Source organism: Sphingopyxis sp. JAI128 (assembly GCF_014207235.1).
Classification (GTDB): domain Bacteria; phylum Pseudomonadota; class Alphaproteobacteria; order Sphingomonadales; family Sphingomonadaceae; genus Sphingopyxis.
Genome location: NZ_JACHDA010000006.1, coordinates 227,814 through 284,815, shown reverse-complemented (window position 1 = coordinate 284,815; position 57,002 = coordinate 227,814). Strand labels below are relative to the sequence as shown.

Below are 57,002 nucleotides of genomic sequence, written 5' to 3'. Positions count from 1 at the left end.
CGCGAACAGGCCGGCCGCCGCATTGGGGCTGCTCTCATAGGAGCGCTCCGCCAACGAGCGCGCCTCGGTCAAGGCCTCGCTGCCTGCAGCGGTCCCGCGCGCCGGTTGCCAGTCGCCGTAGCGGAGCAGCGACAGCGCCGCGAGCGCGGCCGAATCGCGGGGATTGCCCCGCAATGTCGCCCGCAGGCAGGAATCGACCTGCTTGACCGAAGCCTTATTGCGAAGCTGGCGCACCCTGTTGAACTGGGCAAGGCAGGGATAACCCGCCGAAAAATTGTCGGGCTGGCGCTCGACCTGGTCGCGCACGATCACCCCATAATCGCCCGCGATCTGCGCGATCGCGGGCTCCAACCCCGTATATTCGGGCGTATCCTCGTCGCCCACCCGCAATAGTTGCGACCAGATGGTGCGCTGGTCGGCCACGCGGTTGAGCACCAGCGTGATATCGGAGCTTCCGTCGATCCGGCGCACCAGCGACGCGTCGAGCCGATAGTCGCCCGTCCGCGGCGTCGCGGCGCCCGGCGCCTTCGCACTGAGCAGATCCACCAGCGCGAATCGCCGCAGGCCGTCGCGCAGCTTTCCGTCCAGCGCCCGTGCCAGCGCGCGCGATTCCGGCGAATTTCCTGCCTGAGGGGCGCTGATCTCGATCAGCGGGACAGGTACCGGCTCGCCCACGAACAGGCGTCCCGGCCCGCCGCGCAGCGTCCAGAGCGCCGACAGCGCGACGATCAACAGGGCAAGGACGACCAGCCAGCGGCCGAAGGCAGGCCCGCTGGCCGAAGGACGCAACGCCCCCCCGACGGGCCGGTCCGGGCTCCCCGCGGCGGCCGCTGCCTTGACGTCATCGCCGCCCGCGGCATCGTCGGACGAACGCATCGGCGGCGCCGACCGATGCTGCACGACAACCTCGTAACTGCCTTGCGGCACGCGCAGCCGGTGGATCCAGGGCGTATCGGCATAATATCGGTCGAGCAGCGTGCGCAACCGGCCGACCATGACACGCGGATAGCTGTCGACCGCGGGGTCGAAATCCTCGCTCCGGCCCAGCGCCTCGGTCGCGATGGCATAGGCTTTCGGCGCGCTGCGCCCACCGCGAAGGCGATGTTCGACAAGGAATTGCAGCAGCCGCGACAGCACGGGCGAACGGACGAACATCGGGGACTCGAGCAGTCGCTCGAGCTCCTCTGCGATGATCCGGTCGGTCTCGGCCGAACTCTGTGCCTCATTCGCTTTCGCGTGGTCCATGCTACCCTCAAATGCCCCCGACGGGCGGGGCGGTAGATACGCCAATCGTCGGGTGCGACCAGCCATTGTTACTTCCACGTAACGGTAACAGGCGGGCCGAACCGCATATCAGAAGAAAACCCGCACGCCAATCCGCCCGGAAAAAAGGGAAATCGGGTTAAGATTTGGTTATCAAACGGCGACATTCCGGCATGTGACCCCTTGTAACTGCCGCGCGTGTCAAATTGTGTCATCTTTTCGGGCGTCGCGACATTCCTACGATGGCGCGGCATTGAGGCCGAAAGGCGAAAGGTGCGAGCTGGTCCCTGGCACTTTTCAACCCCCCTCCGGCTTCATTCCAAGACTTCGCCGGGCGGCCCGACAGCCCCACCTGTCCGTCCGCCCGGCAAGTCGACCCCCTCTTCATCCATTCGGTCAGGCCAGCGCGGCGCGGCCACAGGCGCGGCGCCAGCGCGGCGACCATGATGGCCGGCAAAGACCAGCCCGACGACGCGCTTGCCCGGATCGTCGTCAATCGCGCGGCCAGCGTGGCTCGCGGTAAAAAGCCAGCCCGGCGGCAAGGCCGAGCAGCAGCGGGGTGGCGCGGCACCCCATCCAGCCGTCCAGATTCAAGCCGCGCCGATGCGGAATGCGCAGAGCTTGTTGCCGTCGAGGTCGCCGGTTCCCATCGTCATATAGCCAAACATCGCCATGCCCGTCCGCGCGTGGCCTGCAATAAAGGGGCGCCGATTTCCATCGACGCCCCCAATATTTTGCGCAGGAGCGCGGCGGTTCAGGTCGTGGCCGCTTTGCACGGGCCCGTGTGCGTGCTGTTCGTCTGGATGACCATTTCCATCGGTTTGCCCGTCGGGGTCTTGCCGTTGATCGTCACCGCAATATCCGACTTTTTCGCAGTCACATTGCCGGCCATCGTCATGTTGACCGTCTGACCGTTGGCGGTGCAGGTGCCCGCGATGTCGACCTTGCCGCCGGCGATGTCGTTCTTCGACCATTTGCAATCGCCGCCGCCCGCCTGCGCTTTCGAGATTTCGGAGGCGATATCTTCCTTGTCGGCCTGTTCCTGAGTCAGGCACTGGTCGATGCTGCCAGCGCTTTCCATCATCTTGGCCATGCCGTCCTTCATCTCGGCGGGCATGCCGGGAACTTCGAACTTCACCAGCTTGACTTCGTTTTTCCAATTGCCGGCTTCGCGCTTCACCGGGCCGTCGGCGTTTTCGCTCTTGCCGCAACCCGACATAGCGACGAGGGCGCCGATCGCGGCGACCGTCAGAAATTTCTTCATCTATTCATCCTCCTGCTGAGCAAATGGGAGGACCCAGATGCTGCGACTTGGTTGCAACCGCCATTATTGTCGTTGGCCGCAATCGATACCATATTGGTGGTAATGGCAATCCAGATTCGCACCTCGCTCGACGAAATCGACACCGCCGAAGGCTATGTCCCACATCGCCCCGCCCGCCCCGACAAGATCGAAGGCGGCAAGCGATTTGAACTGGTTAGCGACTATGAGCCGGCGGGCGACCAGCCGACCGCGATCCGCGAACTGGTCGATACCGCACTCGCCGGCGAGCGTGACCAGGTGCTGCTCGGCGTCACCGGATCGGGCAAGACCTTCACCATGGCCAAGGTGATCGACGAGTTGCAGCGCCCTGCCCTCATCCTTGCGCCGAACAAGATCCTCGCCGCGCAGCTCTATGGCGAATTCAAGAGCTTCTTTCCGAACAATGCGGTCGAATATTTCGTCAGCTATTACGACTATTACCAGCCCGAGGCCTATGTGCCGCGTAGCGACACCTATATCGAGAAGGAGTCGAGCGTGAACGAGGCGATCGACCGGATGCGCCACTCGGCAACGCGCGCGCTACTCGAACGCGACGATGTCATCATCGTCGCGTCGGTATCGTGCCTGTACGGTATCGGGTCGGTCGAGACGTACTCGGCGATGATCTTCGACCTCAAGAAAGGTCAGGTCGCCGACAATCGCGAGATCATCCGCAAGCTCGTCGCGCTGCAATACAAGCGCAACGACGCCGCCTTCGCGCGCGGCAATTTCCGCGTCCGCGGCGACAGCCTCGAAATCTTCCCGTCGCATTATGAGGATATGGCATGGCGCGTCAGCTTCTTCGGCGACGAGATCGAGGAGATCACCGAATTCGATCCGCTCACCGGCAAGAAGATCGCGAACCTCAACAGCATCCGTATCTATGCCAACAGCCACTATGTCACCCCCGGCCCGACGCTCAAACAGGCGAGCGAGGCGATCCGTCACGAACTGGCCGAGCGGCTGAAGGAACTGGAGGCCGAAGGCCGGCTGCTCGAGGCGCAGCGGCTCGAACAACGCACCAATTTCGACCTCGAGATGATCGCCGCGACGGGAAGCTGCGCGGGGATCGAGAATTACAGCCGCTTCCTGACCGGCCGCCTGCCCGGCGAGCCGCCGCCGACCCTGTTTGAATATCTTCCCGACAACGCCCTGCTCTTCGTCGACGAGAGCCACCAGACGATCCCGCAGATCGGCGCGATGTCGAAGGGGGATCACCGCCGCAAGATCACGCTGGCCGAATATGGCTTCCGCCTGCCGAGTTGCATCGACAACCGCCCGCTGCGCTTCGCCGAATGGGACATGATGCGTCCGCAGACGGTGAGCGTGTCGGCGACGCCGGGGACGTGGGAGATGGACCGCACGCAGGGCGTCTTCGCCGAGCAGGTGATCCGCCCGACCGGCCTGATCGACCCGCCGGTCGAGATCAAGCCGGTCGAGGAACAGGTCGACGACCTGATCGCCGAGGCGAAAAAGACCGCGGCGGCGGGATACCGCACGCTCGTCACCACGCTCACCAAGCGCATGGCCGAGGATCTGACCGAATTCCTCCACGAGGCGGGGCTCAAGGTCCGCTACATGCATTCGGACGTCGAGACATTGGAGCGCATCGAGATTATCCGCGATTTACGGCTCGGGGTGTTCGACGTGCTCGTGGGGATCAACCTGCTGCGCGAAGGGCTCGACATCCCCGAATGCGGGCTCGTCGCGATTCTCGACGCCGACAAGGAAGGCTTCCTGCGCAGCGAAACCAGCCTCGTCCAGACGATCGGCCGTGCTGCACGCAACGTCGACGGCCGCGTCATCCTTTACGCCGACCGCATCACCGGCAGCATGGAACGCGCGATGCGCGAGACCGACCGCCGCCGCGAAAAGCAGGAAGCCTATAACGCCAAGCACGGCATCACCCCGACGACGATCAAGCGCAACATCGGCGACATCATCGCGCATGTCGCGTCGAAGGACGGCGTCGTCATCGACATCGGGGACGACAAGCCCGCGCACATGGTCGGCCACAACCTCCGCGCCTACATCCAGGAGCTCGAAAAGAAGATGCGCGACGCCGCCGCCGACCTGGAATTCGAGGAAGCCGGCCGCCTGCGCGACGAAATCCGCAAGCTCGAGGCCGACGAACTGGGCCTGCCGCCGGATCAGCAGGTGGCGCCGCGCGTGGGGCGGAGCAACGAGGGCAAGCCGGGCACGCGCAAAGGCCGCTTCGGGAAGCAGAGCAAGACGAAGTGGGGGCGGTAAAAAAGACCAAAAGATTGCACCTGAACGACAATCGTTTATATTGTTGATCTCGGCCGGAAATGGCGAGGCCGGGGATTAGTCAGAACTGCCTGCCACTTTTGTATCGCTACGGCGATTTGGAAGTTCTGACATGAAACCTTCTTTTTCTTCGCATTCCCGGCGGTCCCGCAGCCGCGCTTCACTTGCGGAAACAATTGACATGAGCAAGAATGTCCTCTACACAGGACAGCCTTACCGACTGCCGGAAACGACCGAATTCGCCCGTTGGCTTAGTTCATTGCGGGACGTTCGCGCGGTTGCCAAGATCGCTGATCGTCTGAAACGCGCGTCGAAGGGCAATTTCGGAGACCATAAGTCCGTCAAAGGCGGCGTTTTCGAAATGCGGATCGACTATGGGCCGGGCTATCGGGTTTATTTCTTCCGGCGCGGCAAGGAGCTTGTCATTCTGCTTTGCGGCGGCGACAAGCGCAGTCAGGTTGACGATGTCGCCCGCGCCAAGCGGTTGAAGGAAGAGATTGAAGGCCGTGACGGAGCTACGACCCTTTGACGCAGCAACCTACCTCGCGACCGAGGAGCATATCCTCTATTATCTCGAAGCGGCGATGGAAGGGAATGATCCGAAACATATTGCCAGCGCGCTGGGCGACGTCGCCCGCTCGAAAGGCATGAGCGAGATCGCCCGTAAATCGGGGCTCGGTCGGCAAGCACTTTACAATGCGCTGTCGGAGAATGGTAATCCGACGCTGGAAACGCTGATGGCCGTGCTCGACGCCCTCGGCCTCGAACTGTCGGTGCAGCCTAAAAAGGCAGCCTGAGCCCTTCGATAAAACGTATACGTTTTCCGACGAGCGGCCTTGCCCCGCCCCTTTGCACTGCTTAGGGTCTGCCCCGCAACGGGGAGAAATATCAATGAAAACAGGTCTGTCGCTTATCGCCCTGGCGCTTGCCGCCGCCGCGCCGGCCGCCGTCCACGCGCAGGACAAGCCTGCCGATGACAAGGCGAAGGCCGAAAAGCCCGCCGCCGACTACGAACCGCAAATCCGCACCACCAAACTCAGCGGCACCTTCGGCGGTCAGCGGATCAATTACGCCGCGACGATCGGCGAGACGATTATCAAGAACAAGGACGGCGTGCCCGAAGTTGCGGTCGTCACCACTTCCTACGTCAAGGAACCGCGCGACCCGAACCGGCCGATCACCTTCCTGTTCAACGGCGGCCCCGGTTCGGGCACCGTCTGGCTGATGATGGGCGCGTTCGGGCCGAAGCGCGTCGCGATTCCCGGCACCGGCGTCGACGACGGCGCCCCGCCCTACCCCATCGTCGACAATCCCGACGCGCTGCTCGACGTCACCGACATCGTGTTCATCGACCCGCCGGGCACCGGCTTTTCGCACCTGATCGGCAAGGCCGACCCCAAGGATTATTATGGGGTGACGCAGGATGCCAAGCTGGTCGCCGAGGTGATCCGCCGCTGGCTGAACGACAATGGCCGCTGGAACAGCCCCAAGTTTCTTGGCGGCGAAAGCTATGGCACGACGCGCTCGGCCGCGGTCGCCAACCAGCTGATGAACGAGACCTATAATGACGTCGCCCTGAACGGCATCATCCTGATCTCGACCGTGCTCGATTTCGCGGCGGGCGCCGACACGCCGGGCAACGAGCTGTCGCCGATCACCAACTTGCCGTCGATGGCGGTGACCGCGCTCTACCACGGCAAGGCGACGGCTTCGTCGCCCGAAGCCTTTGCCGAGGAAGCGCGCCAATGGGCGATCGGCCCTTATGCCAGCGCGCTGCTCAAAGGGCAGAAATTGCAGGGCGAGGAACGCGCCGCGATCCGCCGCGAGCTTTCGCGCTTCACGGGGCTTGGCGAAACTTTCCTCGAAAATGCCGACCTGCGCGTGACGCCCAGCCGCTTCTACAAGGAATTGCTCCGCGACCGCGGGCTGACCGTCGGCCGCCTCGACAGCCGCTATACGGGCAAGGATTACGACAGCGCGGGCGAGACGCCCGACAATGATCCGAGCTTCTATGGCATCGACGCGAGCTATACCGCCGCGATCAACAGCTGGAGCCGCGACGGGCTGGGGTTCAAGACGGACCGCGAATATCAGTCGATCGGCCGGATCGGCGGCCAGTGGGACTGGCGCCTCGGCGGACGCGACACCAACGCCTATCTTAACGTCGCGCCCTATATCGGGCAGGCGCTGCGCGAAAATTCGGGGCTGAAGGTCCTCGTCGCGCAGGGCTATTATGATTTCGCGACGCCCTTTTTTGCCGCCGAATATGCACTGTCGCGCACCGGCATCCCGCAGGACCGCATCCAGTACACTTACTATGGTGCGGGTCACATGATGTATATCCGCGACGAGGATCGGCACAAATTGTCGGAAGATGTGCGGGCGTTCATTCGCGCGCGGTGAGGACGGCGGGCTTCCGCTGGTAGCGGACATTTATCCTCCCTGCGGCGTAGCCGTGGGGAGGGGGACCACCGCGAAGCGGTGGTGGAGGGGCGGCGAAGTCGCGCGAACGCCCCTCCGTCAGCGGCTCCGCCGCTGCCACCTCCCCATCGCTACGCGACGGGAGGATTCTCTTCCTCGTCATCCCGGACTTGATCCGGGATCCATCGCGGCGTTGAAGTCATGGACCCCGGATCAAGTCCGGGGTGACGAATGTCGGGAACCCACCCCAAAACCGACATCGCTCCCCGTCAAGCCCGCGGATGCGCCGACCGGTAGATGTCGAGCAGATGCGCGGCGTCGACCGCGGTATAGACCTGCGTCGAGGCGAGGCTCGCATGGCCGAGCAGTTCCTGCAGGCTTCTGAGATCGGCGCCGCCCGCGAGCAAATGCGTCGCGAAACTGTGGCGCAGCGCGTGCGGGGTCGTGCGTTCGGGCAGGCCGAGCGCGCGCCGCGCAGACCGCACATTGGCGCGCACCACTCCGGGGGCCAGCGGTCCGCCCCGCGCGCCGAGGAACAGCGGCGTGTCTTTCGCGATCGGGTAAGGACAGGCATCGACATAGCGCGATACCGCCTTTGCCACCGCGGGCAGGATCGGCACGATGCGCGTCTTGGCTCTTTTGCCGGTGACGCGGAGCGTATCGCCGAGTGGCAGCGCCGCGCCGGTCAGCGACAGCGCTTCGCCGATGCGCAACCCTGCTCCGTAAAGCAGCAGCAGCAATGCGAAATCGCGCGCGCCAGCCCAGCCCTCGCGTGCATTGTCTTCGACATCCTGCGCCAGCCGCAACGCTTCGGCGGGCGCGACCGGTCGCGGCAGACCCTTCTTGACGCGCGGCCCGCGCATCTGCGGCACGCTGGCGTTCGACCCGCCGACGAAGCGCAGGAAGGTCCGGAGCGCCGAAAGCTCGCGCGCCGCCGACCCATTGCCCAATCCTTCGGCGCGGCGCTCGGCGAGATAGGCGCGCAGGTCGTTCGGGGTCAGGCTTTTCAGCATCGCCGGGTCGACCGCACCGCCGCGATGACGCGACAGGAATGCGCAGAACCGCTCCGCCGTCGCGATATAGGCGCGGCGCGTATGCTCCGACCGGCGCTTTTCATGCGCCAGATGGGCATCCCAATCGCGGATCAAGCCGTGCGCCAAATCATGTCCCCATTCCCGCTCGCATCGAGCGAAGTCGAGATGCCCTTCGACACTGCGCGCGATCGACGGGTATCTCGACTTCGCGCGTCACGAACGCGTCGAGAGAGCCTAGCCGGTTCGCACCACCTCGGAAAGGATCGAGTCGAGCAGCAATATGCCGTCCCCGGTCACGGCAAGCCGGTCGCCGTCGTGCCGCATCAGACCCTGCCCCGCCAGCCGCGCCACCGCATCTGCATCGACAAATACCGCGCGCTCCAGCCCGCTCCGCGCCTCGATCCGCGCCAGGTCGATCCCTTCGGTCAGCCGCAGCCCCATCAGCATCGCCTCGGTCGCGCGTTCGTGTGGCGGCAGGTCGGTCTCGACTTTCAGCCCGTGGCCGTTGCGCGCCACTGCGGCGATGAAATTCTCGGGCTTCTTGTGCCGTTCGGTCGCCTGGGCCAGTCGCCGTCCGTGCGCGCCGGGGCCGACGCCCGCATAATCGGCGTAGTGCCAATAGGCGAGATTGTGTCGGCTTTCCTGCCCGACGCGGGCATGATTCGACACTTCGTAGCGCGGCAGGCCGGCGGCGCGGGTCATCGCCTGCGTCGCGTCGAACAGGTCGGCGGCCGCATCGCCATCGGGGATGGTGAGATCGCCTTTCGCCGCCAGCGTCGCGAAGCGTGTGCCGGGTTCGATGGTGAGCTGGTAGAGCGAGAGATGGTCGGTGCCGAAGGCAAGCGCATCCGAAAGTTCGGCTTCCCATGCGGCGAGCGTCTGGCCCGGCCGCGCGTAGATCAGGTCGAAGCTGACGCGCGCGAAATGCGCCTGCGCGGTCGATATCGCGCACCGTGCCTCCTCCTCGCTGTGGGCGCGGCCCAGAAATTCAAGCGCTTGCGCATCGAAGCTTTGGACGCCGATCGAAACGCGATTGACCCCCGCGGCGGCAAGATCGGCGAAATTGGCAACTTCGACCGAATTGGGGTTCGCTTCCAGCGTAATCTCGACATCGTCGGCGAGCCCCCACAATGCGCTGGCTTCGGCGATCACCGCCGCGACGGTCGCGGGGGGCATCAGGCTGGGCGTGCCGCCGCCGAAAAAGATCGAGCCGACCGGGCGATCCGGCAGCAACGCCGCCTCATGCCGCAGATCGGCCAGCAACGCATCGCGCCACACCGCCTGATCGACGCGATCACGCACATGGCTGTTGAAGTCGCAATAAGGGCATTTCGAAACGCAAAACGGCCAATGGACATAAAGGGCGAGCGGTTCGGCCATGGGGGGCGATATAGTCACTTTTCATCAATTGTCTGCATGAGTAGGCTTGCCACCTGTACGCGAGGCCGGAGAAGCGCTGTGGATATTGCCAATGGGGATTTCGCTCAGCTGGTCAAACGGACCCGCGAGAAATTTGGCGTGAGCATTGATGGCGCCCATGACCTAATCTTTGCCGATGACGAAATGCGCAGGCTCGTCGCCCGTCGTGGTAACCAAGATGCCGAGTGCCGCAAACAGGCATTGTGGGACATGCGGGAGAAAGGCGATCGGTCTCGCTTCATCGAAGTCGATGGGAAAATCAGATTTCGCCCCTGACGGGCGGGAGCGTCAAAACGATCCAGCCACCAGCTTGGCAAACGCATCGGCGCGGTGGCTGATCGAGTGCTTCTCTGCTGGGTCGATTTCCGCATAAGTCAGCGTGTTACCGACTGGAACAAATACCGGATCATAACCGAAACCGAGCAGTCCGCGCGGGGGCCAGGTCAGGCTGCCTTGCGCGCGGCCCTCGAACACTTCGGCATGGCCGTCGGGCCAGGCGAGCGCAAGGGTGCAGACGAAGCAGGCGCTGCGATCGACGTTCGCCCCCTGTCCGGCCAGCAGCCCCTCGACCTTGCCCATTGCCATATACCAGTCGCGGCCGGGTCCGCCCTCGAACGCCTGCCGCTCGGCCCAGTCGGCGGTGTACACGCCGGGACGGCCACCAAGCGCCGCGACCTCCAGCCCGCTGTCGTCGGCCAGCGCGGGCAGCCCCGACGCCGACGCGCTGGCATGCGCTTTCAGTAGCGCGTTTTCGCGGAACGTCGTTCCCGTCTCGTGGGGTTCGGGTAACCCCAGGTCGCCCGCCGACACCGGCTCGATCCCAAACGGTTCGAGCAGCGCGCGAATTTCGCGCACTTTGCCCGCATTGTGGCTGGCGATCACCAGCTTTCCGGGTTGCAGTTTGCGATGCGCCATCATCGAACCTCTCGAAATTCGTCATGCCGGACTTGATCCGGCATCCATGAACGCGTGGACCCCGGATCAAGTCCGGGGTGACGAAGGGAAATTAGCGCCCCGTCGCCTTGTCCTGCGCCGCGAAAATCTCGCCGCAGCCGATGCGTGCGAGGCGGAGAAGGCGGAGCAGGCCTTCTTCGTCATAGGTCGCCCCCTCGGCGCTCGCCTGCACTTCGACGATCCGGCCCTTGCCGGTCAGCACGAAATTGCCGTCGGCCTCCGCCGTCGAATCCTCGTCATAATCGAGGTCGAGCACCGGCGTGCCCTTGTACATACCGCACGAAATCGCGCCGACCTTGTCCTCGATCGGGTCCTCGGCGATCGTTTTTGCAGCGAGCAGCTTGTCGACCGCCAGCCGCATCGCGACCCACGCGCCCGAAATCGACGCGGTGCGCGTGCCGCCGTCGGCCTGGATCACGTCGCAGTCGATGATGATCTGACGCTCGCCGAGCTTTTTCATATCGACGACGGCGCGCAAGCTGCGGCCGATAAGCCGCTGGATTTCCTGCGTCCGCCCCGACTGCTTGCCTTTCGCCGCCTCGCGGCTGCCGCGCGTATGCGTCGCGCGAGGCAGCATGCCATATTCAGCCGTCACCCAGCCCGCGCCCTTGCCCCGCATCCACGACGGCACCTTTTCGTCGACGCTGGCCGTCACCAGCACCTTGGTATTGCCGAAGCTGACAAGGACGCTGCCCTCGGCGTGGATAGTGAATTCGGTCTCGATGGCGATGGAACGCATCTGGTCGGGCGCGCGGCCGGAAGGGCGCATGTCGGGATTCTCCTGTAATATGTGCGGCGCGCTTAGCCGCGCGGACCCGGCTTGGCCAGAGCATAGCTTGCCCCCGCCGCTCGCCATCCCTAAATCCTTCGCATGACCACGCCGCCGATCACCGAACTCACCACGCGCGCCCGCGATGTGTTCCGGCTGGTGGTCGATGCCTATCTGGAGACCGGACAGCCGGTCGGGTCGCGCACGCTGTCGAAGCTCGCCACGCTCAACCTGTCGCCCGCGTCGATCCGCAATGTGATGCAGGATCTCGAGGAATTCGGGCTGCTCGCCAGCCCGCACACGAGCGCCGGCCGTCTGCCGACCGAACAGGGACTCCGCCTCTTCGTCGACGGGATGATGCAGGTTGCCGAGCCCAGCGCCGAGGACCGCGCGCAGATCGAGGCGAGCCTGTCCGAAGGCGGCCCGATCGAAAGCGCGCTCGCGCAGGCCACCTCGGCGCTGTCGGGGCTGTCGGCCTGCGCGGGCCTGGTCCTCGTCCCCAAGCATGAGCGCGTGCTGAAGCAACTCGCTTTCGTGCCCTTGTCGGCGAACCAGTCGCTTGTCGTGCTGGTCGCGGGTGACGGAACGGTCGAGAATCGCGTCATCGATATTCCTGCGGGGCTCAACCCCTCGGCGCTGGTCGAGGCGGGCAATTATATCAGCGCGACGCTCGGCGGGCTGACGCTGACCGAAGCGATGGCCCGCGTGCGGCGCGAGATCGAGGACGAGCGCATCGCGATCGACCGCGCCGCGCAGGACCTCGTCAGCCGCGGCCTCGCCATCTGGTCGTCGGACGGCGCCGACCGCCCCGTGCTGATCGTGCGCGGACAGGCAAATTTGCTCGACGACAGCGCGGTGGGCGACCTCGACCGCGTGCGGCAACTGCTCGACGAGCTCGAGACGAAACAGGATATCGCGCAATTGCTCGACAGCGCGCGCGAAGGCAGCGCAACCCGGATTTTCATCGGGTCGGAGAATAAATTATTCTCGCTTTCGGGCTCGTCCGTGATAGCGGCGCCCTATCGCGGCGCGGACGGGCGCGTGGTCGGTGTCGTGGGCGTAATCGGCCCGACGCGCTTGAACTATGCCCGGATCGTTCCCATGGTGGATTTCACCGCACAATCGCTCTCAAGACTGATACGATAGGTTTATGACGAATATCGAAAATGATACGCCCGTCGAGGACGGCGCTACCGAAGACACCGCCGCCGAAACCCCGGCGACCGAGACGCAGGACGAAACGGCGAAGCTTGCCGAACAACTCGCCGCCTTGCAGCAGGACCTGCTCTATGCGCGCGCCGAGACGCAGAATGTCACGCGGCGCAAGGACAAGGAAATCGCCGACGCGCACGCCTATGCCGCGACGAAATTCGCGCGCGACATATTGTCGGTCGCCGACAATCTCGGCCGCGCGCTCGCCGCACTCAGCGACGAACAGCGCGCCGATGAGGGGATCAAGCCGCTGATCACCGGGCTCGAGGCGACCGAACGCGAGCTGCTGAGTGTTTTCGAACGCAACGGCATCACGCGCATCGCCGCGATCGGCCTGCCGCTCGACCCGAACCAGCATCAGGCGATGCTCGAAATCCCCAGCGACAAGGAACCCGGCACGATCGTGCAGGAAATGCAGGCGGGCTATATGATGAAGGATCGCCTGCTACGCCCCGCGATGGTGGGAGTTGCGAAGGCGGCGGAGTGAGCGGGGATTATCCCAAAATCGTCATGCCGGACTTGATCCGGCATCCATAGCGGCGCCGCTGCAATGGACCCCGGGTCAAGCCCGGGGTGACGATACGGGAAGGCTCACCGCGCGGGGGCGGCCGATCACGCCGCCTTGCGCAGCTTCGCGAGCTTTTTCAGCACCATCTCGCGCTTCAGCCGCGACAGATGGTCGATGAAGAGGATGCCTTCCAGATGGTCGTGCTCGTGCTGGATGCACGTCGCCATCAGCCCGGTCATGCGCTCCTGATGATGCTTGCCGTCCTCGTCCTGCCAGTCGACGGTGACCTCGGCGGGGCGCGTCACATCGGCATATTGTTCGGGGACCGACAGGCAACCTTCGGAATAGACGCTATGCTCCTCGCTCTCGTCCGAAAAGACGGGGTTGATGAAGACGCGCGGTTCGCGGATCACCTTCTTGCCCTCTTCGTCGTCGGGATCGAGCTCTTGCAAATCGATCACCAGGATGCGTTTCGGCACCCCGACCTGGATCGCGGCGAGCCCGATGCCGGGGGCGTCGTACATCGTCTCGAACATGTCGGCGACCAGCGTCTTCAGCTCGGCATCGAAGGTCTCGACGGGCTTCGAAATGACGCGCAGCCGCGGATCGGGGGTCTCTATGATGGGTAGGATGGCCATGGGGTGCAGGTATGATCGCGGGGGGCCGGGGTCAAGGGGGCCCGATATTGGCGCCACAGTGATAGAGATTCAGCTTTCTCGTTTTCAGATCGTAAGTTCCGAACACCATGCGGTATTTCCGATCATCATTGTCGGCCGATCCGGGCGGATAATCTGAATAGCTTCTCCGTCCGCTGCGGAACTCTCCGAAATTCGCTTCACGTAGATCAACTTCAATGAGCGAACGATCATAACCGGTCGGCCTAGACATCCTATCTTCTTTGAGGGCACGAGCGTTTTCTTCGTCCGAGAATTCGGGATGATAGAAGTAGCGTCGTTCCCACCCGTCCAGATCACCGACGCATGGTACTTGTTGAAGAACCGTCTCGACACGATCCATCTCATCGCTAGTAGGTTTGATTTCTGCCGATGCGCAGCCCGTTAGGCACAGGAAAGTGATGAGCCAAAGGCGGATCACCCCACCGGCCGCCGCGCCCTGAGTGCCTGTGCCAGCGTCCCCTCGTCGAGATAATCGAGCTCTCCGCCCACCGGCAAACCATGCGCGAGCTGCGTCAGCCGCACCGGATAGCCCTCCAGCCGCTCGGCGAGATAGTGCGCCGTCGTCTGGCCCTCCAGCGTCGCGTTCATCGCGAGCACGACCTCGTCAATCCCACCCGCGGCGACGCGCGCCACCAAGGCATCGATGCTGAGATCCTGCGGGCGCACGCCCTCCAGCGCCGACAGTCGCCCGCCCAGCACATGATATTTGCCCGGAAACAGCCGCGACTTGTCGAGCGCCCAGAGATCGGAGACTTCCTCGACGACGCACAGGCTGCGCGCGTCGCGGCGCGGGTCGGCGCAGATTACGCAAGGGTCCTGCGTGTCGACATTGCCGCAAATGGTGCAGGTGACGAGCCGTTCGGACACCGTCTGCAGCGCAGCGAGCAAGGGCGCAAAGCTGCTCTCGCGCTTCTTCATCAGGTGCAGCACCGCGCGCCGCGCCGAGCGCGGGCCGAGCCCCGGCAGGCGGGCGAGTTGCTGGACGAGGGCTTCAATCTCTTGCGATGCCATGACAGATGGTCTTAAGCGGCGCGCGAGAAATGACAATGCGCATCGCCTTCATGGGAACGCCGCCCTTTGCGGTGCCGACGCTCGCCGCGCTCCACGCGGCGGGGCACGAGATCGTGGCGGTCTACAGCCAGCCCCCGCGCCCCGCGCAGCGTGGCAAGAAATTGCAGAAAAGCCCGGTGCATATCTGGGCCGAGGAACAGGGCCTGCCGGTCCGCACGCCGAAGAGCCTGAAGAATGAAGAGGCGCAGGCCGCGTTCGCGGCGCTGGACCTCGATGTTGCGGTGGTCGCCGCCTATGGCCTGATCCTGCCGCAGGCGATCCTCGACGCCCCGCGCGAAGGCTGCCTCAACGTCCATGGCTCGATCCTGCCACGCTGGCGCGGCGCGGCGCCGGTGCAGCGCGCGATCCTCGCGGGCGACGCCGAAACGGGCGTGACGATCATGCAGATGGATGCCGGGCTCGACACCGGCGCGATGCGGCTGGTCGAGAAGACGCCGGTCGCGCGCAAGAGTGCGGGCGCCTTGACGGACGAACTCGCCGAAATGGGCGCGCTGATGATGGTGAGGACGCTGAGCGAACTCCACGCCTTCATGCCCGAAGCGCAGCCCGACGAGGGCGTCACCTATGCCGCAAAGATCGACAAGGGCGAGGCGCGGCTCGATTTCCTGACCAGCGCGGTGCAGGTCGAACGGCAGGTACGCGCCTTCAATCCGGTGCCGGGCGCCTTTTTCGAACTCGACGGCGAGCGCTACAAGATCCTTGCGGCCGAGGTATTACATCCCGCCGACACCGTCGCCGGCGCCGCGCCCGGCGTCACGCTCGACGATGCGCTCACCATCGCGTGCAACCCCGGCGCGATCCGCGCGACACGCGTCCAGCGCGCGGGCAAACCCGCGATGGACGCCGCCGAACTGCTGCGCGGGCGCGCGATTCCGAAAGGCACGCGGCTGGCATGACAATCCCCTCCCCCTTTTCGTCACGCCGGACTTGATCCGGGGTCCCTAGCTGCGCCAAGCCTCGTGGATGCCCGATCAAGTCCGGCATGACGAAATTTCAGGACATATGCTCGCATGACCCGCTTTGCCCTCACCATCGAATATGACGGCCGCCCGTTCATGGGCTGGCAGCGGCAGGCGCACGGCCCGAGCATCCAGCAGGCGGTCGAGGAAGCGATCCACCGTTTCACCGCCGAAGAGGTGCAGGTGCTGAGCGCGGGGCGCACCGACGCCGGCGTGCATGCGATCGCGATGCGCGCGCATGTCGATATCGACAAGCAGCTGACGCCGTTCAAGCTCACCGAGGCACTGAATGCGCAGCTGCGCCCGTCGCCGATCGCTATCGTCGGGTGCGAGGTCGTTGCCGACGACTGGCACGCGCGCTTTGCCTGCATCGGACGGTCTTACGAATATCGCATCGTCAACCGCCGCGCGCCGCTGACATGGGACAGGGGCCTGTCGTGGCAGGTTGCCAAGCCGCTCGACGTCGATGCGATGCACGCGGCGGCGCAGCAACTGATCGGCCTCCACGATTTCACCACCTTCCGCTCGGCGCACTGCCAATCGCAAAGCCCGGTGAAGACGCTCGACAGGCTGACCGTAAGCCGGCACGGCGACGAGGTGATCGTCGAAGCCGCGGCGCGCAGTTTCCTGCATCATCAGGTGCGGTCCATGGTCGGTTGCCTCGCGCTCGTCGGCTATAGCAAATGGTCGGCGCGCGACCTGAAAGCGGCGCTGGATGCGGCGGACCGCAACGCCCTAGGCCTCAACGCCCCGCCCGACGGGCTCTATTTCGTCAGTGCGACTTATCCGTAGCATTCCCTGCTCTTCGTCACCCCGGACCTGATCCGGGGTCCACAGCTTCAGCGCCGTGATGGATGCCGGATCAAGTCCGGCATGACGAAAGAAAATTGGCGGACAGCGAGCGGCTAAAGGAAAAGGGCGGCCCTTGCGGACCGCCCTTTTGGTCTGTTGTTGTGCGAAGCCTTTACACCTTTTCGGCGTAGTAGAGCGGTGCATGCTCGTTGAGGATCTGGAGGATCTTCGCCTGCGCCGTCTTTTCGTCGCTTTCTTCCATCGCGGCGAGTTCGCGCGCGAGGCGGCTCGACGCCGCTTCGAAGATCTGGCGTTCCGAATAGCTCTGCTCGGGCTGATCGTCGGCGCGGAACAGGTCGCGGGTCACTTCGGCGATCGACACGAGGTCGCCCGAATTGATCTTCGCTTCATATTCCTGCGCGCGGCGCGACCACATGGTACGCTTCACCTTCGGCTTGGTGGTCAGGACCTGCAGCGCTTCCTTCAGCGTCTTGTCCGATGACAGCTTGCGCATCCCCACGCCTTCGGCCTTGTTCGTCGGCACGCGAAGCGTCATCTTTTCCTTTTCGAAGCGCAGGACATAAAGTTCGAGCTGCATTCCGGCGATTTCCGACCGTTGCAGTTCGATGACGCGCCCCACGCCATGTTTGGGATAAACGACATAATCACCGACTTCGAACAAGAGCGTGTTCACGGACATGCAAATTCCTTTTCTTGTACCTTGACCCCGATCTGAAAGTACGACAACACCGCTGCATCCCGCCCCCTTGAGGAGGTGGATTACCATTCGGGCGGCGCTAGCCAGTCAGAGTGACAAGGGATATGGCTCCATCGGAACGTCGAAAAATGCCCCAGCCCAGTGACGGGAAGAGGCAAAATATCGACGTGTTGTTGGCAATTATAACAGATTCGCAATAAAATTACCACCCCCGCGCCAAAATCCGCGGGTTGGCGCCTTGACGGCCCTTCACACCCGTTTCAGGTTGAAACGAAACAACAGATGGGGAGCCGAAATGGAAAATCAAATCTGGTGGATCACGGGGGCCTCTTCGGGCATCGGGGCAGCGCTGGCACGCGCGCTGGGCGCGCGCGGCGCAAAACTGATTCTGTCAGGCCGCAATGTCGCGGCGCTGGACGAGGTTGCCGCCGCCTGCGGGACCGAAACGCTGATCCTGCCGTTCGAGGCGACCGACTATGCCGCCCTTCCCGCGATCGCCGACCAGGCCTGGGCGTGGCAGGGCCGGATCGACGGCCTCGTCAACAATGCCGGCATTTCGCAGCGCAGCCTTGCGGTCGAGACCGATTTTTCGGTGTACCAGCAGATCATCGGGGTCGACCTGCTCGCCCCGATCGCCCTCACCCAGCAATTGCTGCCGCGCATGGTCGGCGCGGGCGGCGGGCAGATCGTCGCTATATCGAGCGTCGCGGGCATCGCGGGCGTGCCGCTGCGCAGCGCCTATTCGGCGGCGAAACATGGCATCATCGGATATCATGACGCAGTCCGCGCGGAGAATGAGCACCTGGGGCTGAAAGTGCTGGTCGTCGCGCCCGGGTCGGTGCGCACGAACGTCAGCCGCAACGCGCTCAACGCCGACGGCAGCAAGCGCGGGGAAAGCGACGCCGCGATCGAAAACGGCCTGTCCCCCGACAACGCTGCCGCACAGATGCTCGCCGCGGTCGATGCCGGCGCGCGCGAGCTGGTCGTGGCAGAGGGCGCCGAGGCAGCGATCGCCGCGATGCGCCGCGCCGATCCCGACGCGCTGTTCGACCGGATGAGCGCGATGGTGCAGGCCGGCTATGCCCGGCAGATGAATGCAACGACGGCAAGCTGAACCGTCGGTTCCGATCGGGTAAGACCCAGCCCGTTCCGCGTCACCCGCCGCGGGAGGGACGGACGCGAGCCTCTATTCCTTTTCACCGACCTCGACGAGCCCGTGCCCGACACTCACCCGCTCGTCGAAGACGAAGCAACTGCCGTGCCAGCGGCTCTGCTCGGCAGGCACCTGCTCGAGATAGGCAAGGATGCCGCCCCGCAAATGCACCACATCCTCGACGCCCTCGTGGCGCAGGAAAGCGGTGGATTTTTCGCAGCGGATGCCGCCGGTGCAGAACATCGCGACGCGTTTGCCCGCGAAACGACCGGCGTTGGCGCGCCACCATGCGGGGAAGTCGCCGAAGCTTTTCGTTTCGGGGTCGATCGCGCCCGCGAAACTGCCATAGCCAACCTCGAAGCCGTTGCGCGTGTCGATAAGTATCGTGTCAGGGTCGTCGACCAGCGCGTTCCAGTCGGCGGGGTCGACATAGGGCGCGGCCTCGCGCGCGGGATCGAGCCCGGGCACCTTCATCGTGACGATCTCTTTCTTCAAGCGCACCTTCATCAGCTGAAACGGCATCGCGGCGGCGCTCGAATATTTTACGTCGAGTTCGGCGCAGTCGGGAAGGCGACGGATATGATCGAGGATGGCCGCGATCCCGGCCTCGGTCCCGGCGATGGTGCCATTGATCCCTTCTCGCGCGAGAAGCAGCGTGCCCTTGATGCCCTCTGCCGCGCACAGTTCGAGCAAGGGCTGACGCAGCGCGGCGGGATCGTCGAACGACGCGAAACGATAAAGGGCGGCAACCTGAAACATGCGCGCGCCACATAGGCGCGATTATGGTTCAGCGAAAGGGATCGTGCCGCCCGGTCGCATATTGCGCCATCGCCATCGTCGTCCATTGCGCGTTGACGCGGATGCAACTCGGAAAGACGCTCGCGTCGGTCACGAAAACATTGGTCGTTTCGTGGACGCGGCAATCGAGGTCTACCACGCCGTACTGCGGGTTCTCGTTCATCGCATTGCCGCCGTGCGGATGGCTGCTCGACAGGGTGACATCATCCTGTTCGCGGATTGCGTCGTGGAAAAAGGCGTCGACATCCATGCCCGGCGTGATCTTTTGGCCCTTGGCCAGCGCCGGATAGCATTCGAGCGCGCCGGCGGCGAAATGGACCTTGGTAAGCGTCGCCATCGCGCGGCGCAGCATCGGCAGGTCGTCCTGCACATCGAGCCGGAATTCGAGCTTGCCGTCCTTCACGCGCCCGCGCCGGTCGGCGGGGAACAGGATGCCCGCCGAATGGACGCGGCCGAAATTCTTCATCCGCGCCGCATGATCGCCGAACCAGCCCGGCATCAGCGAGGCCATCGACATCGGTGGCTGGAAATGGCTTTCGAGCAGGAAGTCGCCGCAATCGACATAGCTCGACATCTGGTCCTCGTCCCACGCATCGCCGCCGACGCCATCGGGCATCAGCGCAACCACCGGTGAGGCGACGTTGAGCGACACCTGATAACCGGTGCCGTCGATATCGCTTCGGTCGAGCAGCTTCGACGAGGCGATCGTCCCCGCCGCGACGACGACGCCGACGCGCGCGCGGACGAGCGTCTTCGACCCGTCGGGCAGGATCAGCTTCACTGCCTCGGCCTCGCGCCGGCCGTCGTAGGCGGTCTGCCAGACGATACGGTCGGCCTTTGTATTCGGCAGGATGCGCGCGCCATGATCGCGGCACGCATCGGGCAGATAGGTCTGCGCGATCCCCATGCGCCGGCCATAAGCGCAGCCCGAATTGCAATAGCCGCAATAGGCGCAGGCGTTCGCCGTATTCGGCGGCCCGAAATTCTTGGCGAACCAGTCGGCGACGGCACGGCGTTCGCGCGGATCGCTCGACGCCGCGGCATAGGCGCGCCACCCCTCGATCAAATGCGGGCCATTGTGCCGTCCGCTGCGCGGTTCGATCGGCGCGATGCCGAGCCGGTCGCGCACCGCGTCATAGCTCGCGTGAAAGGCGGCGGCGTCGACCGGGGCGCCGATGCTGGCCCATTTGGCGAGCACGTCTTGCGCGTCGGGGTGGGTGCGCCCCGCTTCGTTGACGCGCAGGCATATGCCGTTGTTGATCGTCGACGACCCGCCGACGCAGCGCCCCTGAAACACCACGAAATCGCGGTTGGTCGAGGTTTGCAGCGCGCCATGCTTGTAAAGATTGGCGATCATGTCGAGTTCGTGATGGGTGATCGCATGGCTGGGGTAGAAGGGCCCCGCCTCGACGATCAGCACCTTATAGCCCTGCGCGGCGATATTATAGGCCGCGACGCCGCCGCCCGCGCCCGATCCGATGACGACGACGTCATATTCGTCGTCGAGGCTGTCCGCGTCGAGGATGTGCGCGGGGTCGATTTCGCGGTCGAGCACCGGCGTCAGCGGCACGTCGTAATTGCCGCGCTGGCGGAATTTCGGCAGCGTGAAACCGATCTGGCGATGCACCGGATTGGCCGCGTTAGCGTCCTGATCGCCGGGCTTCAGCCCCGCTTGCCAATGACCATAATAGCAGGCGTAGATGATCCCGCGCAGCCGCGCCATGTCTTGAAACAGGTCGATCTGGCTGTTCTGAAGCCGATCGCGCAGTTTGTCGGCGCGTCCCGCGACATCATCCTCGGTGAAGAAGGGGCCGCCGAGCACGATCTCGGTCGCGGTCAGCGACAGGCGAATCTCGTCGAGCTTCGTCCCGCCGACCTTGCCGAACAGGTCGCAGACATTGGTCACGACCTGATCGGGCGTGATCGCCATGTCGGCGCCGTGGAACAACGCCTCGGTCAGCGCCTTCAAAAATCTGAGCTGCCCGAAATTAAACGGTGCCGTCATCGCCCTGCCCCCTGTCTGCACACGCCGCAAAATGCCGCGCTATAGCGGACACAGGCAAGCTGTATTGTATGGTATCGCCAGTTATGCGGAGCGGGCGAGCGCTTCGACCGGCAGGAAGGGCCGCACCGCGGCCATCGCGCGGTCGACATAATCCGCCTTCTCGCCGACAGGCGCGACATAATGGAGCGCCGCCTCGGCCTCGGCCATGCCGGCGCGGCGCGCGATGATCCACGCCGCCAGATATTGCGACGCCAGGCAGCCGCCGGCCGTCGCGACATTGCCGTGCGCGACGAAGGGCGCATCGAGCACCTCGACCCCCGCCTCGATCACCCAGGGCTTGGTCGTGAGGTCGGTGCAGGCCGGCAGGTCGCCGATCAGCCCGAGCTTCGCGAGGAGCAGCGTGCCCGAGCATTGCGCCCCGATAAGCTGGCGCGCGGGGTCGAGCCGGATGCGGCCGAGCATCAGCGGGTCGGCCGCGATCTCGCGCGTTTTGACGCCGCTGCCGATGATCACCGCATCGGCCTTGGCGGCGAAATCGAGCGGTTGCTGGCGCTCGATCGTCACGCCGTTCATCGATGTCACCTGCGGCGTGGGTGAGGTGATATGTGCTCCCCAGCCCTGTCCCCGCAACCGGTTGAGGATCGCCGCGGCGACGAATGAATCGAGTTCATTGAAGCCGTCAAAGGTCAGCACCGCAATCTGCACGTCGAAACTCCTGTAAACCAAGGCCGCTTATACCGCGCCCTCGAACCGATCCTCAAGCCGGCGCGCGCCGCATCGCCGCGCGGCGACGCGAAATGGCGGCCCCATGCCCTGCTTTCAGCCGAGTTCCCATACGCAGAAGGTCGACCGCACGACACCCGGTTGCGACGGATAGCGCGGATCGAAGGGCGCAAAGGCGGGCGCCCGCATCGATACGCGCATGAAATCGGGCTCTTTCCTGGTGGTCAGCGCTGCGCGATAGTCAGATGCGCTACCGCCACGATGTCCTTCAGTCGGTCGCGCAATTCCTCGCACGACACGTCGCCTTTTATTTCGACGATGGCCGCGCGCGCTTCGGGGCCGACGCGCCATACGTGAAGGTCGGTGAGGGTCGCGCCGGCGGCCTCGACGCGCGTACGGATCGCCGCGGCGGCTTCGTCGTCATTGGCGTCGAGCAGGATTGCGGCGGTGTCGCGCATCAGGCCCCACGACCAGCGCGCGATCACCAGCGCCCCGACGATGCCTATCGCGGGGTCCATCCAGCGCCAGCCGAGATAGCGGCCGGCGAGCAGCGCGCCGATGGCAAGCAGCGAGGTCAGCGCATCGGCGAGCACGTGGAAATAGGCCGAACGGAGATTGTTATCGTGGCCGTGGTGATGATGGGCGTGGTCATGGTCGTGCCCCTGATGCCGATGTCCTCCCATCAGCAGCAGCGCGCTCACGATATTGACCGCAAGCCCGAGTATGGCGACGAGCGTCGCGCTCGCGAAATCGACGCGCACCGGGTCGATCAGGCGCAGGAAGGATTCGATCGCGATCCCGATTGCGAAGATGCCGAGAATCAGCGCCGAGGCAAAGCCCATCAGGTCGCCGACCTTGCCCGTGCCGAAGCTGTAGCGCGGATCGTGGCGATGCTTCTTCGCATAGCGATAGGCGAGCGCCGCGAGCCCGAGCGCGCCCGCGTGGGTCGCCATGTGGAAGCCGTCGGCGAGCAGCGCCATCGAACCGGTCCAGTAACCGGCCGCGATCTCGCCGACCATCGTCACCGCGGTCAGCGCGACGACCCACAGCGTCCGCTTCGCATTCTCGTCGTGCGAGGAACCGAGGAAGTCGTGCAGGTGCTGCGTGGGTGTGGATTCGGACATGCGCCCTATCTATTTCGTATCGCGGCCTGTTCGACAAGATGTGGCGGAGGGACGCCTGCCAGACGACTGATTTGGGGAGGGGAGCGGACGGTAAAATCCTCCCCGTCGCGAAGCGATGGGGAGGGGGACCGCCGCCGCAGGCGGTGGTGGAGGGGCGGCGACCTCGCGCCATTGGCCCCTCCGTCAGCGCTTCGCGCTGCCACCTCCCCATGGCTTCGCCACAGGGAGGATTAAGGACCGCAACCGGTCGATTCCGGTCATTCGATCCGGATCGGCAGCGAACGGCGGGAATGGGATGGGGAGCGGACGATGCTCATTTAGCTTCGTCACCCCGGACTTGATCCGGGGTCCATGACTTCGACGCCGCGATGGGTCCCGGATCAAGTCCGGGATGACGATGGGTGGAACATCCTCCCCATGGCTGCGCCGCAGGGAGGACTTTATGTCCGCGACCGGCCCAAACCCGCCGTTCAGGCCGCCTTCTTCATCTGCCGATATTTGTGCAGCAGCGGTTCGGTATAGCCCGACGGCTGCGTGACGCCCTCGAAGATCAGCGCGCGCGCGGCGCGGTAAGCGATGCCGTCCGGCGCCAGCTTTTCGTAAAGCGGATCACCGGCATTCTGCGCATCGACCTTCACCGCCATGCGCGCCAGCGCGGCGTCGACCTGCGCTTCGGTGCAGACGCCGTGGAGCAGCCAGTTGGCGAGCGCCTGCGAGCTGATGCGCAGCGTCGCGCGGTCTTCCATCAGGCCGACATCGTCGATGTCGGGCACCTTCGAACAGCCGACGCCCTGATCGATCCAGCGCACGACATAGCCAAGGATGCCCTGGCAATTATTGTCGAGCTCGCGCGTGATTTCGGCCTCGCTCCAGTTGCGCCCGGTGGCGACGGGGATGGCCAGCAGCCGATCGAGCGACGGCACCGCCTCGCCCGCGATGTCCTTTTGCCGCGCGAACACGTCGACCTGATGATAGTGCAGCGCATGCAGCGTCGCGGCGGTGGGCGACGGCACCCACGCGGTGTTCGCCCCCGATTTCGGATGGCCGATCTTCGCGTCGAGCATCGCTTTCATGAGGTCGGGCATCGCCCACATGCCCTTGCCGATCTGCGCCTTGCCGGAAAGCCCGCAGGCGAGCCCGATGCGGACGTTGCGATCCTCGTAACTCGCGATCCAGTCCGACGCCTTCATCTCGCCCTTGGGGATCATCGGTCCCGCGCGCATCGAGGTGTGGATTTCGTCGCCGGTGCGGTCGAGGAAGCCGGTGTTGATGAAGACGATGCGGTCCTTCACCGCATGGATGCAGGCGGCAAGGTTCGCGCTGGTACGGCGTTCCTCGTCCATCACGCCGACCTTGATCGTATGGCGCGACAGGCCCAGCATATCCTCGACCGCGTCGAACAGGCGGTTCGTAAAACCGCACTCTTCCGGCCCATGCTGTTTGGGCTTCACGATATAGATGCTGCCCGCGCGGCTGTTGGTGAGCGTGCCGAGTCCCTGGAGATCGTGGAGCGAGCACAGGCTGGTGATGACAGCATCGCAGAGCCCCTCGGGCGCTTCGGCACCATCGGGCAGCCTGATCATCGGCGTCGTCATCAGATGGCCGACATTGCGCACGAACATCACGCTGCGGCCGTGGAGCGTGAAGGCGTCGCCCGATGGCGAGCTCCATTCGCGGTCGGCTTCCATCGCGCGCGTGACGGTCGCCCCGCCCTTGTCGAAGCTTTCCACGAGATCGCCGCGCATGAGGCCGAGCCAGTTGGTATAGCCGAGCGTCTTGTCCTCGCCGTCGACGGCGGCAACCGAGTCCTCGAGATCGATGATCGTCGTCAACGCGGCTTCGAGCAGGACGTCGGCGATGCCTGCGGGGTCGGTCTTGCCGATCGCGCTCGAAGAATCGATCACCAGTTCGATGTGCAAGCCGTTGTGGCGCAGCAATATGCCGCCGGGCTTGCTGCCGGCCCATTGCGCCGGATCGGCCAGGGTCAATTGCCCGCCCTGCCAATCGGCCCAGCTTCCCGACGCGAGCGGCACCGCTTCGTCGAGGAAAGCCTTGGCGCGCGCGATCACCGCCGCACCGCGTTCGGGATCGTAGCCACCGGGCTTCGCCGGCGGCGCATCCAGCGCGTCGGTGCCATAAAGCGCGTCGTAGAGGCTGCCCCAGCGCGCATTGGCGGCGTTGAGGGCAAAGCGCGCGTTCAGCGCGGGCACGACCAGCTGCGGCCCCGCCATCGTCGCAATCTCGGGATCGACATTCGCCGTGCCGACCTTGAACGGCGCGGGTTCGGGGACGAGATAGCCGATTTCGCGCAGGAACGCCTGATAGGCGGCAGCGTCATGCGCCTGACCATCACGGGTCCGATGCCAGGCGTCGATCTGCGCCTGCAGATCCTCGCGTTTTGCCAGCAAGGCGGCATTTTCGGGTGCGAATTTGCCGAGCAGGTCCGCGAAGTCGCTCCAGAATTGGGCCGCATCGAGCCCCGTGCCGGGCAGCGCGCGCTGCTCGATGAAATCGGCCAGTCGCGAATCGACGGACAGGCCGGAGCGATCGAGAAATTCGGTCATCTAAACACCCTCTGGTCGGCGCAGCTGCGCCAGTGGATCCGGGGAGGAAAGGGCCGCCGCGCTATGCCGCGATTGGTTTTAATTGGCAATGGGTCCTTTCCAATCGCGCCGGTATACAATATGCTGCGGCGCACAACATAAAATTCTCTCCCAAGAACGATCCTGGACACCATGGACGACACACGATTGAAACTGATGGAAGCCATCGCGCGCAAGCGTATGGTAACAGCCCATTATAACGGCCAGATACTGACGCTGGCGCCGCATCTGCTGTTCGAACGCCACGGCGACCTGTTTATCAGCGCCCTGAATCTGAACAAGAATTGGCGGTCGGACGAGAATCCACGGCTGGGCCATTTCAAGCTCGACGGGCTCGCGTCGATCGAACTGACCGAAGAGACATTCGATCCCCTGCCCGGCTTCGAGGCCGCTGCCCCCCGCGAAGAAGACACTCCGCTCCTCGCCGTGTGACGGCGGCTAAATCAGGCAGCGCCGACAGCGGGCACTGAGGAGAACTCGCCAAGCGCGACGCGCACGCGATTGCGCCCGCCGGACTTGGCGCGATAAAGGGCCGCGTCGGCCCGGCGCGACAGTTCGAACAGCCTGTCGTCGACGCTGCGCTGGGCAACGCCGAAAGAGGCCGTAACACCGCGATCGATGCCGAGCGCCGGCATTTGCGCCGCGGCAAAGGCCGCACGCACGGTTTCGGCGTAGGCCCGTCCTTCCGGCAACAGGCCGCCCGGAATGAGCACGGCAAATTCTTCGCCGCCGATACGCCCCACGATCGCGCCCGATGGTGCGGCGTCGGCCAGTATCGCCGCGAAATGGGCGATCACCCCGTCCCCCGCCGCATGACCGAAGCTGTCGTTGATCGTCTTGAAATGGTCGAGATCCGCCGCAACCAGCACCGCAGCATCGCCGCCGCGAAGCAGCGCCAGTTCGGCATGATGTTCGAAACCGCGCCGGTTGAGCACGCCCGAAAGCGTGTCGGTTTCCGAATGCGCGATCATTTCGGCAGTTGAATCGCGCATCATCACCAGCAACAGGACGAGTGCGATTGCCATTAAGGTGACGACGCTTCCGCTTTGCGAGATCGCCGCATAAGTCGTCGCCATATAGCCCTGCGGCGCGCTTGCCGTCCCGATGACGGCCGCGATAAAGGGTTTGGCCACATAGATCGCCGCGGCAATCGCCTGCAGCGCGATAAGCAGCAGGTCGAGCGGCTGTCGGCGTCCCGATCGCCAGATGACAAGCCCCAGCAAGGCCTGCATCGCGACATAGGGAAGCTGGTAAAGCGCCAGTCGCGGGGTCGAACCATAGGTCAGGCTGAAAATAACCGGCACCGCGAGGATCGTGAGGGCCCATATCGCCGCCATCGCCCGCCAGGGCGGGAGCGCGCGATAATGAAGCGCGACGCCGACCAGCGCAAAGCTGAGCGCAAGCAGAAAGGTCAGGAAGATACCGATGCCGACAGGGGTCGGATCGACCTGCCACGCCAATATGAATTCAAGACCGACATAGATGATGCCCGTGCCGTAACCGAGCGCAAGCCACCATGCGCCGCGGGCCGTGGGGTTGATTGCGGCAACCACGGCAAATGCGACGGCAAAAATGCCGGCCACGGACATATTAATGCCAAGCACGAATGCTGTAGTCATCGACCCACTCGTCATCGGTCAGAGAAACGTAACGACAGTGTCGCGAACTTTCGGTTAATATTTTGCGGCTTGGGACGATTTTTGCGCGTCCCTACCCGATTCCCGCGCCCGGAACAGTGATTTACCGTATCGGCGGCGCGGGATTTGCCGACAGGCGTTGCCCCAGACGGCGGCCATGCCATGCGCTCTCCATTGCTTTCGACAAGGACGTCGACCGCCGCGACATCGTCGGGGGTGGAAAAAGGGCAGCCGCCGCGGCTATAGCCGGTGCATGACATCCATCACCACCGCCGAAACGTCCGCGCTCGAGCGCGCCGCCGACGCACCGATGCTGCGCCAGGTCGAGCAATGGGCGGCGGTCAACAGCGGCACCGGCAATCTTGCAGGGCTCAGGGCCGTCGCAGGCCAGCTCGCCGACGCCTTTGCCGCGCTGCCCGGCGACATACGGCTCGTGACCCCCGATCCGGTCGAGAGCGTCGATGCCGCAGGACGGATCAGGACGACGCAGCGCGGCGACCATCTCCACCTTCGCGTGCGCCCCGAAGCGCCGGTGCAACTCCTGCTGACCGGGCATATGGACACGGTGTTTGCCGCCGACCATCCGTTCCAGACGCTCAAATGGCTCGAACCCGGCGTCCTCAATGGCCCCGGCACTGCCGACATGAAGGCCGGTATTTCGGTGATCCTCGCGGCGCTGACCGCGCTCGAAACCTCGCCGCTCGCCTCGCGCGTCGGCTATGACGTGATGATCAACAGCGACGAGGAAACGGGCAGCCACGCCTCCGCCGCGCTGATCGCCGAACTCGCTAAGGGCAAGACCGCCGCGTTGACCTATGAACCCGCGCTGCCCGACGGCACGCTGGCGGGGGCGCGACCGGGGAGCGGCAATTTCTCGGTCGTCGTCCACGGCCTGTCGGCACACGCGGGGCGAAACCCCGACGACGGGCGCAACGCCTTGCTCGCCGCCGCCGACCTTGCGCTGCGGCTCGCCGCGCTCAAATCGCCGGCGTTGAAGGTCAATCCCGCGAAGATCGACGGCGGCGGACCGAACAATGTTGTGCCCGACAGCGCGATCCTGCGCGTGAACATGCGCCCCACGACCCCCGAAGCGATGGTCGAGGCCGAAGCAGCGCTGCGCGGCGCGGTCGCGGCGGTTTCGCGCGAGCATGACGTGCACTGCCATATCCATGGCGGCTTCAACCGTCCGCCCAAGCCGCTCGACGCGGCGGCGACGCGGCTGTTCGAGCTTGTCCGCGACTGCGGCGCGGCGCTCGGCCTGCCGCCGATCAGCTGGAACGCGACCGGGGGCGTGTGCGATGGCAACAATATCGCAGCATGCGGCATCCCGGTGGTCGACACGATGGGCCCGCGCGGCGGCGCCATCCATTCGTCCGATGAATTTTTGATCACCGACAGCCTGCCCGAACGCGCGCAGTTGTCGGCGCTCACCATGATGAGAATAGCGGAACGGGGGACTGTGTGAATTATGTGATCCGGGCGGCCAAGCCGGGCGACCTGCAGAGCATCTACGAAATGGCGAAGCTGACCGGTGGCGGCTTCACCAACCTGCCCCCCGACAAGAAGGCGCTGCGCGCCAAGCTCGAACGCGCCGAAGCCGGCTTTGCGTCGGAAAAGGAATATCCCGCCGACGAGCTGTACCTGATGGTGCTCGAGGATATCGACAGCGGCGAAGTACGCGGCACCTGCCAGATTTTCGGGCAGGTCGGCCAGCGCTGGCCCTTCTACTCCTATCGCATCGGCACCGACAGCAAGCATAGCGAGCAGCTCGGCCGCACCTTTCACGCGCAGGTGCTGATGCTCAGCAACGACCTCAACGGCGCGAGTGAAGTCGGCGGGCTGTTCCTCCACCCCGCGGCGCGCGCCGGCGGGCTCGGGCTGCTGCTCGCGCGCTCGCGCTATCTGTTCATCGCGCGCCACCGCGCACGTTTCGGCGACCGCATCCTCGCCGAATTGCGCGGGGTGATCGACGAGGCGGGCGGCTCGCCCTTCTGGGACGGGGTTGCGGGCAAATTCTTCGGCATGAATTTCCAGGAAGCCGACCAGTTCAACGCCGTCCACGGCAACCAGTTCATCGCCGACCTGATGCCCAAGCATCCCGTCTATATCGCGATGCTGGGCGAACATGCGCGCAGCGTGATCGGCGTCCCCCACCCGACCGGCCGCGCCGCGATGCGGATGCTGGAAAATGAGGGCTTCGCCTTTGAAAATTACGTCGACATCTTCGACGGCGGCCCAACGATGACCGCGCGTACCGACCAGGTCGCGAGCATCCGCGATGCGAAGCATGTCGAGGTGACGGGCGTGGCCGAGGGTGGCGAGGACGCGCTGGTTGCGACGGGACGGCTCGCCGATTTCCGTTGCTGTTTCGGCAAGGTCGGCGCTGACGGGACGCTCGATGCCGACGCCGCGCGCATCCTTGGCGTCGCCAAGGGCGACGCGATCAGCTGGATCGGGCGCTAGGTCATGCTCACCGAAATCAATTTCGACGGAATCATCGGCCCCAGCCACAATTATGCGGGGCTCAGTCGCGGCAATATCGCGTCGGCGTCGCACGCCGGCGACGTGTCGCAGCCGCGCGCCGCGGCGCTCCAGGGCATCGAAAAGATGCGCCACAACATCGCGCTCGGGCTGCCCCAAGGCTTTTTCATGCCGCTCGATCGGCCCGATGCGAAATGGCTCGAAACGCTCGGCACGACGGTCGAGGATGCCGAGGATCATTTGCGCGCGCAGGCCTGGTCGGCCTCGTCGATGTGGGCCGCGAACGCCGCAACCGTCTCCCCCGCCCCCGACAGCGCCGACGGCAAATGCCACCTGACCGTCGCGAACCTGGTTACCATGCCGCACCGCAGCCACGAATGGCCGGGAACGCTGGCGCAACTGCGCATCGCTTTCGCGGACCCTGCCTTTGCCGTGCATGCGCCTATCCCCGCCCCGTTCGGCGACGAGGGCGCAGCAAACCATATGCGGCTGTGCAGCGGGCACGACGGACAAGGTGTCGAGATCTTTGTCTATGGATTGGGCGGCGGCCGGTTCCCGGCACGCCAGCATCTCGACGCATCGAAAGCGATCGCGAGGCTGCACCGGCTCGATCCCGCGCAGACGCTTTTCATCCGTCAGTCGGACACCGCGATCCAGGGCGGCGCGTTCCATAACGACGTCGTCGCGGTCGCGAACGAACATGTGCTGTTCACCCACGAAGCCGCCTTCGAGGACCGCGAGGCCGCGCATGCCGCGATCCGCGCGGCTTTTCAGGCGGTCGAGATCGTCGAGGTGCCCGCCAGCGCGGTCAGCCTGCCCGACGCCATCAAATCCTATCTTTTCAACGCCCAGCTCGTCACGCTGCCCGGCGGCGACGGCATGGGATTGGTCCTCCCGACCGAAGCGCGCGATACGCCCGCGGTGTGGAAGTGGCTCGAAGACATGATCGCGGGCAACGGCCCCATTCGCCGGTTGTTGCCGGTCGATGTGCGCCAATCGATGGCAAATGGCGGCGGCCCAGCCTGCCTGCGGCTGCGCGTCGTTGCCGACCCTGCAACGGTCGATCCGCGCTTCATGGCCGACGCAGCAAAGCTCGACCGGATCGCCGCGGTGGTGGCACGGCATTGGCCCGAGTCGATCGCGCCCGGCGACCTCGCATCGCCGGCGCTCGCGTCGGATGTTCGCGCGGCGCGCATCGCCCTGCTCGAAGCCATAGGTCTGGACGAGTTGGGTTGAGGTGGGGTTTCGGCCGCACCCCCTTCCCTAATTTGTCGGATTAACTTACAATTTACCATGAACTCGGCGCGCCGAATCCTGCTTTTGCGCCAGTGGCACGACGCTTGCTTGAGGTCTGGTGATGTTGAAAAAGATCGGACGCCTGTTCGTCATCAAGACCCGGTTCGAGGCCTGCCTCATCATCTATGCGCTGGCGGTCGGCGCGATGGCGCGCGGCGCGGCCTATATCCATGAATACCCCGGGACCGGAGGCAAATTGCTGCTGCTCGCCTGCACCGGTTCGGTGTTCCTCGCCGGCGCGAAGATCTTTGACTGCCTTCGCTATGAACAGGCCGAGGCCGTAGCAAAACGGGCGGACTGAGCCGCATCGGTCTTTCGCCCGTCATCGCGATATGCGAAGGCACGGCATATGAGCAGGATCAGCGGCCGGCCGGCCATCAGCACCGAGCATGTTTATGGCCTGTCGCTGCGGGTCGCCCGTTGGCGTGAGGGGACGCCCGGCACGCCGCTGCTGTTCCTCAACGGGATCGGCGCCGATATCGCGACTGCCGCTCCCCTGCTCGCCCGGATGCACGGGCGCGAGGTTTGGACGCTCGACATGCCCGGCGTCGGGGGATCGCCCGACGCGCTCATTCCCTATGGCGCACCGACGATCGCGGCGGTGGTGATGGAAATCGCCGACCGGCTGGGCCACAGGCTGATCGACGTCGCGGGTTTCAGCTGGGGCGGCGCGCTGGCGCAGCAGATCGCGATCCAGTTTCCGGGCCGCGTGCGCCGCCTGATCCTGATGGCGACCACGCCGATCATGGGCGCGCCGGGCATCGGCTGGGCCGCGATGTTCGACGATGACATGCTGGCGAGCGGCCTGAAGATCCAGACCGCCACGCCGCTCGGCATCGCCTATCAGACCGCGGCAATGGCGGGTTGGACGAGCATCGGCTTCCTGTCGGGGCTCAAGAACATGCCGGTACTGGTGCTGGCGGGCGAGCAGGATGGCGTGATGCCCATCTGCTATGCCCGGATGCTGGCCCAACAGATCGACGGCGCGCTGATCGAGGTGGTGCCGGGGTCGCATCTTTTCCCCTTCACCCACGCCGCCGCGGTCGCGGATCGGATCAGCGCGTTTCTGGACCGGCTGGCGTCGGCGCAAGCCGCCGCGTAAGGAAATCGGCGATCGCCGCCGCCGTCGCATCGGGCGCTTCCTCCATCGGCAAATGGCCGATGCCGGGCAGCAGGACGACCTCCGACCCGGCGATACGTTCGTTAAAACTCTTTGCCGCCGTCGGGTTTATCAGACGGTCCTTGTCGCCGAACAGGATCAGCGTCGGCGCCTCGATCTCGCCCACGCGCGCGGCCATCGCGGGTTCGCGGTCCATCCGCGCGCGCAGTACCGTCGCCTCGCGGTTGCCGGGAAAGCGCAGCAATTCCCAGTAGCGGTCGATCATCGCGTCATCGACGATCGTCTGCCTTTCAACCGACCCGCGCAGCGATTCCTCGACCAGCGCGCGCGGCGTGATCTGTGTCGCGAGCCAGCGACCAAAGCGATATTCGAGTATGCGGAATCCGATATTCGACGGGGGTGCTTTTTCGCCCATGCGCAGCGGCATGCCGGCGGCGTCGAGCAGCACCAGGGCATCGACGCGTTCGGGCTGCGCCAGCGCGTAGCGCCAGCCGACCCAGCCGCCCATCGAATTGCCGCCGAGAATGAAATGGTCGAGCCCGGTTTTTGCCGCAACGACATCGACCGCGGCCATCATCCCCGCCGCGCCATAATCCTTGTCGGGCGTGCCGCCGGTCAGCCCGTGCCCCGGCAGGTCGAGCGTGACGATCCGGTATGTTCCGCCCAACCGCCTTACCAGCGGTTCCCAGGTGTGGAGGCTGCTGTTCGACCCGTGGAGCAGGACGATCGCAGGGCCGTCGCGTTTGCCCTGATCGCGGTAATGGATGCGCTGGCCCGCGGGCCCCGCGGCAAAGGCGGCATCGCGACCGCCATATTTGGCGATCATCTCGTCGCGGTCGGTATCGCCGGTGCGGAGAGCGAGAAACGCGACAAGGATCGCGAGCAGCAGGCCGAGCGGGATCAGGACCCGCTTGCGACGGAGCAGCAGGCGCCGCGGCGGTAGCGGCGGATCGAATTCATCGTCGTCGGCAATCATCACGCCCCCCTCAAGGCTGGACCAACCCTAGCGCGCGGCCCCGCCCCGTCAATCCATCCTATTGGCGAATCGAGCGCCGGAAGGTTTCGGGCAGGAAAAGCAGTCCGACGACGAGCGTGATCACCGCGACGATGACGGGATACCACAGGCCGTAATAGATATTGCCCGTCGCGGCGACCATCGCAAACGCCGTCGTCGGCAGGAAACCGCCGAACCAGCCGTTGCCGATATGATAGGGCAGCGACATCGCGGTATAGCGAATGCGGCTCGGGAACAGCTCGACGAGCAGCGCCGCGATCGGGCCGTAGACCATCGTCACCAGCAGCACGAGGTAAAAGAGGATCGCGACGACGACCGGCTTGTCGATTTCAGCCGGATCGGCCTTCGCCGGATAGCCTGCGTCGGCCAGCGCGCGTTCGAGGTCGGACCGGAAGGCCGCGATCGCGCCGGCGCGATCTTCCTCGGCAATCCGCCAGGGATCGGGAGCCGCGAGGACGCGCGACCCGATGCGCACGCGCGCCGGATCACCCGTGGTGCGTTCGCGCGTGAAAGCGGTATAGCTGGCGCCGGCCTTTGCCAGCGTCGACTTGATGATGTCACAGCCGGTGCTTTCGAACTTGTTGCCCCCGATCGGATCGAACTGGAACGCGCAGGAGCCCGGATCGGCCGCCATGACCACGGCGGCATTCTGCTGCGCCTTCGCCATCGCGGGATTCGCGGCGGCGGTCAGCATCTGGAACGCCGGGAAATAGGTGATCGCCGCCAGCGCGCAGCCTGCGAGGATGATCGGCTTGCGCCCGATCTTGTCGCTGAGCCAGCCGAAGAAGATGAAAAAGGGCGTACCGAGCGCGAGCGCAATCGCGATCAATATGTTCGCGGTCGCGCCGTCGACCTTCAGCGTCTTTTCGAGGAAGAAGAGCGCGTAGAATTGGCCCGAATACCAGACCACCGCCTGCCCCGCGACCGCGCCGAAGAGCGCGACAAGCACCCATTTGAGGTTTTCCCAGCGCCCGAAGGCTTCGGTCAGCGGCGCTTTCGACGTCGTCCCCTCTTCCTTCATTTGCTTGAAAACCGGGCTTTCCTCGAGCTGGAGACGAATCCAGAGCGACACGCCGAGCAGAATGATCGAGATGAGGAAAGGAATACGCCAGCCCCAGTCGGCGAAGGCGGTTTCGCCAAGGACCGAGCGGATCAGAATCACGACGCCGAGCGCGGCGAACAGGCCGAGCGTCGCGGTGGTCTGGATGAAGCTGGTGAAAAGGCCGCGTTTGCCCTCGGGCGCATGTTCGGCGACATAGGTCGCGGCGCCGCCATATTCGCCGCCCAGCGCGAGCCCCTGCACAAGCCGGAGCAGCACAAGGATGACGGGCGCGGCAACGCCGATCGAGGCATAGCTGGGCAGAACACCGACGAGGAAGGTCGACGCCCCCATCAGCCCCATGGTGACAAGAAAGGTGTTCTTGCGCCCGACAAGGTCGCCGATGCGCCCGAACACGAGCGCGCCGAAGGGTCTGACCGCAAAACCCGCGGCAAAAGCCCCGAGCGCGAAGATGAAACCGGTGGTTTCGTTGACGCCCGAGAAAAATTGCGCCGAGATGACCGTCGCGAGCAGGCCGTAAAGGTAGAAATCATACCATTCGAACACCGTGCCGAGCGACGAGGCGAGGATGACCTTGCGCTCGCTCTGCCGGGTGTCGATCGGTGCTACCGCTGCTTCGCCATCCGTCATCAACCGCTCCCCTTAAAGAGGAAGCAGCCCATCAACTTCCGCTCGCCCTGAGCTTGTCGAAGGGCCGTCCTTCCGTTGCATGATGCCTAAGGAAAGGACGGTGTTTCGACAAGCTCGGCACGAGCGGAATGTAAGATTTGTTCAGCGCGTCAACCGACGCGCTTCACCGCGCCCTTATGTGCGCCGACACTCTTGTTGCGCGGGCGGAAGCGGCGCTTGCGCTGCCCCTCCGCACCCTCGCCCGCCGCACCGTCGCGGCGCGGGCCGCGTTCGCCTTGCGGCTTGGCGCCGCCGCGACCGCGATGCGCGTCCTGACGCTGGCGATTGGGGTCGCGGCCCTTGCTGCCGGTATCGCGCGGCGGCTGCACCGGCTTGGGCAGGTTGCGGACCATCTCGTTGAAATTCTCGGGCAGCGGCATCGGTTCGGCCTTCGACCGGGTAACGCGCTCGATGTCGCGCATATAGGGTCGCTCGTCGGGCGCGATGAAACTGATCGCCTTGCCCTCGGCGCCGGCGCGCGCGGTGCGGCCGATGCGGTGGACATATTGTTCGGGGACGTTCGGGATCTCAAAGTTAATGACGTGGCTGACGCCCGACACATCGATGCCGCGCGCGGCGATGTCGGTCGCGACGAGCAGTTTGATGTCGCCCGAACGGAACGCCTGCAGCGCATGGGTGCGCTGCGACTGGCTCTTGTTGCCGTGGATCGCCATCGCCTTGATGCCCGCGCCCGCCAGATGGCGCACGACGCGGTCGGCGCCATGTTTGGTGCGGGTAAAGATCAGCGCGCGGTCGATATCCTCGCTTGCGACGATCGCGTGCAGCAGCGCCTGCTTTTCCTTCTGTTCGACAAAGGTCGAATATTGGCTGATCTTTTCGACGGTGGTCGCAGCCGGCGTCACCGATACGGTGACCGGGTCCTCAAGGAACTGTTCGGCGAGGTGCGCGATTTCCTTCGGCATCGTCGCCGAAAAGAACAGGTTCTGGCGGCGCGACGGCAGCAGCTTGGCGATGCGGCGCAGCGAGTGGATGAAGCCCATGTCCATCATCTGATCGGCTTCGTCGAGGACGAAGATTTCGACATCGTCGAGGCGCAGCGCGCGCTGGTCGATCAGGTCGAGCAGGCGGCCCGGCGTGGCGACGAGAATGTCGACGCCGCCAGAAAGGTCGCGGATCTGCTTGTTGATCGGCACGCCGCCGAACACGGTCGAGACGCTGAGCTTGGTAAAGCGGCCATAGTCGCGGCAGCTTTGCGCGATCTGCGCGGCGAGCTCGCGCGTCGGCGCGAGAACGAGCATCCGGCAGCCGCGCGGGGTCGGGCGGTGCGGATAGGTCAAAAGATGATGGATCGACGGCAGCGAGAAACCGGCGGTCTTGCCGGTGCCGGTCTGCGCGATCCCGCACAGGTCGCGGCCCTTCATCAGCGGCGGGATCGCCTGAACCTGGATCGGGGTCGGGACGGTATAATCCTTGGCGGCAAGCGCGCGATTGATGTCGGCGTGCAGGCCAAAGTCGTTGAAAGTCGTCATAAAATACTCACATAGGGCGACGCGCAGGCGCATCCGTTCGCATCGAACGGACGGCGCACGGGCCGCGGGTTCGAAACGACCCGCGTGAAAGGGTGCCTCTGGGGACAAAGCGCTGGTCCGGCTCGTCCCGCGCCTGATTTGGGCGGGAAAATCACGCTGCCGGTGGTTACGGCGGGTGGTCCCGCCATGCTGCGCTGCACCATCATATGGCATGGGTTGCGCGTTATTGCAAGATAATTGCGTGGCGAAGCTATCCTTCTTCCTCCCGTTTGCCCTGAGCTTGTCGAAGGGCCGTTCTTTCTTCATTGGTGGTAGAAGAAAAGGACGGTGCTTCGACAAGCTCAGCACCAACCGTTTTGGGGGAGGCGAATGACCAAGAAAATCATCGTCATCGACGAAGGCACGACGTCGACACGCACGATGCTTTTCGGCGCCGACGGCATACCGCTCGGCAGCGCGCAGCGCGAGATCCGACAATATTATCCCGGCCCCGGCCTCGTCGAACATGATGCCGCCGAAATATGGGAGGCCACGCTCGCGTGCACGCGCGAGATGATCGCGCAGGCGGGCGGCGCCGAGCATATCGCCGCGATCGGGATCACCAACCAGCGCGAGACGGTGGTGTTCTGGGACCGTACGACCGGCGAGCCGCTGGCGCGCGCGATCGTGTGGCAGGACCGGCGCTCGGCCGCCGATTGCGCGGCGCTGAAGGACGCGGGCCATGAGGAATGGGTCCAGGCCAAGAGCGGGTTGCTGCTCGATCCCTATTTTTCGGGAACCAAGATCGGCTGGGCGCTGAAGCATTGGCCGCAGTTGAAGGAAGCCGGCGAGCGGCTCGCGGTCGGCACGGTCGAATCCTATCTGATCTATCGCCTGACCGGCGGCGTCCACGTCACCGACGCGAGCAACGCGTCGCGCACGCTGCTGATGGACATCAACGGCAACGGCGGCTGGGACGATCGGCTTTGCGATTTGCTCGGCGTGCCGATGGGCCTGCTCCCCGAAATCACGGGAAACACCACGACGGTCGGCACGACCGATCCGGCGCTGTTCGGCGGCGCGATCCCGATCTGCGGCATGGCGGGCGACCAGCAGGCCGCGACGATCGGACAGGCGTGCCTGTCGCCGGGGCAGACGAAGGCGACCTTCGGCACCGGTGCGTTCATCCTGTCGGCAAGCGGCACGGTGCGGCCGCAATCAGCGAACCGCCTGCTGGCGACGGTGCTGGTGCAGGAAGGCGACGTCCGCTCCTACGCGCTCGAAGGTTCGGTGTTCGCCGCGGGCAGCCTGATCAAATGGCTGCGCGACGGGCTCGGCCTGCTCGCGAGCGCGGGCGAGAGCGAGGGGCTGGCACGCTCGGTCGGCGACAATGGCGGCGTCTATCTGGTTCCCGCGCTGTCGGGGCTCGGCGCGCCGCACTGGCGGCCCGACGCGCTCGCCGCGCTATCGGGCCTCAGCTTCGCGAGCGGCAAGGCGCATGTCGCGCGTGCGGCGCTGGAGGCCCAGGCTTATCAGGCGCACGATCTCAAATCGGCGTTTGCCGCCGACGGGGTTGACTGGGCGGAATTGCGCATCGACGGCGGCATGGCGGCAAACGACTGGATGGCGCAGGACTTGGCCGACATGCTCGACCTGACGGTCGAGCGGCCCGATTTCGTCGAGAGCACGGCGCTCGGTGCCGCGATGCTCGCCGCCACCGGAGCCGGACTCTATCCCGACCTCGCGAGCGCGGCGCAGGCCATGCGCGGGACCGCAACGCGCTTCACGCCCGCGCTCGACGCCCAGAAACGCAAAACGCGCCTTGCCGGGTGGCAAAGCGCGCTTGCAAAAGTCCTCGGCTGACGCCGAAGTGCGAATTAACGCTTGAGCGTGAGACCGCCGAAACGCTTGTTGAACTTCGCAACCTGACCGCCCGCGTCGAGCATGCGGCCCGTGCCGCCGGTCCACGCCGGGTGCGCGGTCGGGTCGATTTCGAGCGTCATCACGTCGCCCTCTTTGCCCCAGGTCGAGCGCGTCTGATATTCGGTGCCATCGGTCATCTTGACCGTGATCATGTGATAGTCGGGGTGAACGTCTTTTTTCATGTCTCAAGCTCCTGTGCCGCTGGTTACCGACCAGCGGCTGAGTCTGTGCGTCCGAGAACGCGAAGTGGCGCCCTTAGTGGGCTGGCTAGAAAAATGCAACTCTCCTGCTTCGTCACCCCGGACTTGATCCGGGGGGGGGGGGTATAGTGATCGCGGGCGTAATTGGGGTAGATGACCACAAGTAGACAATCTTGCTAGGGTATACGCGTTGCCGATAGCCGCCTAAGGCGATCAATGCTCGCTTCTCGCCGCCTTCGTGGCTACGAGGTTCGGAGTTCCCGCCATTGGAGTTGAAAGCATGTCACGCTCGCCGAGTCCTAGTCTTCGATTGGTCGAAACTGGCGTGAAGAGCGGGCGCCCTGCCACCAAGGCGAACGAGGCGATGCACCCTCGCGTAATGTCAGAAACGGCCTTCAACTCGCGAGCCTTAAGGAGTGCGGCATACTATTCTGATGACACATCGCTGATCCTGAACATGGACATCCGGGAGGGTTTGCGCCTGCTCGCCGATGCGGGCGTCGAGGTAAATTGTATAGTCACTTCACCGCCATTCTACGGCCAGCGCGATTATGAGGTGGATGACCAAATCGGACTGGAGGCTCACCCATCCGAATTCATTTCAATCTTAGCGGATGTTTTCGATTCTGCTGGCGAGGTGCTCGCTGAAAATGGAAGCCTTTGGGTGAATCTCGGCGACACATACTGGAGCGGGAAAGGCGAGCATCGCAGTGGCGAAGCCAAACAATCCGCGAGGCGCTTCGGCCTTCGTCCGCAGGACAAAAAGGGTGATGGAAAATGGTGTGTTCCCAAGCAGCTTTTGTTGATCCCCCATCGGTTTGCAATTGAACTGCAAGATCGCGGATGGCTGGTTCGGAATGACAATGTGTGGGTCAAGCCAAACCCGATACCGGACCAAGTTCGGGATCGGTGTTCTATGTCGCACGAGTATGTGTTTCATTTCGTGAAGCAGCGCTGGTACTATTTTGACAAAAATGCGGTTGGCCGCGTCTCCGACAGCGGCTCAGTGCTTCCGCCGCTCGACACTTGGGAGATTCAGCCCGTGAGAGGCGCCTCCGGCCGGCATAAAGCTCGCTTCTCTGAAGAACTAGTGCGCATCCCAATCCTGACGACCACACCACCGAGGGGGGTTGTCCTCGATCCTTTTGCGGGCAGCGGGACATCGCTAATTTTCGCCCGCAAGCACGGCTTTCGCGTCATAGGCATCGACGCAAAGCGGGAATACTGCGACCTGATGGTTGAACAATTGCGGAAAGTTGTTGAGGAAGAAGACGCCGAGCAAGAATAATTATCAAATTCTCTGGCGGGGGCCTCGAATGTACGTCTCGACTGAAGCCGTCCTAGCGGCGATTAATATCCTCCGGGAAGAGGTCCATCCGTTTATCGGAATAACCTTTCTTGCCTGTAAGCACTATGATCTCAGCATCGGGTCCATGGACGATGTGAGCATCGACATGCTCACTCGCGAGCACATGGACCGGCACCACCGCATCGACAGGCGAAGCGCGTATTATTTTCAGCCATTTCGCAGCGCTGCCTCTTGGGTCGTAGAAAAGTATCCGTCCAGCGGCCTCCAGACTATCAATACCCAAACCTTCAAGTCAGTGTTCCTACACGAACGGGCTACCCGGAAATGGGGTTTCCAATCGTCCTATATCGACCTCATGGAAGCCGTACTTAGCGAGCGCAACTTTCCGACCAAGGTTCCGGCCGACGCTCTTGCGGTGTGGCTGTTCAAGGATGACGATCTGGGCGAAACCTCGTCTTATTCGGAGCTGATTGACCGATTTCTCGACCAGTACAATGTTACAGAAGACGAGCAAGATAGGCTTTTCTCGGAAAGGTCGCTTGAGCTGATATTGCCCGCCTCCGTTGCTTTCACGGCGGAACCGTTGGAGATGACGGCAGTAACTCGGCGCCTTCCAGAACCTCCAGATGCCGAAGCCGAAGGCGGGCGAACGATTGCGTCGCTGCGTTTGCAGAACGCGGGCCCAGCCCCTGAAATGAAACTGGATTTTGGTCCCCGTCTTACGATGGTCACGGGAGATAATGGTCTTGGCAAGTCGTTCTTGCTCGACTTCGCGTGGTGGGCGGCAACCGGCTTTTGGGCAGATAAGGAAGCCCTGCCTCAAAATTCCGATCCGAATTTAGTTGCGAACGTAGAGTATTCACTGACAGGAACGTCGGGGCGGCTGTCCACGTATGCCGCTCGGTATGACTACAAGAATCTGGCGTGGGCGCGGCAACGCAACGCCATGACAGTCGAGGCGCTTGCTGTTTTTTCGCGGGCCGACGGATCGTTTGCGGTCGCGGACCCGATCCGTAGCAAGTTCAATCGAAGCGTGTCGCTGGCCGGAAGTTTGACGGCATATGAGGTCTGGAACGGCCGTCCAGGATTCATCGAAGGACTGATCCGCGATTGGATTCGGTGGCAAAATACCAGCGATCAGAAAACGTTTGATCAGTTCGCTCAGGTGCTTCGCCGACTGTCGCCGGAGGATCTTGGAATCCTAACCCCCGGTAAGCCGGTGCGGCTTCCCGGCGATCCAAGGGAAATACCCACCATTAATCATCGATACGGCAACGTCCCCGTGACCCATGCTTCCTCCGGGGTCCAACGGGTACTTCTGCTGGCATATTTGATCATTTGGTCTTGGCAAGAGCATGAACTGGCGGCGGAAAGCTTAGGCCGATCGCCGCTCCATCGAATGATGGTAATCGTTGATGAACTGGAAGCTCACCTGCATCCCAAATGGCAGCGGATCGTTCTGCCAGCCCTTATGAGTGTGGGCGACCTGCTCAGCAGCGAACTTGCCATTCAAACCATCGCCGCGACCCACTCACCAATGATACTCGCATCGATGGAGACCACTTTCGATGCAGGGATAGACGTTCTCTATCACCTGTACGGCGCCGGCCCGTCGGTGCGACTGGAGGAAACCCCGTTCGTCAAATATGGCGATGCGTCTGCTTGGCTAACGTCACCGCTTTTCGGCCTTCAACACGCTCGGTCGCGGGGCGCGGAACTTGTAATCGAAGAGGCCAAGCAGCTTCAGCTCTCGGAAGACCCAAGCGCCGGAAGGGTTGCCGAAGTATCAGAGAGGCTCAAGCAGCAGTTGGCAGGGGACGACAAATTCTGGCCGCGATGGCTGTTTTTTGCAGAACAGCACGGGGTCAAACTATGATCCGCGTTACCCTCCAGCCGGAATATCCCACCTTTGATGATGACGTGAGAAAACCGGGTGCGGCTTTCCTCGCAACGTGCCCCGCGCCCAATCACGAAGAATTCAAGAAGAAGAATTTCTGGACCCGCGCCGGAAAGGAGCTGCACGCAGCGTATTCGGGCATCTGCGCATACACGGCTATATATATGCCGGATCAAGGCTCAGTTGATCACTTTGCGCCCAAATCGACGCATCCACACCTCGCTTACGAGTGGTCAAATTTTCGGCTAGCCAGCGGCCGTGTTAATACGTCAAAGGGAAACTCGGCGGCCGTCCTCGACCCGTTTTCGATTGAGAACGATTGGTTCGTAATGGATGTTCCGGCTTGCCTGCTAAAGCCTAACCCAGCGTTAGAGCGTCCACTGAGAAATCAGATTGCCGCTACGATAAATTCGCTTCGGTTGAATCAGGATGACAACTACGTCCAAGAGCGCTGCAATATCCTGATGGACTACGCCCGAGAGGATATCACCTCAAACTTTCTCGAACGGCGTTACCCATTTCTCGCGAAAGAAGTGGCGCGGCAAGAGCTTGCACCTGCGTCGTTGAGAGAGCTCTTCCGCATATAGTAAGCTGTCGATGGCCCATCCCGGCATTACCGTTCAACGCTTCAATCGTCGTCTGAGATTTGAAGGATCGACGCCTATTGTCCTTGCGGTGGCTCGCAACCCATTCTCTTCGACCTGTTCGCGAAGTCGCGCCAATTCGGCATCGCGATTTCGATCCGCTTCCGACTGCTCCGCGATGCGGGCGTTTTGGGCGTCCGCTTCGACCCGCAAACGGTCAGCATCCGACACACCATAATTGACCTCCATATCCGCCGTTTGGCCTAATGACGCCCGCCGCTCCCAATCGTCGGCTTCTTTGCCGATATGCTGGATATGGGTGCCGAAAACATGCCGCCTCCACGTAATGCCTTTGTCGAGAAAACCTCCGTTCAAGAACTTGGCTTCTGGGGAGATATGATATTGAGCAAGCGCCTTGGCATAGGTTCGCAGGATGGAGAGATCGACGGATTTGCCGGTTTCCCGGTCGAACACCGTTGCGGCGGCTTTCGAACCGTTTTTCTCGAAGGGTGCAATGGGCTTGACCGGCGCTATCTTTTTGGGCCGTCCTCGCTTCGAGGTAGCAGCGATGGCTTCGGAACAAGCCATCGGCCCGACGCCATAGGACAGCATAAACCCGAACGGTCTGACCTGATCGCGATAGTCGCGGTTCACATTATAGGATTTGAACCAGCGCAATAGATCAGGCGATGTTGCGGCATATCGGCTGCGCGCCGGCTCTTTCATGGCCGAATGAAAATCCCGCGCCACCTGATCGGGATGACCGGCTAGCGCGGCGCTGACAATCTGGTGCCATAGATCGCAATGCCAGCGCACCGTGCCATCTTTCAGCACCGATTTATCTGGTTTAGGAAAACGCCCCGGAGCGTCTGCCTCTTCATACGGTGGGAACAAGTGCCCCAGTCCATGCGCCGAAACTTTCCGCATGGTCGGCCGTCCTTCGTCGATATTGAACAGCGCGTATCGCTTTGATGAAACCGCCCAACAGAAAAGCGGCTCCAATTCCTTGGATGCCAGCGAATAGTTCAAATCCTCGATTTTGAGAATCGAGGCGTCGAAGCCATAGGGGTTGAGCGCGTCGAACCATTTCACCACGTCCGTTACGCGCTGGGCAAATTCGTCGGACGACATGGTATCCGGCTTGGCAATCGCCATACTGTCGGTGTCGCAAAAGGACCAGTCCATCCCAGCATCAGTTACAAGGCGTTCGGTGATGGCGAGCATCAACCGCGCCGCGCCAGTAATCAGCGTGGCAAGCAGGGGGTGGAAATAGGTGCCGGGATTTTCGTGCCGGTCAGTCGAAAAACTGAACGGCTCGCCGGTCGAATTATGCACCGTGACCGGCGACCGCTTGGGGCGGTCATCGACATTGACCTCAACCCAAATGCCGTAGCTCGTCGCGTTGGCGGCGATTTTGAGAGCGTTCTGCTCAATGTCCAACGCCTCGCGGTCGGCATCGGCGGCGCGGTCGCGATCCTGTTTAACGGTCTGGCGCAGTTCGATGACGCGCTTGAAAAAGTCCGTCTCTTTCGGATCGACGCGATAGGCCGGATTGCCGCCGACATTGATGTTGGAGAGGCCGGATTGCGCCGGTCCCGGCGTGAAACGGATAGCTTCCAATATGACCGGGGCTTTACCAGTCAGAATTTTCGAGACGATGCAATCCGCTAGCGTGAACCATAGCGGTGTGTCCGATGACAGGTGGTTCAAACCTATCGTGTTTTGGCCTTGCTCCGCGTAATCGGCGCGAACAGGGAAAATGTCGCCTTTCGGTATCACCCGCACGAGCACGGTCATTGCTTGCCACAAGTCCGACGATTGCAGGTCAGCTAGATCGACACGCGCCAGAAGCGAACGGGTGTTGTCGGTGGCATCGTGCCACGACATGCCTTCGGCGATGACGAAATCCCACAAGCGCATCAGGGTGCAAACGGTCGGATACATCGACAGGAAATCGCATAGCATGACCTGTCGCAGTTCGCGGCGGATGCGGACCTCGGATCGGCCACCGAAATAGCTGCCCATGATCTTTGCGAGCAAGTCACGCGGGAAATCCGGCTGCACCTTCCGCCAAGGCTGAATGCCCATCGCTTTCAGATAGGCTTTGCCGATACTGGCCTCGCTATAGATTTTCTCGGGTCGGGCGTCGGTCAATCCTAGCTGGTCGAAACGCGCCAAGGCGATGCGGTAGCATTCCCATGTCGCTTGAACGTCAGCGACGGCATAGCGGATAATGTCGTCGCTGATCGGCGCGGCAAAATCATCGAAATCCAACTTCGGATGCTCGACCTTCAAAAAATCGCAAAGGCTGCCGAGCGAGAAGTTGCGGGCAAACAGCGCACCGGCAAGCGTTTTGACGTCGACAAAATGCCCCCGCCGAACCGGGGTTGTCAGACAGCGTTTGCGCTGGCCGCGACTGTCCGGCTGCTTAAGTGCTGCGAACGCGATTGACGCAGCGCGGCGCGACATATGTTTGACCCGGATATTCGGATAGATTTTCTGCGGCGACAGTTTGAAGGTGAAACCGCCGCGCATGGTGCCGCCATCGTCGCCCATCGGTGTCCGAGCCGATCCATGCTTGATCGCGAGCCGCGAAATATCGAACGGTAGATTGAAGCCGACGATGCGAGCGCGGATGCCAAAGCCACGGTCGAACAGCACCTTGTCCACAAACGCATCGCGAGTGAGCAGGTTCAGCCCATACGCTTTGGCATAGGCGACAAGGCATTCGAGTTCGTCGGGCGCAACATTGTCGGGATCGTAGAAGATGCCCGCTTCGTTGAGTTCGTCGCTCTTGCGAAGCTGATAGGTACCGAAGCGCAACGCCTGGGCTGCATCCGCATTTGTTTCGGTGTCGAAAATCAATGTCCATTCGGAAGCGGGCGTGATCGACCGACGGCGCTTTGGTTTGCTATCGGTGGGATTGACAAGCACCCGATATTGCGGTCCCGCGAAAGCCCGGATGGCAATGGGCAGATGATCGGTGATTGGAATGCTCGTCATGCCTCCACTCCCGACGATGCGGGCGCAGCCCGTTCGATCAGCGCATTACCAAAAGCGATCAGCTTTTCGAGAACCAGCCGCAGCATGTCGGCGAGGCCGAGCAGAAAGTGACCGATCCGATCTAGCAGGGGGTCAGCATCAGGATTGAACGCCGGATGATCCTTCTGATCGTCGCTCAATATCCGGTGGCAATTGCGACATTCCAGCACCATCGCGTCATCGCGGCCATAATCGGCGGGATGATGCTGCTCGATGCATTGCCAACGGTTTTCGCCGCATGTGCCGCATCGCGGTTCATTGGTCCCAAGCTGCTCCAGCCGCCGCTGTTTGCGGATTTCTTTCCGTAGTTCCTTATCGGTCATAATATCATCCTTTCATTGAACAATTCGGTAGATTTCTGGGAATGGCGTGTCGCCGGACGCGGCAATCCGGTGCAGCGTATTGGGATCGGTTTCGAGCGGGTGGGCTTTGCCCTTGGCGTCGATGACCGACTTGCCTTCAAACGGGCGGATCAAATCCAGATCGTTTGACGAAACGAAGGCTTTGACCGCATTTTGATGGTCGCCGTTGAGCGCCGACTGATCGTAATCGCGCAGTTTCATTCGGCGATTTTCGCCGCCCGTCATCACGTTCATTTCGCGGGGACGGGAATCCGCAATCTTGAGAGACTTGCCGCGCCCGGAAACGGTAACGGCATCGGCTAGAAAACGGGTGAAGCGTTCGGGCGCGATGCCAAACGCCTTCGCCGAACCGGCACGGTCCCCCGTCTGGCGATAGCGTTTGAGTGCCTTTTCGAGTTTATCGGGGTTGCTGGTCGGACGCTTGCCTGCCCCCGCCTCACCGGCTTTGGCATGGCCGCGAGCCTGCGAACGGCTCAATCCGCGCTTGGCGGCGCTGGCGATGCGGCGCTGATACTCGGCTTTATAGTCGCGTCTACGCGACATGGGATGCTCCTGTCGAATGATTCGAACAGGGGCATTGATGCAGCCGGGATGATTTTATTCTATTGATTCAATTGGAAGAATTGTATTTTCCCATTTCTGCCAATTCTTGCCGGAACCGCTTCAGATGCTCACGCAGAGTTCGTTCCGATAATCGAGCAATTTGAAGTCCGAAGGTTCCAACATGTTGCAGATATTCGACGTTGAAATGATTTATCAGGCGATTTGCCGGTTGACGGATTGAAGTAGGGTCACGCTTTGACAGTGCTAACAATGCGACCCGAGCAGCCGGATAGGTGTCAGGGCGACCGGCCTTTCCGACGGTCTTGACCGTGCCAGTAGAAATGGTCGCAGCGGGTACATCCTCGCACGTCCCTGCACCCACCCGTACCCGCTCATATCGCCACCCGGACGCAATGATAATGTCCTTTTCAATATCTACCATTTCAGGTCGCTGAGCGAAACAATGGATGGGAATAACCACTGGTCCATCGCTGACATGGGGCAGCGTGCGGAACCCATAGGCCAGTAATTCGCCATGTTCGATCCGAGCGAAAATATCGGAAATCATCAAAAATTTGATCGCTTCAATCGTGCCAATATCCTTGGCAATTTTGAATTTCCCCAATTCGTAAGGGTCGGCAAAATCCAAAAAGCAGCAATTCAATTCGACAGAATCGCGCCATCGGTCGAAATCGCTCACGAGCAGATAACCGGACAAAATACAGGCAATTCCATTGTCTATTAACCTTCATTCCGTTGGCAGCGATGCCGGTATTTTGCTATTCTCTCATATGCTTGAAAATCTTGATTTCCAATCCGATCCGGCCATCGACGAATGGGCAACTCAGTCGGAAAATTGGATTTCCGAAATCGAGAAATTGCAAAAGCCGCGACGGCTTCGCGAGCGCAATCCCAATGCGCTGATATTGACCGGTCACGGCAATTCGATGCGGGTCGAAAAGGGCGCATTGGTCATCAAACAGGGTTTTACCCATTATCCGCAAAAGCAGGAATGCCATCGCTATTTCAAAGGCGATTTGGATTTGCCGCGCATCATTATGCTATTGGACGGCAGCGGCTCACTATCGTTCGACGTGCTAAACTGGCTGGCAGAGCAATCCATTGCCCTTGCTCGGGTTCAAAGTTCTGGTGACGTTGCAATTGTGGCAAGCGGCAATGGATTTGCGAGCGATCAGGCCAAAATTGATTGGCAGCGCGAAACGCTGGCCTGCCCAACGCGGCGCATGGCATTTGCCCAGAAGCTCGTTCGGGAAAAGCTGGCGCACAGCCTAGAAACCCTTGCCAACCATTTGCCACAACATTGCGACACAGGCAGGGCCATTGCGCGGGCCGAACGCGGCATTGCCGAATTGGAGAAGCCGCTGGAAGATATGCAACAGGTACGGGCTATCGAAGGCGAATGCGCCTCACTCTATTTCCGAGCATGGCAGAATTTGAACCTGCAATGGAAAATCTCAAAGCGATACCCGGTGCCGGAAAGCTGGCTGACTTATCGGGGACGCAGTTCAGTCCATGAATGCAAACCTGAAAATCGCCGCGCCACCGATCCAATCAACGCCATGCTCAACTATGGCTATGCGGTGATGCGCAGCAAATTGCAGATCAACGCCATTGCGGATGGTTACAGTCCGTTGCTTGGGATAATGCACCGTCAAAAGCGAACGAGTTCCAGTTACATTCTCGATATGCTGGAGCCAGAGCGCCCGCGCGTGGACGCCGCGATTTTGGATTTACTGCAATCCCGGACTTTCGCCGGAGCGGATTTCATTTTGCGGAAGGATGGCGCTTGCCGACTATCACCACAGTTGGCGCGAGCGGTCGCGACAATCATAGGCTAGTCGCGCTTTTTTCTACCGGGACGAAGGCCGCCGACATTATCCTCGTCTCTAACCGGCAGGAAGAATTCGAGAATCCCAACATCCAGTATTGCCGCGATCTTATCGAGTGTATCAACGCTCGATTCTCGTCGCAGCGTTCAATGCCTCCGAGATAGGAACGATCGACGTTAGCGTCGAACGCTAGTCGCTCTTGCGACACGCCTTTCTCGACGCGAATCCGCCTAATGTTCTTTCCCACAAGTTCGCGGCCACGCATGGCGAGACAAAGCCGACGATGCAGGCAATAAAACCACTGGATATATCCCTCATATTAACTGTTGGCTGCTATCTCGACGGCATCAGAAATATGGAGGCTGGAATGCGTCGTCACCTTTTGCCGCTTGCTCTTTGCATTGGCCTTGCTGGTTGCGCCGCAGCGGAACCAGATTATTCAGGTTCCTATGTGGGTGGCGATGATACGGCCCTGATACAGCTTCAAATAGTCGAGAGCGACGGCGGCGACATAAAGGGAAGCGTTTCGGTTTCAGCGCCGGACTACGAGGCCGGGGATATCGCAAGCACCACGAAAGCCATATCAGGCGTTCGTCGGGGAGAACAATTTAGTCTTGTCGCGCACGCGAAAGATTGGGGCGCACCTGATGCGCCGCTCGCCCTAGAGGCGCGAGGAAAATCTCTAATTCTCAATGTTCCGGCAACCGGCCAGACGATCGAATTGGCCTCTATGGACCAAAGCCAATATCGCTTGCGGCTTGCTAAACTCGCTGATGGGCTGAACGCAAATGATGTAGGGCAACTGCCCGAGGATTGAAAATCACGATAACGCGATATTACGTCGGTAACGCAGATACTTCTGCGATCGTCTGAAATTGTTCGAGATATTCGGGTCTGTGCTGCGATAGCCAACGAACGATGCGGGCATTGCTCAGCAGCTTTTTGAGATAGGCCTGCGCTAATGTGAGGTGGAGATTATCAATTCCATAGCTGTCCTCAACGGCCTTTACCTGCGACTGGAGATTGACCAATTCACGTTCCAATCGCGCCATATGTTCGAGTGCGCTATTTTTCGTCTGACTTTTCTGGCGCTGCGGCACCAGTTGATCTGGGGGTGTCGCAAGTAAGATTGTGCGGGCAAAAACCGCCGTAAAATTTGCTTGGCCAATCATGATCTCTGCCGCCGCGATCTGGCGCAGCGGTTGCATCAATCGCAAAACTTCAAAGACCTTCATCGAGCATGGCTTGTCTTTTAGAAGTTCCACCGCTTCCGGACACATGCCGTTGAGAAGCCTTGATCTGCGCATGATCGACGAAGGTTCGAGGCCAAGCGCCTGCGCGATGCGATCTGCTGACACGCCACGAGCCATCGCACGGGCGACCATCGCGTGTTCCTGCGTCGCGCTTAGGCGATTGATGCGCTTGTTGTAGGTATAGGCTTCATCGTCGGTGGCAACGAGGCAGCGCACGTAGGATGTGCCGATTTCTCGCAAGGCTTCAATGCGCAGATGGCCGTCGAGCAGCAAAAATTTGTCCGGATTTTTGGGGTCGGAAATAACCGCTGGCGCTTCGACGATTCCCATCGCGCGGATTGAGGACAGGATTTGCTGATATTTTTTGCTGGCTTTAAAGTTGTTCCGCATCGTTTTAAGCGGAATCAGATTCTCGACTGCAACCGTTATCAGATTGCGTTCGAATGCGAGATGCACCCTGCCGTCCGGGCCATCTTTCATGCCGCCTGTTCCGCTATTTTCTCATAGAGCCAAGCAGGCATCCTGTTCAAATCCTCGGCACGTAACAGGGTGTGGAATGTTTCATTGGCGACCACATCACGAAGTGCTTCGACGACAAACAACAGCCGACTGCGCGTGAAATCCGATCGCTTGACGATCAACTGCTGCTTCTCTGCCTCTCGCTGATAGAGGCGGAGCAATTCGTCTGGCGTCAGTTTCCGTGCCCGCTCTGCGCCCCTTCCAAGCCCGCTATCTTTGACATTTTTTCGCTGAGTTCGGCGAGCTTCGAGCAATCGCCGGATGCGTCCGAGCTTTTTGCCTTTCAATTTTCCCTGCGCATACGCTTCGGCAAGGACATTCTGCTCTTCAGCATCGCTCGCGCGAGCAATGTCGACCGCCAGACTTACCGGAATAACGCCACTCTCGACAGCCGCCAAAAGGCGCTCTTCCCCATTTGTCAGCAGCTTTACCACCATATTGACCCATGAAGCAGTGAAGCCAATTTTCTCCGCTATTTCATTGTCGGTATATCCCCTCTGATGAAGGTTGCCGATGTCCGCCATGATGTCGATCGGTCGGTGTTGCCGCCGAGCGAGGTTTTCGACCAGCCCCATGATGAGGCAATCTTCTTCGCTAGCGTCCACGATCACCACCGGAATTTCGGCCTGATCCAACCTCCGGAACGCCTCTAGTCGTCCTTCACCGCAGACAACTTCGTATCGGTCATTCAGTGTAGGGTGGCGGCGCACCGTAACGGGGCGCTTTAAGCCGATCGTTTCGATGTTATCGATGATTTCTTGATGCTGCTGCTCGTTGCGCGATCGCGGATTTAGCACGCTGACCTGATCGATCGGAACCATAACGATCTCATCATTCGGCATTTACGCGGCCTCCTTTAGCCAATTCTGCGTTGCGAAGGAGAACAGAAGGTCGAGATTGTCGTATCGGTAAGCGTCGAGGACCAAGCCATTATCATCGGCCATTCGCAGACGTTCCGAGAGAACATCTATGCGCGGCAGAAGATAGTAATCGAGCGGTTTCTCGTTCGCGGCGTCCATACGCACGACCACGCTAATGTCGGGAAGCAATCCCGTATCAAACCGCAACCGCCATCGCCGTGACCCCGCCGCCGTCTGCTGGCAGCGCGCAATGACAACAGAAACCGAGAATTCGTCATTGACCGTCAGGATGTCGGGAGCATCGTGCTTTTCAACCTCTCCACCGCTCGCACGCAGGCCGTCGACGACCATTTCGACCATTTCTGGATGCCTGCGACGGAGGGCGCGGTTAATCTCGATATACCGATAGTCATGTCTGGGCTGGTATCCGACGAGCGAATAAGCCCTTAAAAGGCTTCCGAATCTGTGACGGTAGCTGTTGCTGGACGGAAGATCGTCCTGTTCGTCTATCACCAATCCGGAGAGCATTCCGTTCTCTCGATAGAGTTTCCGCAGTCGTTCGAGCATTTCGTCGTCCGTCAGTCGAAAGGATCGAGCCGCAATGATTGCCGCTGCACGATCGAAAAGCCCTTGCTCTATTATGGGCTGAAAAGCTCCGGTTGAACGCACCCACTGATCGGGTGCATTTCGCACTCGTCGCTTTTTCAGCTTGAACGAAACACGATTGTAGACATTGTTCCCGACGTATTTTTCGTTCGTCAAAAGTTGGTGGATCGTTCCTCGCGTCCAAGCACGCCCTAAATCAGTCCGCACACCTTCTGCATTGAGCCGAACGGCGATTTCTCGCTCATTCTGTCCTAGTTCGACGAAGAGTCGAAAGGCGCGTTCTATGATTTCCCGTTCTTCGCGAGGCCCCGGCACCAAGATAACGCGATCGGTTTGAAGGCTTTTGCGCTCTCCGTGTTTCAATTCGCCCTTTGGATTGCCGCGTTCGTCGATCAACAAACGCCGCAAACCGAACCCGGCTTGTCCGCCTTGGCGAAATCCAAGCTCAATTAAGCGACACTGGCCGATAAAAACTTTGTTGGAAAGCTCGCGGCTATACTCGGCAGCCATCGCCCGTTTGACGTTTTTGACGATCGTAGCGACCGGGCTGCCATCGTTCTCAAACTGCTCAGCGCAATAGTAGACTTCGATGCCGCGCTTTCGGCAGAGATATTCGTATGAAGCGCTTTCGTCTGCATCCTGAAATCGGCCCCATCGACTTACGTCATAGACGATGATTGCCTCAAAATCGGTGGCACCTGACGATACGTCATCCATGAGTTGTTCAAATGCCACGCGACCATCGGTGCTAAGACCGCTTTTGCCCTCATCGATATATCGTCGGACAATCTCCATGCCATGACGGGCAGCATATGCCTCGATCGCATCCGCCTGATTTTCGGTCGAATAGCGTTGCAGGTCCGTGGACATACGGACGTAGCTCGCTGCCCGAATGAGGGTGCTGCGTTTCACGTTACAACTTGTGACTGCAAAATTGCGGCACGACTGCTCCGCGACAGACCCGAGAGAACGAAAGCCGCGTATCCTATGCAAATGTCAGTTTGGGGACTCTCACTTTTCGTGACTATCCCCCGACAGCCTTCCCAATTGACCAGCCAAAACCACGAACATGAAGGGTGGGATTGTGGTCATCAACGCAATTTTAGGCCACGATCACTATACCCCCCGGACTTGATCCGGGGTCCACGACCGCCCTGCTCAGCGCGCGCGGGAATTGGGCGGATCGACACCCGGATCGGATCCGGGATGACGAATGTCCGGACTCCACCCCAAAGCCGACCTTCTGGAACGCTGCGCGCCGACATAGCTAGGCCGCCCCCACTGTCGCTGCTACATCCCCCGCCATGTCCAAAAAGAATCATCTCTATCTGGTCGATGGCTCCAGCTACATCTTCCGTGCCTATCACCGCCTGCCGCCGCTGACGAACCCCAAGGGCGTGCCCGTCGGTGCGGTCTATGGCTATACGACGATGTTGTGGAAGCTCGCCAAGGACCTGCATGACGCCGACGGTCCGACCCATCTTGCTGTCATCCTCGACCACAGCAGCCAGTCGTTCCGCAACGAGATCTACGACCAGTACAAGGCGAACCGGCCCGAGCCGCCCGAGGATCTGCGCCCCCAATTCCCGCTGATCCGCGACGCGACGCGCGCCTTTTCGCTACCCTGCATCGAGATGGAGGGTTTCGAGGCCGACGACCTGATCGCGAGCTATGCGGAGGCCGCAGTGCGCGAGGGCTGGGACGTCACCATTGTCTCTTCCGACAAGGATTTGATGCAGCTGATCCGCGAGCCCGCGGACGGCCCGCATGTCGATATGCTCGACACGATGAAAAATGTCCGGATGGGCCTCGAAGCGGTGAACGAAAAATTCGGCGTGACCCCCGACCTTGTCGGCGATGTGCTGGCGCTGATGGGCGACAGCGTCGACAATGTCCCCGGCGTGCGCGGCGTAGGCCCCAAGACCGCGACCAAGCTGATCCAGGAATATGGCAACCTCGCCGCCGCGCTCGACGGGGCGGAGACGATGAAGGCCAGCAAGCTTCGCGAAAATCTGATCGAGCATCGCGCGATGGCCGAATTGTCGCGCGTCCTGGTCGACCTGAAGCGCGATTGCCCGCTGCCCGATCCGCTCGACGCATTGAAACTCGGCGCGATCCCGCCCGCGCCATTGAAGCTGTTCCTCGACGAACATGGTTTCCGTTCGCTGTCGGCCAAGCTCGACCTCGGCGCCACGCCCGGCGGGCCGCCGACGCTGCCCCGCGCCGCGGCGGCCCCGGCGGCGGCCGGTACCGGACCGTCGACTCCCGCGCTACCCGCCCTGCCGCCGATCGACCGCACGCTTTACGAGACCGTGACCACGGTCGAAGCGCTCGATCGCTGGATCGAGGAGGCACGCGCCGCGCATGTCGTCGCGACCGACACCGAAACCGCGACCCTCGACAGCGTCACGGGGACATTGGTCGGGGTCAGCCTGGCGACGGCGCCGGGCCGCGCCTGCTATATCCCGCTCGGCCATGGCGGGACCGACATGTTCGCGGAAAAGCCCGAGCAGGTGCCGCTTGCCGACGCCGTGGGGCGGCTCCACGCCCTCTTCGCCGACGAAGCGGTGCTGAAGGTCGGCCACAATCTCAAATATGATATCGGCGTGCTCGCGCAGCACGGCATCACCGTCGCACCCTATGACGACACGCTGGTGATGAGCTTCGCGCTCGACGCGGGCAAGCACCAGCATGGCCTCGACGAACTGGCGAAGCTGCACCTCGACCATGTCTGCATTTCGTTCAAGGAGGTGTGCGGGACCGGAAAGTCGCAGATCAGCTTCGCCGAAGTGCCGCTCGACCGCGCGACCCAATATGCGGCGGAGGACGCCGAGGTCGCGTGGCGCCTTTGGAAGCTGCTGAAGCTGCGCCTGCCGATCGAAGGCGGCACGCGCGTCTATGAAATGGTCGATCGCCCGCTCGCGTCGATCGTCGAAGGGATGGAGCGCGCCGGCATCATGGTCGACCGCGAATATCTGGCGAAGCTGTCGGGCGAATTTGCGACCGAAATGCTGAGCATCGAGGGCGAGATTCACGAGCTGGCCGGGCAGCCTTTTGCGATCGGCAGCCCGAAACAGCTCGGTGAAATCCTCTTCGACAAGCTCGGGCTGAAGGGCGGGCGCAAGGGCAAGTCGGGCGACTGGTCGACCGACCAGAACGAGCTCGAACGGCTCGAACGAGACGGCGTCCCCATCGCGCGCAAGATATTGGAGTGGCGCCAGCTTGCGAAGCTGAAGTCGACCTATACCGACGCCCTGCAACAGCAGATCAATGCGACGACCGGCCGTGTCCACACCAGCTACAGCCTCGTCGGCGCGCAGACCGGACGGCTCTCGTCGACCGATCCCAACCTGCAAAATATCCCGATCCGTACCGAAACCGGCCGCCAGATCCGCGACGCGTTCATTGCCGCGCCCGGCCATGTGCTGATCGCCGCCGACTATAGCCAGATCGAGCTGCGGCTCGCCGCGCATATGGCCGACGTGCCCGAACTCAAGGAAGCCTTCGCGCGCGGCGACGACATTCACGCCGCGACCGCGATCGAATTGTTCGGCGAGGTCAATCGCGACACGCGCGGCAAGGCGAAGACGGTCAATTTCTCTATTCTCTACGGCATTTCGCGCTGGGGCCTCGCGGGCCGGCTGGAGATCACGCCCGACGAGGCGCAGGCGCTGATCGCGCGCTATTTCGAACGCTTCCCCGGCATTTCGGACTATATCACCGACACGCTCGAAAGCGCGCGCGCCAAGGGTTATACCGAAACCTTGTTCGGCCGGAAAACCTGGTTTCCGCGGATCAAGGCGGCGAACCAGAACGAACGCGCGGGCAGCGAACGCGCCGCGATCAACGCCCCGATCCAGGGCACCAGCGCCGACCTTATCAAGCGCGCGATGGCCCGCATGCCCAAGGCGCTTGCCGACGCGGGGCTCTCCGACGTCAGGATGCTGCTGCAGGTCCACGACGAACTCGTGTTCGAGGCGCCCGAGGACAAGGCCGAAGCTGCGGGCGCGGTAATCCGCGCAATCATGTCGGGCGCCGCCGAACCGGCGCTCAAACTTTCCGTCCCGCTCGAGATCGAGGTCGGCACGGGCAAGAGCTGGGGCCAGGCGCATTGATCGAGACCCTGCTGTTCGTCGCGGCGGCGCTTGCCGCCGACCCCGCCCCGGCGCCTCCCCACACAGCGGCGGCCGCTGCCCCCGCAATCGCATCGCCCGTCGCCGACGCCGACCTGCGCGAATTCGCCGCGATCGCGGGGCGCAAGGTCGTCGGCCGTCCAGTCGGCGGCCCCTTCGTCAACGCCGACAAGGTGCTGCTGATCGCGCGCGACGACAAGGGCTATCCCGCGATCGCGGCCAGCACCGGCTTTTCCGCGCGCCAGCCGCTGCCGCCGCCGCCGCAAGGCACGCTGGCCGTCGTGCGGCTGCACCAGCGGTCCGAAACCATCGTTCCCGGCCCGACGGCGGACGATCTCGCCTTTGTCGCGGCGAACAGACTGCCGCTCTTCGTCATCGGCGAATGGGCGCGCCCCGCGCCGATGTGGGAGGTCGCGTGGATCGACGATGCGGTGCGATACCGCACGATCGGCGAAGTCGGCGAAATCGGTCCCTGGCGGGACTGACCGGGCGAGGCACGCGCCGCGCCGACCGGCCCTGCCCTTTCGCATCCGTGACTTTCGTTCTATGACGATGCGATGACGTCTGACTGGCACCTTTGTGACAGCCGGTAACAAAGGGTCCCCATGAGCAAGTTCGAACCCGTTGCGAAAGCGCCGGTCCGCATCCAGCAGAATATCCTCGCGCGCAGCGAGCGCCGCCTGCTCAACTGGCTGTGCGCGCGGCTGCCCGGCTGGGTCACCCCCGACCAGCTGACCACCCTCGGCTTCGTCGGTGCCTGCCTTGTCGCCGCGGGCTATCTGCTCAGCTGGTTCGACAGCGAATGGCTCGGCCTCTCGCTTGTCGGCTATATCGTCAACTGGTTCGGCGACTCGCTCGACGGCAGCCTCGCGCGCTGGCGCGGCATCGAACGCCCCAATTACGGCTATTTCGTCGACCACAGCGTCGATGCGCTCGCGACCTTCCTGATGATCACCGCGATCGGGATGAGCCCCTATATGCGGCTCGACGTCGCGCTTATGGGGGTCATCGGCTATTTCCTGCTGTCGATCCACACCTTCATTTCGGCGAAGATCATTGGAGAATTTCGCCTGTCCTACATGGCCGGCGGCCCAACCGAACTGCGCCTGATGCTGATGGCGATGACGGTGCTGATGCCGATCGTCGGCGGCGAGGATATCCAGGGCAGCAATTTCTCGCCCTTCGACCTTTTCGGTCTGGTCGTCGCCAGCATCCTCGTGACGCTGTTTATCGTCCAGACCTCGGCGACCGCGCGCATGCTCCGCCGCCGCGGCGGCTAGCCCATTCGACCTCAGGGCCGCACGCGCGCCTGCGCATAGGTGCCGAGCAGGCGCAGCGACTTGGTCTGGAAATCCAGCTCCTCGAGCGCGCGGTCGACGCGCTCGTCGCCCGGCGCGCCG

At 62.6% G+C, this 57,002-nt stretch carries 54 protein-coding genes (2 of these 54 cut by a window edge); 25 read left to right on the top strand and 29 right to left on the bottom strand.

Annotated features, from left to right (window positions below; translation table 11 throughout):
• Positions 1–1,245, bottom strand: partial view of a M48 family metallopeptidase gene (locus tag HDC35_RS15885; RefSeq protein WP_184648340.1) — the 5' portion only. 510 nt of this gene lie to the left of the window's left edge; the window shows 1,245 of its 1,755 coding nt (coding positions 1–1,245); its start codon is at positions 1,243–1,245; its stop codon lies off the left edge, out of view.
• Positions 1,246–2,017: 772 nt separating this feature from the next.
• Positions 2,018–2,527 carry a DUF3617 domain-containing protein gene (locus HDC35_RS15880; protein ID WP_184648339.1) on the bottom strand — a complete coding sequence of 170 codons (510 nt, stop codon included), beginning with the start codon at positions 2,525–2,527 and terminating at the stop codon, positions 2,018–2,020.
• Between the two features lie 102 nt (positions 2,528–2,629).
• On the opposite strand from HDC35_RS15880, the gene uvrB reads away from it, so the two are divergent.
• From uvrB to HDC35_RS15860, 4 genes are all read left to right on the top strand, one after another.
• Positions 2,630–4,816, top strand: a complete 2,187-nt coding sequence (gene uvrB, locus HDC35_RS15875) for an excinuclease ABC subunit UvrB (RefSeq protein ID WP_184648338.1) — start codon at positions 2,630–2,632, stop codon at positions 4,814–4,816.
• A gap of 130 nt (positions 4,817–4,946) precedes the next feature.
• Positions 4,947–5,363 carry a type II toxin-antitoxin system RelE/ParE family toxin gene (locus tag HDC35_RS15870; protein WP_311770784.1) on the top strand — a complete coding sequence of 139 codons (417 nt, stop codon included), beginning with the start codon at positions 4,947–4,949 and terminating at the stop codon, positions 5,361–5,363.
• Complete coding sequence (locus HDC35_RS15865) at positions 5,341–5,631, top strand: addiction module antidote protein (RefSeq protein ID WP_184648337.1); 291 nt, start codon at positions 5,341–5,343, stop codon at positions 5,629–5,631. Before HDC35_RS15870 ends, HDC35_RS15865 begins: the two co-directional genes overlap by 23 nt.
• 94 nt (positions 5,632–5,725) lie before the next feature.
• On the top strand, positions 5,726–7,237 hold the full coding sequence (locus tag HDC35_RS15860; protein WP_184648336.1) for a S10 family peptidase: 1,512 nt from the start codon (positions 5,726–5,728) through the stop codon (positions 7,235–7,237).
• A gap of 287 nt (positions 7,238–7,524) precedes the next feature.
• Here HDC35_RS15860 and HDC35_RS15855 read toward each other — a convergent pair whose 3' ends face one another.
• Positions 7,525–8,415, bottom strand: coding sequence for a tyrosine recombinase XerC (locus HDC35_RS15855; RefSeq protein WP_184648335.1), 891 nt, complete (start codon positions 8,413–8,415; stop codon positions 7,525–7,527).
• Positions 8,416–8,523: 108 nt separating this feature from the next.
• On the bottom strand, positions 8,524–9,669 hold the full coding sequence (gene hemW / locus HDC35_RS15850) for a radical SAM family heme chaperone HemW (protein ID WP_184648376.1): 1,146 nt from the start codon (positions 9,667–9,669) through the stop codon (positions 8,524–8,526).
• Between the two features lie 78 nt (positions 9,670–9,747).
• On the opposite strand from hemW, the gene HDC35_RS15845 reads away from it, so the two are divergent.
• The gene (locus HDC35_RS15845) at positions 9,748–9,984 is read left to right on the top strand and encodes a hypothetical protein (protein WP_184648334.1); all 237 of its coding nucleotides are present in this window, start codon (positions 9,748–9,750) and stop codon (positions 9,982–9,984) included.
• A 12-nt stretch (positions 9,985–9,996) separates the two neighbouring features.
• Here HDC35_RS15845 and rdgB read toward each other — a convergent pair whose 3' ends face one another.
• Positions 9,997–10,623: an RdgB/HAM1 family non-canonical purine NTP pyrophosphatase gene (rdgB, locus tag HDC35_RS15840; protein WP_184648375.1), complete on the bottom strand. Its 627-nt coding sequence runs from the start codon at positions 10,621–10,623 to the stop codon at positions 9,997–9,999.
• 91 nt (positions 10,624–10,714) lie between these two features.
• On the bottom strand, positions 10,715–11,431 hold the full coding sequence (gene rph, locus HDC35_RS15835; RefSeq protein WP_184648333.1) for a ribonuclease PH: 717 nt from the start codon (positions 11,429–11,431) through the stop codon (positions 10,715–10,717).
• Positions 11,432–11,533: 102 nt separating this feature from the next.
• On the opposite strand from rph, the gene hrcA reads away from it, so the two are divergent.
• Positions 11,534–12,577 (top strand): heat-inducible transcriptional repressor HrcA, encoded by a 1,044-nt coding sequence (gene hrcA / locus HDC35_RS15830; RefSeq protein ID WP_184648332.1) that lies wholly within the window; start codon positions 11,534–11,536, stop codon positions 12,575–12,577.
• Between the two features lie 4 nt (positions 12,578–12,581).
• Positions 12,582–13,130 (top strand): nucleotide exchange factor GrpE, encoded by a 549-nt coding sequence (grpE, locus tag HDC35_RS15825; RefSeq protein WP_184648331.1) that lies wholly within the window; start codon positions 12,582–12,584, stop codon positions 13,128–13,130.
• A gap of 125 nt (positions 13,131–13,255) precedes the next feature.
• On the opposite strand, the gene def is transcribed toward grpE, so the two are convergent.
• The 3 genes from def to recR are packed head-to-tail and all read right to left on the bottom strand — an operon-like array spanning position 13,256 to position 14,839.
• Positions 13,256–13,789 carry a peptide deformylase gene (gene def, locus HDC35_RS15820; protein ID WP_184648330.1) on the bottom strand — a complete coding sequence of 178 codons (534 nt, stop codon included), beginning with the start codon at positions 13,787–13,789 and terminating at the stop codon, positions 13,256–13,258.
• Between the two features lie 31 nt (positions 13,790–13,820).
• Positions 13,821–14,246, bottom strand: a complete 426-nt coding sequence (locus HDC35_RS15815) for a hypothetical protein (RefSeq protein WP_184648329.1) — start codon at positions 14,244–14,246, stop codon at positions 13,821–13,823.
• Positions 14,243–14,839 carry a recombination mediator RecR gene (recR, locus tag HDC35_RS15810; protein WP_184648328.1) on the bottom strand — a complete coding sequence of 199 codons (597 nt, stop codon included), beginning with the start codon at positions 14,837–14,839 and terminating at the stop codon, positions 14,243–14,245. The genes HDC35_RS15815 and recR overlap by 4 nt, the downstream gene beginning before the upstream one ends.
• A gap of 35 nt (positions 14,840–14,874) precedes the next feature.
• Between recR and fmt the strand changes: the two genes are divergently transcribed.
• Both fmt and truA read left to right on the top strand, forming a co-directional pair.
• Positions 14,875–15,795 carry a methionyl-tRNA formyltransferase gene (gene fmt / locus HDC35_RS15805; RefSeq protein WP_184648374.1) on the top strand — a complete coding sequence of 307 codons (921 nt, stop codon included), beginning with the start codon at positions 14,875–14,877 and terminating at the stop codon, positions 15,793–15,795.
• Between the two features lie 114 nt (positions 15,796–15,909).
• Entirely contained in the window at positions 15,910–16,650 is a 741-nt protein-coding gene (gene truA / locus HDC35_RS15800; RefSeq protein WP_184648327.1) for a tRNA pseudouridine(38-40) synthase TruA, read from the top strand.
• Positions 16,651–16,822: 172 nt separating this feature from the next.
• On the opposite strand, the gene HDC35_RS15795 is transcribed toward truA, so the two are convergent.
• Positions 16,823–17,350 carry a CarD family transcriptional regulator gene (locus HDC35_RS15795; protein WP_058802493.1) on the bottom strand — a complete coding sequence of 176 codons (528 nt, stop codon included), beginning with the start codon at positions 17,348–17,350 and terminating at the stop codon, positions 16,823–16,825.
• 313 nt (positions 17,351–17,663) lie between these two features.
• Between HDC35_RS15795 and HDC35_RS15790 the strand changes: the two genes are divergently transcribed.
• Positions 17,664–18,482, top strand: coding sequence for an SDR family NAD(P)-dependent oxidoreductase (locus HDC35_RS15790; protein ID WP_184648326.1), 819 nt, complete (start codon positions 17,664–17,666; stop codon positions 18,480–18,482).
• 72 nt (positions 18,483–18,554) lie between these two features.
• On the opposite strand, the gene HDC35_RS15785 is transcribed toward HDC35_RS15790, so the two are convergent.
• The 5 genes from HDC35_RS15785 to HDC35_RS15765 form a co-directional block, all read right to left on the bottom strand.
• A complete protein-coding gene (locus tag HDC35_RS15785; protein WP_184648325.1) occupies positions 18,555–19,280 on the bottom strand; it encodes a rhodanese-related sulfurtransferase in 726 nt (241 codons plus the stop codon).
• 28 nt (positions 19,281–19,308) lie between these two features.
• On the bottom strand, positions 19,309–21,324 hold the full coding sequence (locus tag HDC35_RS15780) for a GMC family oxidoreductase N-terminal domain-containing protein (RefSeq protein ID WP_184648324.1): 2,016 nt from the start codon (positions 21,322–21,324) through the stop codon (positions 19,309–19,311).
• A gap of 81 nt (positions 21,325–21,405) precedes the next feature.
• Positions 21,406–22,029, bottom strand: a complete 624-nt coding sequence (locus HDC35_RS15775) for a DJ-1/PfpI family protein (RefSeq protein ID WP_184648323.1) — start codon at positions 22,027–22,029, stop codon at positions 21,406–21,408.
• A 242-nt stretch (positions 22,030–22,271) separates the two neighbouring features.
• On the bottom strand, positions 22,272–23,171 hold the full coding sequence (gene dmeF / locus HDC35_RS15770; RefSeq protein ID WP_184648322.1) for a CDF family Co(II)/Ni(II) efflux transporter DmeF: 900 nt from the start codon (positions 23,169–23,171) through the stop codon (positions 22,272–22,274).
• Positions 23,172–23,641: 470 nt separating this feature from the next.
• Entirely contained in the window at positions 23,642–25,735 is a 2,094-nt protein-coding gene (locus HDC35_RS15765) for a malate synthase G (RefSeq protein WP_184648321.1), read from the bottom strand.
• Positions 25,736–25,906: 171 nt separating this feature from the next.
• On the opposite strand from HDC35_RS15765, the gene HDC35_RS15760 reads away from it, so the two are divergent.
• Positions 25,907–26,206 (top strand): WYL domain-containing protein, encoded by a 300-nt coding sequence (locus tag HDC35_RS15760; RefSeq protein ID WP_184648320.1) that lies wholly within the window; start codon positions 25,907–25,909, stop codon positions 26,204–26,206.
• 11 nt (positions 26,207–26,217) lie between these two features.
• Here the strand turns inward: HDC35_RS15760 and HDC35_RS15755 are convergent, their stop codons facing one another.
• On the bottom strand, positions 26,218–27,393 hold the full coding sequence (locus tag HDC35_RS15755; RefSeq protein WP_184648319.1) for a diguanylate cyclase: 1,176 nt from the start codon (positions 27,391–27,393) through the stop codon (positions 26,218–26,220).
• A gap of 271 nt (positions 27,394–27,664) precedes the next feature.
• Here HDC35_RS15755 and HDC35_RS15750 point away from each other — a divergent pair, with 271 nt between their 5' ends.
• The 5 genes from HDC35_RS15750 (at position 27,665) to HDC35_RS15730 (ending at position 32,290) form a co-directional block, all read left to right on the top strand.
• Positions 27,665–28,876 carry a hydrolase gene (locus HDC35_RS15750; RefSeq protein ID WP_184648318.1) on the top strand — a complete coding sequence of 404 codons (1,212 nt, stop codon included), beginning with the start codon at positions 27,665–27,667 and terminating at the stop codon, positions 28,874–28,876.
• Positions 28,873–29,874 carry an arginine N-succinyltransferase gene (locus HDC35_RS15745; RefSeq protein ID WP_184648317.1) on the top strand — a complete coding sequence of 334 codons (1,002 nt, stop codon included), beginning with the start codon at positions 28,873–28,875 and terminating at the stop codon, positions 29,872–29,874. The genes HDC35_RS15750 and HDC35_RS15745 overlap by 4 nt, the downstream gene beginning before the upstream one ends.
• A 3-nt stretch (positions 29,875–29,877) precedes the next feature.
• Positions 29,878–31,128, top strand: coding sequence for an N-succinylarginine dihydrolase (locus HDC35_RS15740; protein ID WP_184648316.1), 1,251 nt, complete (start codon positions 29,878–29,880; stop codon positions 31,126–31,128).
• Positions 31,129–31,249: 121 nt separating this feature from the next.
• Complete coding sequence (locus HDC35_RS15735) at positions 31,250–31,489, top strand: hypothetical protein (protein ID WP_184648315.1); 240 nt, start codon at positions 31,250–31,252, stop codon at positions 31,487–31,489.
• A 48-nt stretch (positions 31,490–31,537) separates the two neighbouring features.
• Positions 31,538–32,290 carry an alpha/beta fold hydrolase gene (locus HDC35_RS15730; RefSeq protein ID WP_184648314.1) on the top strand — a complete coding sequence of 251 codons (753 nt, stop codon included), beginning with the start codon at positions 31,538–31,540 and terminating at the stop codon, positions 32,288–32,290.
• Here the strand turns inward: HDC35_RS15730 and HDC35_RS15725 are convergent.
• The 3 genes from HDC35_RS15725 to HDC35_RS15715 all read right to left on the bottom strand — a co-directional run bounded on the left by HDC35_RS15725 (position 32,244) and on the right by HDC35_RS15715 (position 36,542).
• The gene (locus tag HDC35_RS15725; protein ID WP_184648373.1) at positions 32,244–33,284 is read right to left on the bottom strand and encodes an alpha/beta fold hydrolase; all 1,041 of its coding nucleotides are present in this window, start codon (positions 33,282–33,284) and stop codon (positions 32,244–32,246) included. The two genes, HDC35_RS15730 and HDC35_RS15725, sit on opposite strands and share 47 nt — an antisense overlap.
• Positions 33,285–33,342: 58 nt before the next feature.
• Positions 33,343–35,013, bottom strand: a complete 1,671-nt coding sequence (locus HDC35_RS15720; protein WP_184648313.1) for an MFS transporter — start codon at positions 35,011–35,013, stop codon at positions 33,343–33,345.
• 149 nt (positions 35,014–35,162) lie between these two features.
• Positions 35,163–36,542 carry a DEAD/DEAH box helicase gene (locus HDC35_RS15715; protein WP_184648312.1) on the bottom strand — a complete coding sequence of 460 codons (1,380 nt, stop codon included), beginning with the start codon at positions 36,540–36,542 and terminating at the stop codon, positions 35,163–35,165.
• A 369-nt stretch (positions 36,543–36,911) separates the two neighbouring features.
• Here HDC35_RS15715 and HDC35_RS15710 point away from each other — a divergent pair, with 369 nt between their 5' ends.
• Positions 36,912–38,384 carry a glycerol kinase gene (locus HDC35_RS15710; RefSeq protein WP_184648311.1) on the top strand — a complete coding sequence of 491 codons (1,473 nt, stop codon included), beginning with the start codon at positions 36,912–36,914 and terminating at the stop codon, positions 38,382–38,384.
• Positions 38,385–38,398: 14 nt separating this feature from the next.
• On the opposite strand, the gene rpmE is transcribed toward HDC35_RS15710, so the two are convergent.
• Complete coding sequence (gene rpmE / locus HDC35_RS15705; RefSeq protein WP_058802477.1) at positions 38,399–38,626, bottom strand: 50S ribosomal protein L31; 228 nt, start codon at positions 38,624–38,626, stop codon at positions 38,399–38,401.
• Positions 38,627–38,924: 298 nt separating this feature from the next.
• Between rpmE and HDC35_RS15700 the strand changes: the two genes are divergently transcribed.
• The 3 genes from HDC35_RS15700 to HDC35_RS15690 are packed head-to-tail and all read left to right on the top strand — an operon-like array spanning position 38,925 to position 42,437.
• The gene (locus tag HDC35_RS15700) at positions 38,925–39,932 is read left to right on the top strand and encodes a site-specific DNA-methyltransferase (protein WP_221438279.1); all 1,008 of its coding nucleotides are present in this window, start codon (positions 38,925–38,927) and stop codon (positions 39,930–39,932) included.
• A 28-nt stretch (positions 39,933–39,960) separates the two neighbouring features.
• On the top strand, positions 39,961–41,829 hold the full coding sequence (locus HDC35_RS15695; RefSeq protein WP_184648310.1) for an AAA family ATPase: 1,869 nt from the start codon (positions 39,961–39,963) through the stop codon (positions 41,827–41,829).
• A complete protein-coding gene (locus tag HDC35_RS15690; RefSeq protein WP_184648309.1) occupies positions 41,826–42,437 on the top strand; it encodes a hypothetical protein in 612 nt (203 codons plus the stop codon). Before HDC35_RS15695 ends, HDC35_RS15690 begins: the two co-directional genes overlap by 4 nt.
• A gap of 33 nt (positions 42,438–42,470) precedes the next feature.
• Here HDC35_RS15690 and HDC35_RS15685 read toward each other — a convergent pair whose 3' ends face one another.
• From HDC35_RS15685 to HDC35_RS15670, 4 genes are all read right to left on the bottom strand, one after another.
• Positions 42,471–45,437: a hypothetical protein gene (locus tag HDC35_RS15685; protein ID WP_184648308.1), complete on the bottom strand. Its 2,967-nt coding sequence runs from the start codon at positions 45,435–45,437 to the stop codon at positions 42,471–42,473.
• Positions 45,434–45,799 carry a hypothetical protein gene (locus tag HDC35_RS15680; RefSeq protein WP_184648307.1) on the bottom strand — a complete coding sequence of 122 codons (366 nt, stop codon included), beginning with the start codon at positions 45,797–45,799 and terminating at the stop codon, positions 45,434–45,436. Before HDC35_RS15680 ends, HDC35_RS15685 begins: the two co-directional genes overlap by 4 nt.
• A 12-nt stretch (positions 45,800–45,811) precedes the next feature.
• A complete protein-coding gene (locus HDC35_RS15675; RefSeq protein WP_184648306.1) occupies positions 45,812–46,381 on the bottom strand; it encodes a hypothetical protein in 570 nt (189 codons plus the stop codon).
• A gap of 67 nt (positions 46,382–46,448) precedes the next feature.
• Positions 46,449–47,099: a hypothetical protein gene (locus HDC35_RS15670; RefSeq protein ID WP_184648305.1), complete on the bottom strand. Its 651-nt coding sequence runs from the start codon at positions 47,097–47,099 to the stop codon at positions 46,449–46,451.
• Between the two features lie 16 nt (positions 47,100–47,115).
• On the opposite strand from HDC35_RS15670, the gene cas1 reads away from it, so the two are divergent.
• Entirely contained in the window at positions 47,116–48,240 is a 1,125-nt protein-coding gene (gene cas1 / locus HDC35_RS15665) for a CRISPR-associated endonuclease Cas1 (protein WP_184648304.1), read from the top strand.
• Here cas1 and HDC35_RS15660 read toward each other — a convergent pair.
• Positions 48,230–48,496: a helix-turn-helix domain-containing protein gene (locus HDC35_RS15660; protein ID WP_260397781.1), complete on the bottom strand. Its 267-nt coding sequence runs from the start codon at positions 48,494–48,496 to the stop codon at positions 48,230–48,232. The genes cas1 and HDC35_RS15660 overlap by 11 nt on opposite strands.
• On the opposite strand from HDC35_RS15660, the gene HDC35_RS15655 reads away from it, so the two are divergent.
• The gene (locus tag HDC35_RS15655; RefSeq protein ID WP_184648380.1) at positions 48,431–49,048 is read left to right on the top strand and encodes a hypothetical protein; all 618 of its coding nucleotides are present in this window, start codon (positions 48,431–48,433) and stop codon (positions 49,046–49,048) included. The genes HDC35_RS15660 and HDC35_RS15655 overlap by 66 nt on opposite strands.
• Before the next feature lie 19 nt (positions 49,049–49,067).
• Here HDC35_RS15655 and HDC35_RS15650 read toward each other — a convergent pair whose 3' ends face one another.
• The 3 genes from HDC35_RS15650 to HDC35_RS15640 are packed head-to-tail and all read right to left on the bottom strand — an operon-like array spanning position 49,068 to position 52,381.
• Positions 49,068–49,964, bottom strand: coding sequence for a plasmid partitioning protein RepB C-terminal domain-containing protein (locus tag HDC35_RS15650; protein ID WP_184648303.1), 897 nt, complete (start codon positions 49,962–49,964; stop codon positions 49,068–49,070).
• A complete protein-coding gene (locus HDC35_RS15645) occupies positions 49,961–50,845 on the bottom strand; it encodes a ParB/RepB/Spo0J family partition protein (RefSeq protein ID WP_184648302.1) in 885 nt (294 codons plus the stop codon). Before HDC35_RS15645 ends, HDC35_RS15650 begins: the two co-directional genes overlap by 4 nt.
• On the bottom strand, positions 50,846–52,381 hold the full coding sequence (locus tag HDC35_RS15640) for a recombinase family protein (protein ID WP_311770783.1): 1,536 nt from the start codon (positions 52,379–52,381) through the stop codon (positions 50,846–50,848).
• Positions 52,382–52,773: 392 nt separating this feature from the next.
• On the opposite strand from HDC35_RS15640, the gene polA reads away from it, so the two are divergent.
• From polA to HDC35_RS15625, 3 genes are all read left to right on the top strand, one after another.
• Positions 52,774–55,584 carry a DNA polymerase I gene (gene polA / locus HDC35_RS15635; RefSeq protein ID WP_184648301.1) on the top strand — a complete coding sequence of 937 codons (2,811 nt, stop codon included), beginning with the start codon at positions 52,774–52,776 and terminating at the stop codon, positions 55,582–55,584.
• Positions 55,581–56,087 (top strand): hypothetical protein, encoded by a 507-nt coding sequence (locus HDC35_RS15630; protein WP_184648300.1) that lies wholly within the window; start codon positions 55,581–55,583, stop codon positions 56,085–56,087. The genes polA and HDC35_RS15630 overlap by 4 nt, the downstream gene beginning before the upstream one ends.
• Positions 56,088–56,207: 120 nt before the next feature.
• On the top strand, positions 56,208–56,882 hold the full coding sequence (locus HDC35_RS15625) for a CDP-alcohol phosphatidyltransferase family protein (protein ID WP_184648299.1): 675 nt from the start codon (positions 56,208–56,210) through the stop codon (positions 56,880–56,882).
• An 11-nt stretch (positions 56,883–56,893) separates the two neighbouring features.
• Here the strand turns inward: HDC35_RS15625 and HDC35_RS15620 are convergent, their stop codons facing one another.
• Positions 56,894–57,002 carry the 3' end of a prephenate dehydratase gene (locus HDC35_RS15620; protein WP_184648298.1) on the bottom strand. It continues 785 nt past the right edge of the window, so the window shows 109 of its 894 coding nt (coding positions 786–894); the start codon falls outside the window, past its right edge; the stop codon is at positions 56,894–56,896.

Bases quoted from the DNA above. Each gene is read 5' to 3' on its own strand.
- HDC35_RS15880 (WP_184648339.1), bottom strand. From the start codon at position 2,527: ATGAAGAAATTTCTGACGGTCGCCGCGATCGGCGCCCTCGTCGCTATG.
- uvrB (WP_184648338.1), top strand. From the start codon at position 2,630: ATGGCAATCCAGATTCGCACCTCGCTCGACGAAATCGACACCGCCGAA.
- HDC35_RS15870 (WP_311770784.1), top strand. From the start codon at position 4,947: ATGAAACCTTCTTTTTCTTCGCATTCCCGGCGGTCCCGCAGCCGCGCT.
- HDC35_RS15860 (WP_184648336.1), top strand. From the start codon at position 5,726: ATGAAAACAGGTCTGTCGCTTATCGCCCTGGCGCTTGCCGCCGCCGCG.
- hemW (WP_184648376.1), bottom strand. From the start codon at position 9,669: ATGGCCGAACCGCTCGCCCTTTATGTCCATTGGCCGTTTTGCGTTTCG.
- rdgB (WP_184648375.1), bottom strand. From the start codon at position 10,623: ATGGCGCATCGCAAACTGCAACCCGGAAAGCTGGTGATCGCCAGCCAC.
- rph (WP_184648333.1), bottom strand. From the start codon at position 11,431: ATGCGCCCTTCCGGCCGCGCGCCCGACCAGATGCGTTCCATCGCCATC.
- hrcA (WP_184648332.1), top strand. From the start codon at position 11,534: ATGACCACGCCGCCGATCACCGAACTCACCACGCGCGCCCGCGATGTG.
- grpE (WP_184648331.1), top strand. From the start codon at position 12,582: ATGACGAATATCGAAAATGATACGCCCGTCGAGGACGGCGCTACCGAA.
- def (WP_184648330.1), bottom strand. From the start codon at position 13,789: ATGGCCATCCTACCCATCATAGAGACCCCCGATCCGCGGCTGCGCGTC.
- recR (WP_184648328.1), bottom strand. From the start codon at position 14,839: ATGGCATCGCAAGAGATTGAAGCCCTCGTCCAGCAACTCGCCCGCCTG.
- fmt (WP_184648374.1), top strand. From the start codon at position 14,875: ATGCGCATCGCCTTCATGGGAACGCCGCCCTTTGCGGTGCCGACGCTC.
- truA (WP_184648327.1), top strand. From the start codon at position 15,910: ATGACCCGCTTTGCCCTCACCATCGAATATGACGGCCGCCCGTTCATG.
- HDC35_RS15795 (WP_058802493.1), bottom strand. From the start codon at position 17,350: ATGTCCGTGAACACGCTCTTGTTCGAAGTCGGTGATTATGTCGTTTAT.
- HDC35_RS15790 (WP_184648326.1), top strand. From the start codon at position 17,664: ATGGAAAATCAAATCTGGTGGATCACGGGGGCCTCTTCGGGCATCGGG.
- HDC35_RS15785 (WP_184648325.1), bottom strand. From the start codon at position 19,280: ATGTTTCAGGTTGCCGCCCTTTATCGTTTCGCGTCGTTCGACGATCCC.
- HDC35_RS15780 (WP_184648324.1), bottom strand. From the start codon at position 21,324: ATGACGGCACCGTTTAATTTCGGGCAGCTCAGATTTTTGAAGGCGCTG.
- dmeF (WP_184648322.1), bottom strand. From the start codon at position 23,171: ATGTCCGAATCCACACCCACGCAGCACCTGCACGACTTCCTCGGTTCC.
- HDC35_RS15765 (WP_184648321.1), bottom strand. From the start codon at position 25,735: ATGACCGAATTTCTCGATCGCTCCGGCCTGTCCGTCGATTCGCGACTG.
- HDC35_RS15760 (WP_184648320.1), top strand. From the start codon at position 25,907: ATGGACGACACACGATTGAAACTGATGGAAGCCATCGCGCGCAAGCGT.
- HDC35_RS15755 (WP_184648319.1), bottom strand. From the start codon at position 27,393: ATGACTACAGCATTCGTGCTTGGCATTAATATGTCCGTGGCCGGCATT.
- HDC35_RS15750 (WP_184648318.1), top strand. From the start codon at position 27,665: ATGACATCCATCACCACCGCCGAAACGTCCGCGCTCGAGCGCGCCGCC.
- HDC35_RS15740 (WP_184648316.1), top strand. From the start codon at position 29,878: ATGCTCACCGAAATCAATTTCGACGGAATCATCGGCCCCAGCCACAAT.
- HDC35_RS15735 (WP_184648315.1), top strand. From the start codon at position 31,250: ATGTTGAAAAAGATCGGACGCCTGTTCGTCATCAAGACCCGGTTCGAG.
- HDC35_RS15730 (WP_184648314.1), top strand. From the start codon at position 31,538: ATGAGCAGGATCAGCGGCCGGCCGGCCATCAGCACCGAGCATGTTTAT.
- HDC35_RS15725 (WP_184648373.1), bottom strand. From the start codon at position 33,284: ATGATTGCCGACGACGATGAATTCGATCCGCCGCTACCGCCGCGGCGC.
- HDC35_RS15720 (WP_184648313.1), bottom strand. From the start codon at position 35,013: ATGACGGATGGCGAAGCAGCGGTAGCACCGATCGACACCCGGCAGAGC.
- HDC35_RS15715 (WP_184648312.1), bottom strand. From the start codon at position 36,542: ATGACGACTTTCAACGACTTTGGCCTGCACGCCGACATCAATCGCGCG.
- HDC35_RS15710 (WP_184648311.1), top strand. From the start codon at position 36,912: ATGACCAAGAAAATCATCGTCATCGACGAAGGCACGACGTCGACACGC.
- rpmE (WP_058802477.1), bottom strand. From the start codon at position 38,626: ATGAAAAAAGACGTTCACCCCGACTATCACATGATCACGGTCAAGATG.
- HDC35_RS15700 (WP_221438279.1), top strand. From the start codon at position 38,925: ATGTCACGCTCGCCGAGTCCTAGTCTTCGATTGGTCGAAACTGGCGTG.
- HDC35_RS15695 (WP_184648310.1), top strand. From the start codon at position 39,961: ATGTACGTCTCGACTGAAGCCGTCCTAGCGGCGATTAATATCCTCCGG.
- HDC35_RS15690 (WP_184648309.1), top strand. From the start codon at position 41,826: ATGATCCGCGTTACCCTCCAGCCGGAATATCCCACCTTTGATGATGAC.
- HDC35_RS15685 (WP_184648308.1), bottom strand. From the start codon at position 45,437: ATGACGAGCATTCCAATCACCGATCATCTGCCCATTGCCATCCGGGCT.
- HDC35_RS15680 (WP_184648307.1), bottom strand. From the start codon at position 45,799: ATGACCGATAAGGAACTACGGAAAGAAATCCGCAAACAGCGGCGGCTG.
- HDC35_RS15675 (WP_184648306.1), bottom strand. From the start codon at position 46,381: ATGTCGCGTAGACGCGACTATAAAGCCGAGTATCAGCGCCGCATCGCC.
- HDC35_RS15660 (WP_260397781.1), bottom strand. From the start codon at position 48,496: ATGCGTGGCCGCGAACTTGTGGGAAAGAACATTAGGCGGATTCGCGTC.
- HDC35_RS15650 (WP_184648303.1), bottom strand. From the start codon at position 49,964: ATGAAAGATGGCCCGGACGGCAGGGTGCATCTCGCATTCGAACGCAAT.
- HDC35_RS15645 (WP_184648302.1), bottom strand. From the start codon at position 50,845: ATGCCGAATGATGAGATCGTTATGGTTCCGATCGATCAGGTCAGCGTG.
- polA (WP_184648301.1), top strand. From the start codon at position 52,774: ATGTCCAAAAAGAATCATCTCTATCTGGTCGATGGCTCCAGCTACATC.
- HDC35_RS15625 (WP_184648299.1), top strand. From the start codon at position 56,208: ATGAGCAAGTTCGAACCCGTTGCGAAAGCGCCGGTCCGCATCCAGCAG.